Source organism: Acuticoccus kandeliae, assembly GCF_003073115.1.
In genome coordinates, this window is sequence record NZ_QBBV01000001.1 from 1,817,685 (window position 1) to 1,874,105 (window position 56,421).

Below are 56,421 nucleotides of genomic sequence, written 5' to 3' on the forward strand. Positions count from 1 at the left end.
CCACATGTGCGACACCGCACACCGGGTGACGTCGGCACCATTGCGCCGAAAGACGTCGACTTGCGTCGAGTCGGATGGCATCGGTTGTTCCTCCCGGTCTTTGGATCGATGTAAGGACGAGGCGCGGCGGGGCGCAACTGCTTCATGGCCCCGTGTTCGGTACGATACAGAGAGAGTGGCCATGAAGACGCGCAACGTCGACGCGTATGCTGAGCTTCACCGGCGGCGGACTTACGGCAACACTGCGGTCCGCATGCGGCGATTTGTCGAGCCCTGGGTGCAGATCGACCGGCCGAAAACGCTGATCGACTACGGCGCCGGGCAGGGGCGATTCGGCGAGATCCTGACCGCGCCGACGCTCGAGGTGCGCGACAGCTACGACCCCGCGATCCCCGAGATCGCCACCCTGAAGAGCGATTCCTACGACTACGCGATCTGCATCGACGTGATGGAGCATCTGGAGCCGGACGAGGTGGCGGGCGTGCTGAAGCACGTCGCGAGCCTCACAAAGCGCGCGCTCTTCATCATCGACACGCGGCCCGCCCGCGCGATCCTGCCGGACGGTCGCAACGCGCACACGATGCTGCAGCCGCCGAAGAAGTGGCAGGAGATGCTGGCGACGGCCTTCGGCGAGGCGGTGGCTGTGCCCGTCTTCCGCAAGGGTCGCTGCGCCTTCAAGACCTACCGCTCGTCTCCGTCCGAGTGGCTGGCCTATTGGGGGAAGTTCGGCCCGGCCGAGGTGGACTATCAGCTATGGCGCCTGAAGGGCGGCCGCTACGAGCAGCCCCCAATCTCGACCTGACCGGCCCGCGTCAGATCCCGCGCGCCTGAAGGAGGCGGCTCAGCGCGTCCGGCTGCGAGACGCGCGGCGGCGGCGGCGTGTCGAGGAGGCGCGCGAGGTCGAGCGTCGCAAAGGTCGCGGTCGACACGAGCCCGCGCCCGACGAGAACGCCGACCTCCCGCCGGTCGCGCGGCGGGCCGGCATAGGCTTCGGCGCGGATGATCTTGGTGGGCCGCCCCGCCGCCAGCGATTCGGTGATCATGGACATGCTGTCGGCGGTGACCATCACGAGGTCGGCCCCGTATGCGGGGGTGTTGGAGGCGACCCCGCCATCGGCATAGCGGTGGGAAGAGAGGCGGGCGCCGAGCGGGGCGAGCGCCTCGATGAAGCCGTCGAAGAGTCCCGCCGAGGTGCGGCGCGAATCGTAGGCCTGGAGCGCCCAGTCGGGCCGTTCCGCGAAGACCGCGAGGAGGCTCGCGGCGAGCGCGTCCATGTCGTCCTGCCGGTAGGCGTAGTGCTTGCTCTCGCCGCCGAAGAGGAGGGCGAGGGTGCGCGGGCCCGGTTCGGCGAGCGGACGGGGTGGGGGAAGCGCGTCGACGTCGACATTCGACGGGCGCGGCGCTTCGAGCACCGCCGGCGAGCGGGAGGGGATCGGGCTGAGGATCACCGAGTAGCCCCGCACCGGCCATTTCGGGAAACCGCAATAGATGTTCTTCGCGCCGAAGCGGCGGGCGGCGGCGATGTTCGCGGCCGCGGTCGCGGGGCCGGTCGAGATCACGATGTCGGCCCGCTCCGGCCAGGTGTCGAGCGCGGCGTCGCGGAAGGGGCCCGCGACGCGCTCCGGCGCGATCGCGACGCGCTCGGCGAGCCAGCGCTCGGGCGGCATCAGCGTGGCGCTGACGCGGGCGACGCGGCGCGAGCGCGGCCGGATCTCGCGCATCCCGAGCCATCCGGCGTTCACGGTGTGATGGCGCGCGAGGGCGACGAGGACCCCGTCCGACGATCGGTCGTGTCCGGCGACCCCGTCCGTGAGGACGAGGATATCCGTCACTGCCAATGCTCGCGGATCCACGGCGTCGGGCGGACGCGCTTGCGGATGCGCTTCACCCAGCTCTTCTCGGGCCAGATCCCGTCGCGCGCGTGGTCCGGATTTGGGAAGCCGGTGAAGCAGATCACTTTCGCGTCATCGGGCAGCGGCGCGGTCTTCACGTAGTTCAGCGGGAAGGGCGGCAGCAGGGTGTGCTTGAAGCTGACGCACCACGGCTTCGGCCAGAAGACGCGTGAGGAGATGGTGCGCGACTGGAAGGTCTGGCTGTTCGGGTGCTTGCGCACGGTCCCTTCCGGGTCCGCCATCAGCGTGTTGTAGACCTCGGTGTGGGCGCCGACGGTGAGGCGGAAGACGCTCGTGTTGCCGATGCCGCTCCCCATCTGCGTCCAGTTCTCGATCACGCAGTAGGTCGCCTCGGGCGCATAGTCGAAAAAGTCGTCGATCCCGCCCGTCACCACGACGTCGAGGTCCAGGAAGAGGACATTGCCCGTCACGTCGCCGAGATCGGCCTGGGTGAGGGCAATCTTTCGCCAGGCCTTCCAGCGGTGGCTTTCGGGCAGGTTGATCGCGGGGAGGGGGCGCGGCTCGATCCCCGGGTCGAGCCCCTCCGCATTGTCCGTGAAGCAGACGAAGCGGAGCGGGCGCGATGTGTGGCGGCGCACCATGTTGTGCAGCGTGTTGGCATAGTCCGTCCCGTAGGCGGTGCCCCACTTCATGCAGATCACGGTTTGCGCAGAGTTCGTCATCGATCGCCCGGTGGGTTCGAGGGAGATTGCCACGACATCCCACCAGGAGGGGTCGGCAGCTCGCAGTCCGAGCCGACCTTATGGCACACGCGGACCCTCGAGCCCAAAAAGCTCTAATGAAAGTCCGCCGCCGAGGCAAAGCTCACTGATGTGAGCGCGCCGCCATGTCCCGCAACATCAACAGGGCCGCGCCCTTTCGATCCTGCGTGAGGGAGGCATAGAGCGATAGGCACTCCGTTGCCTCCGGCCCCATGTCCACGCCGTCGACCAGATAGGTCACCGTCGTGTTGAGGACCTTCGCCAGCTTCTGCAGATTGTCGATCCGCGGCGTGGCGCCCTTCTGTTCCAGGATCTGCGTGAGGTAGGCGGGATTGAGCCCGGCCTCGCTGCATACTTGAGCGCGCGTCTTCCCGCTTTTCACGAGGCACCCGCGAAGGCGCGACCGCCACTCAATCATGCTGTGCGAACACCATTGCTCTTCCATGCCTTGGCCGCCCGGTTGATCCACCGACGCTCTGATGGACATTTTGTTCTGCTCCTTCCATCAGTTGAGCGGATCAAAATAATTCAATCTTACAACCAACGCTAGACCGAAAGAGCGTTCCGCATGCAGTTTGTGGCAAATCGGCAGTCAGGGCCGCTTGGGGCGCTCAACTTCAGCCTGGGCAGAAAAGTATACTAAAACTGCCAATTTATCCAAAAAACGCAGCATTCCTTCGGCGCGCTCGTCCGCCTCGGGGGCGTAGCACAAGCGCAATTGAACACAAGCTTAACGGGACGAAAGGGAGTTCCGCATTGTGTGTCTGCGATCAATTTCACGATAGACGCCACCGTGAAATTGATCGCTCGCATATGACGCGGGACGCGATCATGCCCATCTGCACACCTCCCATGTGCCGGAGTCCGCTTGCGAATTTCCTCGCGACCGGGAAAGACAAAAGTGCATGGGCATCTTTCCATTCATCAGCAGAAACGGGACCTGGATCATCGCGCTGTCGATCGGCGTCGGGATCGTGTTTCCGGGCTTTGCGGGCACCCTGAGGCCGTATCTCGGCTACTGCGTGATGACGATGCTGTGCGTCTCGCTCCTGCGTGTGGATATCGCCGCCTTCTTCATGCGCCTCAAACGGCCCGTCCCGGTCGTCGCGGCCGCGGTCTGGATCTCGGTGATCTTCCCGCTCGCGACCCTCTCGCTCGCCGCGCTCGCGGGGCCGCCCTACGATTCGCCGATCGTCCTCACGGTGCTCTTCCTCTTCGCGGTGCCGTCGCCGATCGTGTCGGCCCCGGCCTTCGCGATGCTGATGGGGCTCGACGGCGCGCTCGTTCTCGCCGTCATGCTGATGGGGACGGTGACCCTCCCCGTCACGGCTCCGATCATCGCGGCGATCTTCGTGCCGAACGAACTGCCGATCTCGGTGCTCGACCTCGCCGGGCGCCTCGCGCTCCTCCTCACCGTCGCCTCGATCGTCGCGACGGTGCTGCGCCGCCTCCTCGGCGCGCGGCGGATCGTTGAGGCGAAGTCCCTCTTCGACACCATCAGCGTCGGCGTCGCGGTCATCTTCGCGCTCGGCGCGATGGCGGGCGTCAGCGACCATTTCCTCGTCGCGCCGGGCGAGACGATCGCGATCGGGGTCGCCGTGCTCGGCTTCGCGCTCATGCAGATCGCGCTCGCCTATCTCATCTTCCGCCCCTTCGTCGGCACCGACGCCGTGGCGATCGCCTACGCCGCGGGCAACCGCAATTCCGGCCTCATCGTCGCCGCCCTCGGCACGATGCAGATCAACGACACCGTCTGGCTGTATTTCGCACTCGGCCAGCTCCCGTGCTTCCTGTTCCCCTTGATGCTAAAGCCCTTGGGTCGGCGCCTCAGTGGAGCGCCCCGTGAAGTGACGGCCTGAGGAGCCCCAACGAATGATCCCCCGTTATTCGCGCCCGGAGATGGTGAACATCTTCTCGCCGGAGACGAAGTTCCGCATCTGGTTCGAGATCGAATCGCACGCCGCGGACGCGATGGCCGAGCTCGGCACCATCCCCGCCGAAGCCGCCCGCACCATCCGCGAGAAGGGCGGCGCTGCCGTGTTCGACATAGACCGCATCGACGAGATCGAGCGGGAGACCAAGCACGACGTCATCGCGTTCCTGACCCATCTCGCCGAGATCGTCGGTCCGGAGGCGCGCTTCGTCCACCAGGGGATGACCTCCTCGGACGTGCTCGACACCACCCTCGCGGTGCAGCTCTCGCGCGCGAGCGATCTCCTCATCAGCGATGTGGAGCGCCTGCTCGCCGCGCTGAAGCGGCGCGCGATGGAGCACAAGCTCACCCCCACCATCGGCCGCAGCCACGGCATCCACGCCGAGCCGACGACCTTCGGTCTGAAGCTCGCCCAGGCCTATGCCGAGTTCAGCCGCGCCCGCACCCGCCTCATCGCCGCGAAGGCGGAGATCGCGACCTGTGCGATTTCCGGCGCGGTCGGCACCTTTGCGCACATCGATCCGCGCGTGGAGGCGCACGTCGCGGCGCAGATGGGACTCACGGTGGAGCCGATCTCCACCCAGGTGATCCCGCGCGACCGTCACGCCGCCTTCTTCGCGACGCTCGGCGTCGTCGCCTCCTCGGTCGAGCGTCTTGCGACCGAGATCCGCCACCTCCAGCGCACCGAAGTGGGTGAGGCGGAGGAGGCGTTCGGGGCGGGCCAGAAGGGCTCGTCGGCGATGCCGCACAAGAAGAACCCGGTGCTGACCGAGAACCTCACGGGTCTCGCCCGCATGGTCCGCTCCTACGCGATTCCCGCGATGGAGAATGTCGCCCTCTGGCACGAGCGCGACATCTCCCACTCCTCGGTCGAGCGGATGATCGGGCCGGACGCGTGCGTGACGCTGGATTTCGCCCTCGCGCGCCTCTCCGGCGTGATGGAGGGGCTCGTCATCAAGCCGGAGCGGATGCGGGCCAATCTCGACATGCTCGGCGGGCTCTTCCATTCGCAGCAGGTTCTGCTCGCGCTCACCGTCGCGGGTGTCTCGCGCGAGGACGCCTACCGGATGGTCCAGCGCAACGCGATGCGCGCCCATGCCGGGGAGGGGACGTTCCACGACCTCATCGCGGCCGACGCGGACGTGACGGCCAGTCTCGACGCGGCGACGCTCGCGGCCGCCTTCGACGATGCGGCGCACCTTCGTCATGTGGACACGATCTTCGCCCGCGTCTTCGCGGACTGATCCCGCTCTTCGCATCGGCGGGCCGCTCGCCTAACTTCATGACATGCGCCGCCCGCGCCGCCGGGCGGCCGAAACCATGGCGGAGGAGACGAGATGATTCACCGAATGTCATCCGGGGCGCTGGCCCCGGTCGCCGCGCTCGCGCTGGTCGCCGGCCTCCTCGCGGCAGAGCCGGCCGTCGCGCAGGTGGATTCCCAGCAGGACATCAACGACATCCGCAACGCGACGCCCTCCTGCGAGGCGAACCCGCAGGCGCCCTGGATCGGGCGCGTCGCGGGCAACACGCAGGGGATCCTCGACCAGTCGATCCCCGTCTCCTTCGTCGGCTGCTTCAACGACCAGGCGACCTGCGAGCGCTGGAAGGGGCGGGCGAGCCGCATCATCACCACCACGCTGACCCAATATAGTTGCAAGCCGCGCCGCTGAGGCGGCGCCGCGTCGCGCGGTCCTGACGGCGCGGCGCACCGGAACGCGGGGCGCGCGGGTGTGGCCGCGCGCCCACGCCTACCCCGTCCTCATTGCCGACTTGCTGCGCGCGGCAAGCTTTGTGCATCCTCGACCTCGCAGATTTGGGGGATGAGATGATCCGGGTAGGCGTGGACGTCGGCGGAACATTCACCGACATCGTGTTGGACCGGCCCGGAGAGCGGATCGTCGTCCACAAGGTGCCCTCGACCCCGTCGGACCAGTCGGTGGCGGTGGTGCGCGGGATCACCGAGATCTGCCGCATCGCGGAGATCGCCCCCGGCGACATCGACATGGTGCTCCACGGCACCACGGTCGCGACCAACATGGTGATCGAGCGCAAGGGCGCCCATGTCGGGATGCTGACGACGCGCGGCTTCCGCGACATTCTCCACATGGCGCGCCACAAGCGTCCGCACAATTTCTCCCTCCAGTTCGACGTGCCCTGGCAGTCCCACCCGCTGGTGCGCCGGCGCGACCGGCTGCCCATCACCGAGCGGTTGATGCCGCCAACGGGCGAGGTCACTGTCCCGCTCGACGAGGAGGAGGTCCGCGCGGCGGCCGAGCTCTTCAAGAAGCGCGGCGTCGACGCGGTGATCGTCGCCTTCCTGTTCGCCTTCCTCAACGACGCACACGAGGTGCGGGCGAAGGAGATCGTGCAGTCGGTGCTGCCGGACGCGTACGTGTCCTGCTCGTCGGAGGTGGTGAATGTGATCCGCGAGTATGAGCGGTTCTCCACCTGCGCGATGAACGCCTATATCGGCCCCAAGACGAGCGCCTATCTGGAGCGCCTCGAAATGCGCCTGCGGCACGAGGGGATCGGCGCCATCGTGCGTATCATGCAGTCGAATGGCGGCATCTCCACGGTGGAGAATTCGGCCCGGCGTCCGGTGGGCCTCCTCCTGTCGGGGCCGGCGGGCGGGGTGATCGGCGGCAAGTGGACGGGCGCGGCCTCTGGCGCCGACAATATCATCACCATCGATATCGGCGGCACATCGGCCGACATCTCCGTCATCCAGGACGGCGAGACGCGCATCAAGAACCCGCGCGACACCGAGGTCGCCTCGCTTCCCGTGCTGGTGCCGATGATCGACATCGACGCCATCGGTGCGGGCGGCGGCTCGATCGCCTATATCGATGCCGGCGGCGCGTTCCATGTCGGGCCGCGCTCGGCGGGCGCCGATCCGGGGCCGGCCTGCTACGGCCAGGGCGGCACCGAGCCGACGGTGACGGACGCGCAGGTGGTGCTCGGCCGGCTCGATCCCGACCAGTTCCTCGGGGGCGACCTCACCATCGACGAGGCGCTCGCGCGCGAGGCGATCGAGACGCACATCGCAAAGCCGCTCGGCATGGACGTCGAGGCGGCCGCGCTCGGCATCCTGCGCATCATCAACAACAACATGGCGCTCGCCATCAACGCGAACTCCGTCGCGAAGGGGATCGACCCGCGCGGCTTCACATTGATGGGGTTCGGCGGGGCGGGGCCGCTCCACGCCGTCGCGCTCGCCGAGATCATCAAGGCGAAGGACGTGGTGAGCCCGCTCCAGCCCGGCATCACCGCCGCGATGGGCCTCCTCGTGACCGACCTTCAATACGAGTACACGCAGTCGGTGCTGACCGTGCTCGACACGGCGAGCGACGAGGCGCTCGCCGAGCTCAACGCCCGCTTCGACGCGCTGCGCGCCGAGGCTGACGCCCAGCTCGACCTCGACCGCGTGCCCGCCGAGGCGCGCATCTATCGCAAGATCGCCGAGTGCCGCTATGTCGGGCAGGGGTTCGAGCTGCGCGCCGAGGTGCCGAACGGGCCGCTCACCAAGGCGAATGCCGGCGCGGTGATCGACAGCTTCTTCGAGGCGCACAAGAAGGTCTACGGCCACGCCTTCCGCGACCAGCTCACCGAGGCGATCACGCTGCGCGTCGTCGCGGGGGCGGGGGCGGGCTCGCTGACGCTGCCGACCCTTGCGGACGGCAACCGCACGAACCCTGAGGAGGCGGTGATGTACCGCCGCCTCACCACCTTCGACGACGGGCAGCGCATCGAGACGCCGCGCTACCGGCGGCGCGAGCTCCTCGCGGGCGACCGCGTCGGCGGTCCGGCCATCCTCGTCCAGCACAACTCCACGACGCTCGTGCCGCCCGGATGGGTGGCGACGGTCCTGTCACAGGGGGATGTGCGCCTTTCGCTGGGCGGGGTCTGAGCGCGGGGCCATGAAAATAGAAACGCCCGGTCGCAGGCGACCGGGCGGCGTGATTGACCCAACAAGCCGAGAGTTGAGGCCGAGGCGGCCTTATTCGGCGGGATCGATATAGAACGGGCCGATGGCGTGGCTGTTGCGGCGGAAGGTGTGATCCTCGACGCTCCAGCTCCGGCGCTCCGCGTCCTCGCGCAGGCGGTTCACGCGGCGCAGCTCCTCGAAGCTCTGCCCGTCATCGGTGCTCTTGTGGCGTGGAACCGTGCTGCCGCGACCGACCAGCAGAAAGCGTCCCATCATCGTCCTTCCCCCAATCTCTGCCTCCAGCGAGGCGTTTCAGCAACAAACAGAAAGGTGCGGCGCCCCGCGGATTTCGTTTGTGACGTACGTCACAAAAGTGCGTTTGTGAGCCGGCTCACGGCTCTCTGTGCGCCTCCTTCGGGCCCTTTCTCGCGAAAATGACGGCTCGATGACGGTGTTTCTGTATTTAGGCGCATTATGTGCGCCAAATCAAGGGGGGAGGTGTCACTCAGTGCGCTTTTTTGCGCTGGAATATGACAATGACGCAAAACGGGGCGCGCACAAGGGGGTGGCAGGCGCACACGCGCCGACATCTTTGCGCGCGGGCGGCGGACCGGTACGCTGATTGCTAGAAAGAGGCGTGGCCACGGCCCCGCCGTGGCGAGAGGAAAGGCGCGCATCCCATGCCAGAAGCCGCGAAATCCGCCGCGATCGACCCCATCACCCTCCAGGTGATCGGCGGTGCGCTCCACTCGATCGCCGAGCAGATGGGCAACGTGCTCTACCGGATGAGCTACTCCTCGATCATCCGCGAGAGCCAGGATCTCGGCGCCGGCCTCTTCGACATCGATTTCAACACGCTCTGCGAGAGCGACTCCACGCCGATGCATATCGGCTCGCTGCCGGGCTACCTGCGCGGCATCGCCAAGCGCATCCCGCTGGAGGCGTGGAAGCCCGGCGACTGCGCGATCCACAACCACCCCTACGAGGGGGCGAGCCACTCACCCGATATCGCGATCGTGATGCCGGTCTTCTTCGAGGGCGCGCTCGTCGGCTTTTCGGCCAACACCGCCCACCACGTGGACATCGGCGCCGCGACGCCCGGCCTCATCATCGACGTGCCGGACATGTACGCCGAGGGCATGCTCTTCAACGGGCTGAAGCTCTACGAGGCGGGGCGCCGCAACGAGGCGCTCTGGCAGTTCATCGCCGACAACACCCGCGTCCCCGCGCTCGTGATGGGGGACCTCGAGGCGCAGATCGCCTCCGCCGAGCTCGGCGTGCGGCGCCTGGAAGAGCTCTTCGCTCGCTACGGCAAGCCCGAGGTCCAGTCCGCCTGCGCGGCGCTGATGGAATACACCGAGCGGATGCTGCGCGCCGAGATCGCGAAGATCCCGGACGGGGACTACACCGCCGAGGGCTTCCTCGACGATGACGGCCGCAATCGCGGCGTGACGTTGCCCCTGAAGGTGACGGTGAAGGTGCGCGGCGACAGCGTGGAGGTGGACACCACCGGCTCCTCGCCGCAGGTGCCGACCTGCTTCAACGTTCCGTTCGACGGCTCGACCAAGGTCGCCTGCTACTTCGCCTTCCGCGCGCTCCTTCTCGACACCTACACCCACGGCACGGACCTGCCGCAGAACGAGGGCTCGTTCCGTCCCGTGACCGTCACCTCGCCGAAGGGGTCGATCTACAACCCGATCGCCCCCGTCGCCGCCGAGGCGCGCTTCTGCCAGATCCAGCGCATGGTGGACCTCATCATCAAGGCGCTCGCCCCGGTCATCCCGGACAAGGTGACGGCGGGGAACGCGGCGACGCTCTCCTTCGCCGCCTTCTCCGGCGTGCGGCCCAATGGCGACTACTGGGTCTTCCTGGAGGTGAACGAGGCGGCGATGGGCGGGCGGCCCGCGTCCGACGGTCCGGACACGATCGAGGAGCTGATGCGCAACACGCGCAACAACCCGCTCGAGGATCTTGGGATGCACCTCCCCCTCATCTGCGACCGCTACGAGGTGCGCGACGACGTCGCCCCCGGCGCAGGCCGCTATCGGGGCGGGCAGGGGGTGGTGAAGGCGCAGCGCTTCCTCGCGCCCGGCTTCATGACGCACGAGAGCGACCGCCACGAGGACGCGCCTTGGGGCGTCTTCGGCGGGAAGCCCGGCGCGGTCGGCCTCCTGACGGTCCACAATGTCGACGAGCCGGGCTCGCTGCGCGACGAGCCGGCCAAGATCTCGGGCCTGCGCGTCGCGGCCGGCGACGTGATCACCTATTATTCGCCCTCTGGCGGCGGCTATGGCGACCCGCTGGAGCGCGAGCCCGCGAAGGTGGTCGACGACGTGCTCGACGGCTTCATCTCGCCCGACGACGCGCGGCACGACTATGGCGTCGTCCTCGCCAAGACCGACGACGGCTACGAGTGGGGCCTCGACCCGGAGGCGACCGAGATCCTGCGCGAGGATTTGCGCGCAGCGCGAGCGGCCTAGACGATCAGCCAAACAAAAACGGCCGGGCTTGGGGCCCGGCCGTCGAAGGAAGCGCCGATCGTTCGATCGGGGCGGGCGATCAGGTCTCCTGGATCGCCGAAAGCTGCCACTTGCCGCCCACGGGGCGGACGAAGGTCCAGATCTCCACCGTCTCGCTCGGGGTGAGGTCGCCCTCGGCGATCTCGCCCGTCTCGCGGTCGCGCAGGATGTCGACGCTCTCGTAGCGCATCGCGACCGTCGCGTACTCGGTCGAACCCTCGCGCCAGGCCTCGGAGAGGTCGCCCTGGAGGAGGTGGACGTCCGTCACCTCGTTGCGCACGCCGTTGACGGCGTTCTGGCTGAGCTCCTCGGAGAGGAAGGAGACGATCTCCGGCGTGCAGCGCGCGCGCAGCCCCGCATAGTCCTCGCGGGTGAAGCAGGCCTGCACCTCGGCGAGAAGCTGCTCGAACTGGTCGAGATCCTCGCCGGTGATGCCGATCTCGTCGTGGCCGCCGCTCATCGCGCCGGCGGGGGCGACGTCGGTCTCGACGGGCGCCGCCGCGCCGGCCATTCCGCCGCTGCCGCCAAAGTTCGCGGGACGCGGGTTGCCGTCGCGGTCATAGGCGTCGCCCTGACGGTCATAGGTGAAGCGGTCCCCGTCGGACGAGGCGCCGCCGCCCATGCCGGCGAAGGCGGGCTTGTTCTGGCGCTGGCCGCGGAAGAAGCGCATCACGAGCGAGACCACGAGGACGATGAGGCCGACCTGGAGGAGCAGGCCGAAGAGACCGGCCATGCCGCCGAGCCCGTTGCCCATCAGCATGCCGATGAGGCCGCCGAGCATCAGGCCGCCGAGGAGGCCGCCGGCGATGCCGCCGAACACGCCGCCGCGACGCGCCTGCGCGCCGGCCTGGTTCGCGGCCGTGGAGCCCGGCTGCTGCGCCTGGGGACGCTGGGTCATCGAATTGTTCATGGAGGAGGGCGTCGTCGGCGCCGTCCGCGTCGCGGCGGGCGCGGAATAGGTGCGCGCACCGCGGCTGCCGAAGGAGCCGCCCCGGCGCGCCTCGGCGAAGTCGGTGGCGACGAGGCTGAGGCCCGTGGCGAGCGTCAGCAGCACGATGAGCCCGCGCAGGCGATAGAAAAAGCGCATGGGTTCCCCTTGGTCGATCTCGAACGATTCTATTCTTCGACAGTTTGTGATGCCCATATGGGCAACCCCCGAAGGGGGGCCAAGGGCGCTGCCCTGCGACCGAGCGACCACCCTCACCAAAAAGTCAGACTTTGTGAGCGATTTGAAAGAAGCGACGAAGCAGCGCAGGGGGGAACATTCGTTTCGCCGCTTGGCGGCGCGATCTCTCCCCTTGACGGCGGCGCGCACTGGTCGCTTCCTCATCCGATCGCCTCTTCGCGCAAGCCCGGTCGGCGGGCGCGGCGGGCCCTTTGGCCCTTGGCCATTCAAGAAGGTGGGCGCGTGGAACAACGTGAAGGATGGGGCTGGGGATTTCTGAAGGGCCTCGAGGCCCGCTTTCCGGACGATGCGCCGGGCAAGGCGCGCCGGGTCGGCGCGGTGGTCGCCTTCGGCATCGTCTTCTTCGGCCTCACCGGGTGCGCATCGTCGGAGAACACCTCGATCCGCATCGGCGGCGGTGTGGAAACGACCGTCGGGGTCTACGAAGACAATTTCTGAACGTTGCTGGTGACCCTATAGTGGCGGGGTGCTGACCCGACACCGAATCCTCGCCCTTCTCGACGGGCACGACCCCGTCCACGGCCGCGCCGTCGCCTTCGCGATCCAGGGGCTCATCATCGTTTCGGTCATCTCGATCGCGGTCGAGAGCCTGCCGTCGATCCCGCCCGGCTTCCGTCGCATCCTGCGGATCGAGGAGTGGATCGTCGTGACGATCTTCGCCGTCGAGTACGGCTTGCGCATCTACGCCTCGCCGCGGCCCCTGCGCTACGTCTTCTCCTTCTTCGGCATCATCGACCTCCTCGCGATCGCGCCGACGCTCCTCACCATGGGGCTCGACATGCGTTCGCTGCGGGCCTTGCGCATCGTGCGCGTGCTGCGCCTCCTGAAGCTGATGCGCTATGTGCGCGCGTTCGAGCGGCTCGGCCGCGCCTTCCGGCGGATCGCCGCCGAACTCGTCGTCTTCGCCGCGGTGGCGCTGATCGTCCTCTATCTGTGCGCGACCGGGATCTATTTCTTCGAGCACGAGGCCCAGCCCGAGGCCTTCGCCTCCATCCCGCACGCGATGTGGTGGGCGGTCGTGACGCTGACGACGGTCGGCTATGGCGACGTCTATCCAATCACGGCGGGCGGGCGGATCTTCACCGGCTTCATCCTCATGATGGCGCTCGGCATCATCGCGGTGCCGACGGGCCTCATCGCGACGGCCCTGTCGAACGAGCATCCGACGCGCGAGGCGCAGGAGCGCGAGAAGGACGACACCGTCACCTGAGGGGTGCTCCCGCGCGGACATGCGCGGGGAGGGCGGCGCTCTCCACACCGCAAATGCGAGATGGTGGCTTGACTGCGAACCCATTTGGGCTTTTGCCCAATGGGGTGAGCTTCGTGCATCCCATCCATCGCGACTCACCCGTGCGCCAGGCCTCGGCGAGCGGGTGCCGCATTGCGTTCTGTCACGGGGACGGGCGGGGCGTCGCGACCGGGCGTGGGTACGGAGACGGACGCCAGAGGGGGACGGCGCGCGCGCTTCCCTGGCGATCTTCAAATTTTGAACTGCGTGCGAGGGGCGGCGATCGCGAGGGATGCGATGGCCGGCCGGATCGTCAACAATGCCGCCGAATTCTGGTCGGTGATGGGCCTGTCGTCCGTGCGACGCTGGTCCGGGGCCGACTTCCACAGGGACAGGAGCCGTTTGGAATGGTTCAACGCAATGGGAGCGGTGGACGTGCCATGGTGCGTCCGCTAAGAGGTTCGTGGCCGCGGCACGCCCGCCGCTGCGCATCCCCGTTCGAGCCGTGCGTGAGAGACGCCGAATGACCTTGGTCGCGTTGTTCTTCTATATCTTTGCCACCATCATGGTGGCGTCCGCGCTGATGGTCATTTCCTCGCGCAATCCGGTCCATTCCGTGCTGTTCCTGATCCTCGCCTTCCTGAATGGCGCGGGTCTCTTCATGCTGACAGGGGCCGAGTTCCTCGCCCTCATCCTGATCGTCGTCTATGTCGGCGCGGTCCTCGTCCTCTTCCTTTTCGTGGTGATGATGCTGGATGTGGACTTTGCTGCAATGCGGCAGGGCTTCATGCAGTACCTGCCCGTGGGCGCGGCCGTCGGCATCGTGCTCCTGGTGGAGCTGATCCTCGTCCTCGGCGCCTACACGCTCTCGCCCGAGATTGCGGCCCAGGGCGCCCTCCCGATCCCCGACCCGACCGCGGTGACCAACACCGAGGCGCTCGGCAACGTGCTCTACACGAAGTACGCCTTCTATTTCCAAATCTGCGGACTGATCCTGCTCGTCGCGATGATCGGCGCGATCGTGCTGACGCTGCGCCACACCACCCGCGCCAAGCGGCAGAATGTGGCCGCGCAGGTCGGGCGCCGGCCGGAAGATTCGATCGAGGTCCGCGAAGTGGCATCTGGCCGGGGACTTCAGCTGTGATCGGACTGTCGCACTACCTCACCGTCGCGGCGATCCTGTTCGTCCTCGGCGTGTTCGGCATTTTCCTCAACCGGAAGAATGTCATCGTCATCCTGATGTCGATCGAGCTCATCCTGCTCGCGGTCAACATCAACTTCGTCGCCTTCTCGGCGGCGCTCAATGATCTGGTCGGTCAGGTCTTCGCGCTCTTCGTGTTGACCGTGGCGGCCGCTGAAGCGGCCATCGGGCTCGCCATCCTCGTCGCCTTCTTCCGCAACCGCGGCTCCATCGCGGTGGAAGACATCGATACCTTGAAGGGCTGATTCGATGGTGCAGCTCATCGTCTTCCTGCCGCTGTTCGGCTTCCTGTTCGCGTTCCTGTTCGGCCGTCAGGTCGGCGCGCTCGCGGCGCAGGTGGTCACCACCGGCCTCCTCTTCGTCTGCGCGGTCCTGTCCTGGATCGTGTTCTTCAACTGGGGCTTCCACGGCGCGCCGACGGAGCGGATCCTGATCGCCCAGTGGATCGTCTCGGGCGACCTCGAGATCGCCTGGCGCCTCCGGGTCGACACGCTGACCGCGGTGATGCTCATCGTGGTGAACACGGTCTCCGCGCTCGTCCACCTCTACTCGTTCGGCTACATGTCGCACGATCCGGCGAAGGCGAAGTTCTTCTCCTACCTGTCGCTCTTCACCTTCGCGATGCTGATGCTCGTGACGTCGGACAACCTCGTCCAGATGTTCTTCGGCTGGGAAGGCGTCGGTCTCGCCTCCTACCTGCTGATCGGCTTCTGGAGCGACCGTCCGTCCGCGAACGCGGCGGCCATCAAGGCCTTCGTCGTCAACCGCGTCGGCGATTTCGGCTTCCTGCTCGGCATCTTCACGCTGTTCGCGATGACGGGCGTCGTCCAGCTCGACGCGGTGTTCGCCTCGGCTCCGGCGCTGTCGACGCACACCTTCACCTTCCTCGGCTTCGAGGTGCCGGCGATCGAGCTGATCTGCCTCCTCCTCTTCATCGGGGCGATGGGCAAGTCGGCGCAGATCTTCCTGCACACCTGGCTCCCCGACGCCATGGAAGGCCCGACGCCGGTCTCCGCCCTCATCCACGCGGCGACCATGGTGACGGCGGGCGTCTTCATGGTGGCGCGCATGTCGCCGGTGTTCGAGTTCGCGCCGTCCGCGCTCGCCTTCGTCACCTTCATCGGTGCGACGACGGCGATGTTCGCGGCGACGATCGGCTGCGCCCAGAACGACATCAAGCGCGTGATCGCCTACTCGACCTGCTCGCAGCTCGGCTACATGTTCGCCGCGCTCGGCGTCGGCGCGTTCGGCATCGCGATCTTCCACCTCTTCACGCACGCCTTCTTCAAGGCGCTCCTGTTCCTGTCGGCGGGCTCGGTGATCCACGCCATGCACGACGAGCAGGACATGCGCCGCATGGGCGGGCTCTGGAAGAAGATCCCCTACACCTATATCGGCATGATGGCGGGCACGCTCGCCCTAACGGGCTTCCCGCTGACCGCCGGCTACTTCTCGAAGGACGCGATCATCGAGGCGACCTTCGTCGGCGAGAACCCGTTCGCGATCTACGCCTTCATCATGACGGTGGGCGCGGCGCTGCTGACCTCCTTCTACTCCTGGCGCCTCGTGTTCATGACCTTCCACGGCACGACGCGGGCCCCGGCCGACACCTTCAAGCATGCCCATGAATCGCCGTGGACGATGCTGGTGCCGCTCGGCGTCCTGACGCTCGGCGCGCTCGCCGCCGGCTACGTGTTCGCGACGGTCTTCCTCAGCGAGCCGACGGGCGACTTCTGGAACGGCGCGATCTTCGCCTCGGCGGCCAACCACGTCCTCCACGCGATGCACGAGGTGCCGACCTGGGTGATCCTGTCGCCGGCGATCGCGATGGTGATCGGCTTCTGCATCGCGGTCCTCACCTACATCCTGGTGCCGACGCTGCCGAAGCGCTTCATCGAGGCGTTCCCGCGCGTCCACCAGTTCTTCCTGAACAAGTGGTACTTCGACGAGCTCTACGACTACATCTTCGTGCGGCCGGCACGCTGGCTGGGCCGTATGTTCTGGCGCGGCGACGGTCGTGTCATCGACGGAGTGGGGCCCGACGGGATCGCCGCCCGGGTGAAGGACCTGTCGGTCATCGCCCACCGCTTCCAGTCCGGCTACCTCTACCACTACGCATTCGTGATGCTGACCGGGATCGCCGTGTTCGTGACCGTGATGATCGCCCTGAACAGGGGCTACCTATGATCGCCAAAGTCCAGCCTGAGGCCGCGCGCCTGAAAGGGGAGGCCGGTCGATGATGTCCGATTGGCCGATCCTTTCGATCCTGATCTTCCTGCCGCTCGTCGGCGTCGGCTTCATCCTCGCGGTGAGGGGCAACGACGAGGCGGCGGTCCAGAATATCCGCCGCGTCGCCCTCATCACGACGACCTTCACGTTCGCGCTCTCGCTCTGGCTCTGGATCGGCTTCGACATGGCCAATCCGGGCTTCCAGTTCGTCGAGAAGCGGAACTGGATCCCCGGCCTGATGAGCTATCATCTGGGGGTCGACGGCATCTCGATGCTGTTCGTCATCCTGACGACCTTCCTGATGCCGTTCTGCATCCTGGCGTCGTGGAAGTCGATCAACGTCCGCGTCCGCGAGTACATGGTCGCCTTCCTCGTCCTCGAGACGCTGATGATCGGCGTGTTCTGCGCGCTCGACATCGTGATCTTCTACATCTTCTTCGAAGGTGGCCTGATCCCGATGTTCCTCATCATCGGCGTGTGGGGCGGACAGCGGAAGATCTACGCGACCTTCAAGTTCTTCCTCTACACGCTGACCGGCTCGCTCCTGATGCTGATCGCGATCATCGCGATGTACTGGCAGGCGGGCACGACCTCGATCCCGGATCTGATGGCCTATCAGTTCCCGGCGGACATGCAGGCCTGGCTCTTCTTCGCCTTCTTCGCCTCCTTCGCGGTGAAAATGCCGATGTGGCCGGTGCACACCTGGCTGCCCGACGCGCACGTCGAGGCGCCGACGGCGGGCTCGGTGCTCCTCGCGGGCATCCTCCTGAAGATGGGCGGGTACGGCTTCCTGCGCTTCTCGCTGCCGATGTTCCCGGACGCGTCCAACGAGTTCGGCTGGCTGATCTTCACCCTCTCGGTGATCGCGGTGATCGTGACCTCGCTGACGGCGCTCGCCCAGCAGGACATGAAGAAGCTGATCGCCTACTCGTCGGTCGCCCACATGGGCTTCGTGACGATGGGCATCTTCGCGATGAACGTGCAGGGCATCCAGGGCGCGATCTACCTGATGCTGTCGCACGGCATCGTGTCGGCCGCGCTCTTCCTGTGCGTCGGCGTCGTCTATGACCGCACCCACACGCGCGAGATCTCGGCCTATGGCGGCCTGATCCAGCGCATGCCCTGGTACGCGACGGCCTTCATGGTGTTCACCATGGCCAATGTCGGCCTGCCGGGCACGTCGGGCTTCGTCGGCGAGTTCCTGACGCTCGTCGGCACCTACAAGATGAACACGCTCGCCGCCTTCGGCGCGGCGACCGGCGTCATCCTGTCGGCGGCCTACGCGCTCTATCTCTATCGCCGCGTGGTCCTCGGCCCGCTCGAGAAGGAATCGATGCGCCGGATGCAGGACCTCGACCTGCGCGAGAAGGTGATCCTCGTCCCGCTTGTCATCCTGACGATCCTGTTCGGCATCTACCCGAACCCGGTCCTCAACGTGACAGACGCGTCGGTGAACGCCCTCGTGACCGATGTCGCGCAGGCGATCGGCACGCAGCCCGGCCCAGTCTTCGACGGGGCGGCCTTCGCGACCGAGACCGGCTCCTCCGCCGACGCGGTCGCGGCCGGCATGGAAGCGGCCGGGATGACCCCACCGTCCGAGGGGCATGGTGAGTCGGGCTCAGAAGAAAGCCACGGGAATGAGAGCACCCACGGTGAGGCCGCCTCTGGCGCGCCCGCGCATGAAGAGCCTGCGCATGACGAGCCGGCCGCTGAGGGAGAGGGCCAGTGATGACTGACCTTCACGTCTTCCCCAACCTGGTGCCGCTCCTGCCGGAGCTGATCCTCGCGGTCGTCGCGATCATCCTCCTCATCACCGGCGCCTTCACCGACGACGACGCGGTGCCGACGATCAACCTCCTCGCGATCTTCGCGATCCTGGGCTCGATCGTCGCCGTGTGCACCCTGCGCGGCGGGTCGTCGACGTTCGACGGCGCGTTCCAGTTCGACAATTTCGCACGCTATCTGAAGGTGCTCGCGCTGATCGGCGCGGCCGTCGCCATCATGATGTCGTCGTCCTACGCGCGCTTCCAGCAGTTCACCCGGTTCGAGTATCCGGTCCTCATCCTGCTCTCGACCATCGGCATGATGCTGATGATCTCGGCGAGCGACATGATCGCCGTCTATCTCGGCCTCGAACTGCAGTCGCTCGCGATCTACGTGGTCGTCTCGATCAACCGCGACTCGGTGCGCTCCACCGAGGCGGGCCTCAAATATTTCGTCCTCGGGGCGCTCTCCTCGGGCATGCTCCTCTACGGCATCAGCCTCATCTATGGCTTCACCGGCGGGACGAGCTTCGAGACGATCTCCGGCGTCATCGCCGCGGACGGGGCGGGCCTCGGCATCCTCTTCGGCGTGGTGTTCGTGCTCGCGGGCATCGCCTTCAAGGTCTCGGCCGTGCCGTTCCACATGTGGACGCCCGACGTCTATGAGGGTGCGCCGAGCCCGGTGACCGCCTTCCTCGCCGCGGCCCCCAAGGTCGCCGCGATGGCGCTCTTCGTGCGCCTCGTGATGGATGCGTTCGCCCCGGCCTTCATCGCCTGGCAGCAGATCGTGATCTTCCTGTCGGTGATGTCGATGATCCTCGGCGCGTTCGCGGCGATCGGTCAGACGAACATCAAGCGCCTGATGGCCTACTCCTCGATCGGCCATATCGGCTACGCGCTCGTCGGCCTCGCCGCCGGGACGGAGCAGGGCGTCATCGGCGTCGTCCTCTACATGACGATCTACGTCATCACCACGCTCGGCGCGTTCGCCTGCATCATCGCGATGCGGCGTGCGGACGAGGGCATGGTGGAGGAGATCTCCGACCTCTCGGGTCTCGCGAAGACCCATCCGTGGATGGCGGCGGCCTTCACGCTCCTCCTCTTCTCCCTCGCCGGCATTCCGCCGCTCGTGGGCTTCTTCGGCAAGTTCTACGTCTTCCTTGCCGCGGTCGAGGCGGACCTCATCCCGCTCGCGATCATCGGCGTCCTCTCCTCGGCGGTGTCCGCCTTCTACTATCTGCGGATCATCAAGGTGATGGTGTTCGACGAGCCGCGCGACCGGTTCGAGCCGATGGCGGGTGAGCTTCGCCTCATCCTCGCCGTCAGCGGGGCCTTCAGCCTCCTCTTCTTCCTGGTGTGGACGCCGATCCTGTCGGCAGCGACGGCCGCCGCTCAGAGTCTCTTTTGACGCCCGAACATGCGTCGTCGCCGGGGACGGTCGTCCGCCTCGGCGACGTCGGTTCGACAAATGACGAAGCCATGCAACGCCTCCGCGACGGAGGCGTTGCCGTCTGGGTGGTTGCCGAACGGCAATTGACCGGGCGGGGACGGCGGGGCCGTCCCTGGGTTTCGGAGAAGGGCAATCTCTACGCCTCCCATGCCTTCGTCTCAGACCTCCCGCCGGACGCGTTCGGCTTCCTGCCGCTCGCGGTCGCCGTTGCTGTCGCCGACGCCATCGCGTCCGCGACCGGCCTCTCACCGCGCCTCAAATGGCCGAACGACATCCTCGTCGATGGGGCGAAGGTGTGCGGAATCCTGCTCGAAACGCAGATTTCCGGCCCGCCGGACCCGGTCCGCCGCGTGGTGATCGGCATCGGCATCAACGTCGCGCACGCCCCGGATCGGACCGACAGTCCGATCCCGGCGATCGCGCTCCACACCCTCGTCCCAGGCCTCACTTTGGACACACTTCTGGACGCCTTGCGGCAGGAAGTCGCCGCCATCCTGGCGACGCTCGGGCGGGTGGGGGGCGTTGCCGAAATCCGCGAGCGATGGCTTGCACGCGCGGTCGGGCTGGGCGAACAAGTGGTTGTGCGCTTCGATCAGGAAACTCGCGAAGGTCGATTTGACGGCCTCGATTCAACGGGCCGGTTGATATTGGTCGACGCCGCAGGCAACCTTTCCTTCATCACCGCCGGTGATGTCTTCGTCCGCTCGGAGCGAGTATGAGCAAAGCCGGTGACGAGCTGGTCTTCCTACCCCTTGGCGGGGTTGGTGAGATCGGCATGAATCTCGGCCTCTACGGGTTTGGGCCGCCGCACGCCAAGAAGTGGCTGATGGTGGATTGCGGTGTCACCTTCGCCGACCCGCGGGTCACGCCGGGCATCGACCTCATCATGCCGGACATCGGCTTCATCGAGGAGGAGCGGCGCGACCTCGTCGGCCTCGTGCTGACGCACGCGCACGAGGACCATTATGGCGCGGTGCTCGACCTGTGGCCGCGGCTCGAATGCCCCGTCTACGCGACGCGCTTCACCGCCGGGCTCCTGCGCGCCAAGGCGATCGAGAACGGCCGGCAGGTCTGGCCGGAGGTCACCGTGGTGGAGCAAGGGGCGACGCTCGACCTCGACCCCTTCAAGATCGAGCTGATCCCCGTCTCCCACTCGATCCCGGAGCCGAACGCGCTCGCCATCACGACGCCGGCCGGCATCATCGTCCACTCGGGCGACTGGAAGATCGACCCGACGCCCGGCGTCGGCATCCCGATCGACGTCGACCGTTTCCGCGAGATCGGCGAGAACGGCATCCTCGCCCTGATGAGCGATTCCACCAACGCGACGCGCCCCGGCCGCTCCCCGTCCGAGCATGACGTCGCCGAAGGGCTGAAGGCGCTCGTCGCATCCGCGCCGAACCGCGTCGCCGTCACCGCCTTCTCCTCCAACGTCGCCCGCATCCGCGCGATCTGCGAGGCGGCGGCCGCGGCGGACCGGCACGTCGTGGTGATGGGCCGCTCGATGCGGCGCGTCATCGAGGTCGCGACCGATTGCGGCTTCCTCGACGGGCTGCCGCGCTTCCTGTCGGAGGACGATTTCGGCCACCTCCCGCGCGACAAGGTGCTGGTGCTTCTCACCGGCAGCCAGGGCGAGGACCGGGCGGCGCTCGCGCGCATCGCGAACGACGAGCATCCCCGCGTCAATCTCGCACCGGGCGACCGGGTGATCTTCTCCTCGCGCACTATTCCGGGCAACGAGAAGGCGGTGAACGCGGTCGTGAACGGCCTCGCGATCCAGGGGATCGAGGTGATTACCGACGCGGACGGCCTCGTCCACACCTCCGGCCACCCGCGGCGGGACGAGATCGTCGAGATGTATCGCTGGCTGAAGCCGCGCGTGGTGGTGCCCGTCCACGGCGAGCCGATGCATCTGATGGCGCAGGCGAAGCTCGCGAAGGATGCGGGCGTCCCCGAGGTCGTCGTCATCGAGAACGGCAAGATGCTGCGCCTCGCCCCCGCGCCGGCCGAAGTGGTCGACGAGGTGATGGTCGACGTCCTCCTCCTCGACGGGCGCCTCCTGCGCACGCCCGAGGCTTCGAACATCCGCGAGCGCCGCGCGCTCGCCTTCGCGGGCGTCATCTCCGCCGTCGTCACCCTCGACGACCGGTTCGAGCTGGAGGACGACCCGCAGGTCGTCCTCGTCGGCGTGCCGACGAGCGATGATGATGGCGAGACCTTCCGCGAGCAGCTCGTCGACGAGATCGCGAGCGCGGTGGAGAGCATCCCGCGCCACCGCCGCCGGGACCGCGACGTCGTCGCGCAGGCGGCGCGGCGTGCCATTCGCTCCCATATGTCCCAACGATGGGGGAAGAAGCCGCTCTGCCACGTCTTCGTGGTGATGACGGCCTGAGGCCTCGGCGCGCGCGACCGGGGGCAGGGGGGACAGGATGATCGGCCGGCTCAATCATGTGGCGATCGCGACGAGCGACGTCGCCGCCGCCTCGGCGATGTATCGCGGCGCGCTCGGGGCGGAGGTGTCCGACCCGATGGACCTGCCCGAGCATGGGGTGCGCGTCGTCTTCGTGGTCCTGCCCAACACGAAGGTGGAGCTTCTGGAGCCGCTCGGCGAGAACTCGCCGATCGCAGCCTTCCTCGCCAAGAATCCGGCCGGCGGCCTCCACCATGTCTGCTATGAGGTGACGGACATCCGCGCCGCCGCCGCGCGCCTTGCCGAAGCGGGCGCCCGCGTGCTCGGCGACGGCAATCCCAAGATCGGGGCGCACGGCAAGCCCGTCCTCTTCCTCCACCCGAAGGACATGGGCGGCGTCCTCACCGAGCTCGAAGAGGTCTGATGCAGATCGGCAGCGCCATCGCGATCTATTTCGTCTTCTGGTGGATCCTCTTCTTCGCGGTCCTGCCATGGGGCAACCGCGACCCCGTGCCGGAGAGCGACCGTGTGGCGGGCACCGACCGCGGCGCGCCCGCCCGCCCGCGCCTCCTCATCAAGATGGCGATCACGTCGGTGGTGGCAGCGATTGCGCTGGCGGCGCTGATCGCGGTGCTGAACAGCGGCCTCACCCTCGACGACATCCCGCTCCCCGGCCCGCCGGGGGATGGCGGCGGCTACCAGCGCTTCGGCTGATCCCAATGGGCCGCGCCGCGCCTCAGCAGACGGGCGGCGCGTTCCGGCGATAGCATCGGCGGAGGCAGCGGAACGGCTTCTCGTTCGGCTCGCAATAGGTCTCGCACATCTGGGCGACGGTGGAGCAGATGTCCGCGCCGAGCAGCGGCTCGATCGGCTTCACCTCGCAGGTGCTCGAGTCATGGCGATGGAGCCGCCCTTCGGCGTCGAAGAAGGGGTTGGTGTGGCAGTCGTGGATCTCGATCCAGAGCGTCGGCCCGGCCGCGTCGGCCGCGCGCGGCGCGTCGAGGGGAGGAAAGCCCGCCGCATACCCGTTCGCTGCGACGAGAAGAGCCGCGAGGATCAGAAAAAAACGCACCATCGGTCTGCGATACAGGCCGGTCTCGGTGGGTGTAAAGCCCGGCGACGCCCCCGCCGCCGGCGCACCGAGAGCCTTCATTTCCTCACGCAACGCCGGGCGCTCCGTGCTTGTCTGGCGAACACGTCGGTCAGCCCGCCATGGCTCCATGAGGGGATGACGCGCGCTATTTGCCGAACGCCTCTTCGCGCTCGCGCACGGAAGGGCCCTTGCCCTCGATCTGCGCGGCAGCTTCGGCGGCGGCTTCGTCCTGGAGCTGGCGGTTCCACATCTCGGCATAGAGCCCGCTCTGTTCGAGGAGGCTCTGGTGCGTGCCGCGCTCCACGATGCGCCCGGCCTCCACGACGATGATCTGGTCCGCCTTCACCACGGTGGAGAGGCGGTGGGCGATCATCAGCGTGGTGCGCCCGGTCGCGACCTCGTCGAGGGCGGACTGGATGTCCTCCTCGGTCTTGGTGTCGAGGGCGGAGGTCGCCTCGTCGAGGATGAGGATCGGCGGTGCCTTCAGGATCGTGCGGGCGATCGCGACGCGCTGCTTCTCGCCGCCCGACAGCTTCAGCCCGCGCTCGCCGACCTCGGTGTCGAAGCCCGCCGGCAGGCTCTCCACGAAGCGCGCGATCTGCGCCATCTCGGCCGCGCGCACCACCTCCTCGCGGCCCGCACCGGGGCGGCCATAGGCGATGTTGTAGGCGATCGTGTCGTTGAAGAGGACGGTGTCCTGCGGGACGATGCCGATCGCGCGGCGCAGCGAGATCTGCGTCACCTCGCTGATGTCCTGCCCGTCGATGGTGATGCGCCCGCCCGAGACCTCGTAGAAGCGGAAGAGGAGGCGCGAGATCGTGGACTTGCCCGCGCCCGAGGGGCCGACGATCGCGAGCGTGTGGCCGGCCGGGATCTCGAAGGAGATGCCATGGAGGATCGGGCGCTCGGGGTCGTAGTGGAAGTGGACGTCCTCGAAGCGGACGGCACCTTCGGTGACGTGGATGTCGGGCGCGCCCGGCTTGTCCTTCACCTCCTGCGGGATCGCCAGCACCTTGAACATCGCCTCGATGTCGGCGAGCGCCTGCTTGATCTCGCGATAGACGAAACCGATGAAGTTCAGCGGGATCGCGAGCTGCATGAGAAGGGTGTTGACCATCACGAAGTCGCCGATGGTCTGCTCGCCCGCCATCACCGCCCGCGCTGACATCACCATGATGATGGTGAGGCCGACGGTGAAGATGACCGTCTGGCCCATGTTCAGCCAGGCGAGCGAGGTCCAGGTGCGGATCGCGGCGTCCTCGTAGCGCTCCATGGAACGGTCGAAGCGCTCCGCCTCCATCCGCTCGTTGTTGAAATATTTGACGGTTTCGAAGTTGAGGAGGCTGTCGATCGCCTTGGAGTTCGCGTCCGTGTCGGACTCGTTCATCTCGCGGCGGATGGTGATGCGCCACTGCGAGGCGCGCACGGTGAACCAGACATAGAGGATCACCACGACGACCATCACGCCGAGATAGGAGAAGGAGAACTGGTAGGCGATGACGACCGCCGTCAGCACGAACTCCACCACCGTCGGCAGCGAGTTGAGGATGGTGAAGCGCACCAGCGCCTCGATCCCCTTTACGCCGCGCTCGATCACCCGGCTGAGGCCGCCGGTGCGGCGCTGGAGGTGATAGCGCAGCGAGAGGGCGTGGAGGTGGATGAAGGTCTTGCGCGCGAGCTCGCGCACCGCGTGCTGGCCGACGCGGGCGAAGAGCGCGTCGCGGAGCTGGTTGAACGCCATCAGGAGGATGCGGCCGACCCCGAACGCGATGACGAGCATCACCGGCGCGACGAGGAATGCGGGGAGGGCCCACCCGTCCGCCTTTTCGGCGGCGGCGTGCGCGGCCGGACCGAACTCGTCCTGCGTCAGCGCATCCGTCGTCCACTTGTAGAGATAGGGGATGAGGACGGTGATGATCTTGGCGACGACGAGGAGCGCCATCGCGAGCCCGACACGCGCCTTGAGGTCCGGCCGGTCGCTCGGCCACATGTAGGGCCAGAGGCGGCGGATCGCCCGGAACGTCTCGCCACGGTCGGCGGTCACTTGGGATTGGTCGGAGATGCTCATGCCGTCCGTGTCGTCTTGGCGCGCCGGGTTCGACTTAGACCAATTCAGGTTTTGGCCGAAAGGGGCAAAGGCGGAACCGCCGGCGAAGGGCGCGCGGCGGCTGGAAATTAAAGGGTCGTTCGCGGGGTGGCGGCCCGGCGGATCGCGCGCGGCGCGAGGGTGGGCCTCTCTGGAGAGATAAGAGGCCGTGGCGCGATGTCCACGGCCTCCAGGATCACTCGGCGGCTTCGGTGACCGGTCCGTCGCGGTCGGGGCGGTCGCGCTTCTCGCTCGCCTCCTCCCGCGTCCCCATCCGGGCGAGGACGGGGGCGTAGACATCGGGCGCGTCGCCGCCTCCTGCCTGGGGGGCTGCGGGTGTGCGCTGCGCCGTGGTCGTGGCGGCCTCGGTGTCGGCCGGCTCGAAGCGCACGAAGGAGACCGGCGCGCGGGCCGCGCCCGCGGTCGCGAAGGCCGCGGCGGGGACGAGGGCGGTGCCGGTCGCGGGCGTCGCCGGCGCCGGGACCGGGCGGCCCCTCATGCGGGCGACGGCGCGCGAGACCGTCTCCGGCAGCGCGAGCATCACCGGCACCACGACGAGGGTGAGGATCGTCGAGAAGGCGAGGCCGGAGATGATCGCGGTCGAGAGCTGCACCCACCAGATCGAGGTGATGCCACCCACCGCGACGGTGCGGGTGAAGAAGTCGAGGTTCACCTGCGTCGCCATCGGGATGAGGCCGGCGATCGTGGTGATCGTCGTCAGCAGGATCGGCCGGACGCGTTGGGCGGCGGTCGACAGCACGGCGGTCAGGAGGTCCGGCTGCTCGGCCCGCTCGCGGTTGAAGGTGTCGATCAGCACGATCGCGTTGTTCACCACGATGCCCGCGAGCGCGATGACGCCTGTCCCCGTCATGATGACGGAGAATTTCTGCCCGGTCAGGATCATGCCGAGGAGCACGCCGAACACCGAGAGCACGATCGTGAGCAGCGTCAGCCCCGTCTGGTAGAACGAGTTGAACTGCGTCACGAGCACGATGAACATCATCACCAGCGAGGCGATCATCGCCTTCATGAGGAAGCCGAAGCTCTCGGCCTGGTCCTCGTTGGCGCCGCGGAACTTGAAGTGGATCCCGGTCGGCCAGCTCTGCGCCCCGACCCACTCGTTCAGCTCGGCGATCTTGGCGTTGAGGTCGTAGCCCTCCTCCTCGAGGACGTCGGCCTTGATCGTCATCGCGTAGAGGCCGTCGATGCGGGTGATCGAGGAGACGCGCTGCTGCGGCGTGATCTTCAGGAAGTTCGCCACCGGCACCTGGCCGTTCGCGGTCGGCAGGCGCAGGTCGCTCAGCTGGCCGAGCGTGCGGTCCGCCTCCGGATAGCGGACGCGGATGTCGATCTGGTCCTCCGAATCGTCCGGCTGATACTTGGACAGGAGCACGCCGTTGGTGACGAGCTGGATGATCTGGCCGACGCCCTGGACGTCCGCGCCGAAGCGGCCGGCCTCCTGGCGGTTGATCTCGAGCTGCCACTCGATGCCGGGCAGGGGGCGGTCGTCCTCGACATCGCGCAGCCCATCGACCGTCTCGACGTGCGCGCGGGCGCGGCCGACCGTCTCGACCAGCGTGTCGTAATTGTTGGCGCTGATCTGGAGCTGGATGTCCTTGCCGGTCGGCGGGCCGCCCTCGATCTTGCGGACCTCCGTCTTGGTGCCGGCGAAGTTGGTGCGGGCGCGGATGTCGTCGAAGATCTCGCTCGCGGGGCGGCGGCAGCAATAGTCGACGAGCTCGATCTGGAGCTGGCCGATGATGTCGGCCGGCGTTTCGCCGCCGCCGTCCGCCAGCCCGCCGCCGTTCGACTTGCCGCCCGACGGGAAGGCGTTGGTGACGACATTGTCGACGCCGTCGACCGCCAGCACCTCGCGCTCCACCTCGGAGACGAGGGCGAGGGCCTCCTTCGCGCTCATGTTGCCGCGCGCCGAGACCATCACGACCGCGACGTCCGGCTCCTCGTTCACGAAGAACTCGACGCCGCTATTGTTCGCCCCGTAGGCCATGATCACGGCGACGGCGACGCCCACCACGAAGACGATCGTGGCGAGGATGCCGGCGACGTTGCCCGCGAGGAGGCGCAGGAGCCGCACATAGAGGCGCGTCACGCCCTGCACCTTGGCAAGGTCGAAAGGGCCCTGCTGCGGCGTGGCGGTGACGGTGGCGCGGTCGGCGCCCCAGCGCCGGGCAAGGCGCGTCGTCACGATGGTGGCAAACAGGAAGGCGAGGGCGGCGCCGGCGAACTGCATCGGCCCGGCGCTCGCGAGCGCGAACGCGGCGGCGCCACCGGCGACGAAGCCGGAGATGAGGCCGATGATCAGTGCGTTCGACAGGACCGAGCCCACGGCCGGCAGGAAGACGAGCGCGGTGATGAGCGCGATCGTCAGCACGATCATGACCATGATCGGCAGGTAGCTCATGAACTCGCCCGCAACGCCCGGCCACAGGAGCATCGGGAGGAACGCGATCAGCGTCGTCGCGGTGGAGGAGATCAGCGGCCAGGCCATGAGGTGGGCGGCCTGGCGGAAGGCGTCTGTTCGCGTCTCGCCCTCGGCGACGCGCCGGTCGGCGTATTCGACCATCACGATCGCCCCGTCGACGAGGAGGCCGACGGTGAGGACGAGGCCGAACATGACCATCATGTTCACCGTCATCCCGAGGCCCGACAGCACCAGGAAGCCGAGGAGGATCGAGGTCGGAATCGCGATGCCGACGAGGAGGGCGGAGCGGAAGCCGAGGGCGGCCACCACCACGACCATCACGAGGACGATCGCGGTGGAGATCGAGGCCTCGAGACTGCCGAGCACCTCGTAGATGAAGCTCGACTGGTCGAGGAGATAGTCGATCTTGATCGAGTCCGGCCACGCCTTCGTGTAGTCGGTGACGACCTGGCGGACCGCGTCATTGTTGAGGATGATGTTCTCGCCGAGGCGCTTCACCACGTTGATGGTGATCGCCGGGCGGCCGTTCACGCGGGTGAACTGGGTCGCGTCCTTGAAGGAGCGCCGCACCTCGGCGATGTCGCGCACGGTCACGACGCCCTCGGCGTCCTGCTTCACCACCATCGTGTAGACGTCGGCCGGGTTCTCGACGAGGCCGGGCACCTTCACCGAGAAGCGGCCCTCGCCGGTGTCGAGGAAGCCGGCCGGGACAAGCGCGTTGTTGCGCGACAGGCGCTGGAGGAGGTCGAGCGGCTCGATGCCGTAGCTCTCCATCAGCGTGCGGTCGATCACGACCTCGAGCTGCTCCTCGCGCTGGCCGGAGAGGTCGGCCGACAGCACGGTCGGGATCGCCTCGATCTGGTCCTTCAGGCGGCGCGCGTGCTGGAAGAGGGTGCGCTCCGGCACGTCGCCCGAGAGCGCGACGATGATCGTCGGCACCAGCGAGAAGTTGGTCTCTGTGATGGTCGGCTCTTCGGCGTCTTCCGGCAGGTCCGCCTTGGCGCGGTCGACCTTGTCGCGCACGTCCGCGAGCGCCTGGTCCTTGTCGAAGTCGGCGTTGAATTCGAGAATGATGCCGGCGTGGGATTCCGACGCGGTCGCGCGGATCTCCTTCAGCCCGTCGAGGCTGCGAAGCTGCGTCTCCATCGGCTTGACGAGCAGGCGCTCGGCATCCTCGGGCGAAATGCCCTGCTGCGTCACCGAGATGTAGAAGACCGGGACGTCGATGTCCGGGTTCGCCTCCTTCGGGATCGCCGCGTAGACGAACCCGCCCGCGACGAGCAGGAAGACGAGGAGGGTGAGGAGCGTCCGCGGACGGTCGAGAAGCCCGTCTAGGATGGCCTTCATGAGCCCTCACTCTCCGAGACCGGATCGACGGTCTGGCCCTCGGCGACATAGTCCTGGCCGACCGTGATGATCGTGACCTTGTCCGGAAGGCCCGTGACCCAGAAGCCGTCGCTGTCCTGGGTGACGATCTTCACCGGCTGGAAGGCGACCTTGTTGTCGGCGTCGACCGTGCGCACGCCGACCGCGCCCGTGTCCGACAACGTGAGGACGCCGGCCGAGACGCGGTGCGCCTTCACCGGGTCGAGCGGGATGTGGGCCTCCGCCGTCACGCCGTCGCGCAGCTTGCGGTCGGCGTTCGGAACGCTGAGCTCGACCGTGAAGGTGCGCGTGTCGGCGTTCGCGGTCGTCGAGATGTAGCCGACTGTCCCCGTCACGTTCTCCCCGGTGAGGAGGCGGATGTCGGCCGAGACGCCGGGCTCGATCATCGGGATGTCGCGCTCGGAGACCTGGCCCGTCACGATGATCGGGTCGGCATCGACGATGGTGGCGCACAGGCCCCCGATCGCGAGCATCGACCCGACATCGGCGATCGGCTCCTGCACGATGCCGGCGATCGGCGCCTTCACGATGGTGCGCTCCAGCTCCTGCTCGGCGGCGGCGACGGCGGCGACCGCGGCATCGCGCGCGGCGCGGGTCGCGGCGACGCGGGTCTCCGATTCGAAGCCGCGCCCCTTCAATTTGCTCGCCGCGTCGAAGTCGAGCTCGGCCTTCGCCGCCTCGGCCTTCGCCTGGGCGACCTGCGCCTCGCGCACGCCCCGGTCGAGACGGCACAGGACGTCGCCGGGCTCGACGACGCTGCCGCGATCGACCGGCCGCTCATCGAGCCGGCCGGCGGTCTCGGCGGCGACGGAGACGAGCGAATCGGCACGGGTGCGGCCACGCATCGTCAGCGTCCGCGGCCGTTCCTCGGCCGTGATCTCCTGGACGCGCACGCGGAAGGGGGCGGACTGCGCCTGCGAGCGTTCGGCGGGCGGGCGACGCGTCGCCTCCTGCGCGTTGCCCGACACCACCATCTCGCCCGAGAGCATCCAGGCCGTGATGGCGGCCGCCATCACGAGCGAAAGGATGAGCTGAACTCTCATTACGTGTTCCTACTCGGCTGCGTCGGCCACATCGTGGCGGGCCATGGCGATGAGTGATTCTGCATTGCGGTCGAGATAGTCGAGCGACGCGCCCATGCAGGTGCGGCCGTAGCCGGTGATCCAGGCGACGCCCTCGTTGACCTTGTCCTCGCTCGCGATGCGTTCGAGGTGGCGGATCTCCTCCATGAGGTTCTGCCGCCGCTCCTCGATCGCGGCGCGCACGACATCCTGCGGGAGGTCGGCGGCGAACTTCGCGACAAGGAGAAAGCGCGAGCGGAAGAGATCGGTTCCGGGGTGTTGCGAGAGCGCATCGATCAGCGCATCACGGCCGGTGTTGGTGATCGCATAGACCTTGCGCGAGGGGCGCCCGGCTTGCGTTTCCTCGCGAACGGTCACAAATCCGTCCGCGGCCAGCCGCGCGAGGGCCGGATAGATCGAGCCGTAGCTCGCATCGACGAAGTAGCGATAGTCGCCCTCGACCGACGCCTTCTTGATCTCATAACCCGTCGCTTCGCCACGGTGCAGGATGGCGAGGCAGAGCGTGCTGACGGGGCTCAACGTGTCGACGGGCAACGGCGGTCCTCGCTTCGGTATATTCCTGTTCGATATATACCAGCCCGATATGGCAGTTCCATGGCACACTTCAACCCTGTTCGTGGCCGTGGTGCCATGTCGCTCATGCGCGCTGAGTGCGCTCTCTTTCCTTGAATTTCCGCGATCGGCCCCTTATCGTGCTTGATATGGAAACAATTATTGGGGTGAACGGGGCGCGGATGGCACAACACCGCCTTTCTGCTGACGCGACTGAAATTGTCGTGGAGCGTGAAGCAACCAACGCGGCTGAGGTCGCGGTCGAGACGAGCGAAGATCATCTGATGATGCGGCGCGGAATCCGATGCGCCGGGGCTCACCTGATCGTCGATGTCTATGGCGGTGAGCGGCTTGACGATCTTGACCATATCGAGACGACGCTGAAGCGCTGTGTCGAGGTCGCGGGCGCCACCCTTCTGCACGTCCACCTGCATCATTTCGACGAGAATGGCGGCGTCTCCGGCGTCGCGGTGCTGGCCGAGAGCCACATCTCCATCCACTCCTGGCCCGAGCACGATTATGCCGCGCTCGACATCTTCATGTGCGGCGAGACCCAGCCCGAGGCGTGTGTCGAGGTTCTGCGCGAAGCGTTCTCGCCCGACCGCATCGCGGTCAGCGAGTTGCTGCGCGGCCGCGGCGTCTGAGCATGGCGGACGAGACCAGCTGGGTCTTCGAGACGGTCAACGATCCTGAGGGCTTCCGAACCGCGCTGAAGGCCGAGGGGCCCGTGCGCGTGATCGACAGCGCCCAGGATCTGGCGGTCTTCGAGAACAAGACCTTCGGCCGCGTGATGATCCTCGACGGGGCCTACCAGATCACGACGGGCGACGAGTTCGTCTATCACGAGATGATGGCGCACGTGCCGCTCTTCGCCCACGGCGCGGCGCGGGACGTCCTGATCATCGGCGGCGGGGATGGGGGCGTCGCGCGCGAGGCGCTGCGCCATCCGGTGGACCGCGTCACGATGGTGGAGATCGACCGCGCGGTGGTCGACCTCGCCCGCGAGCTCTTCCCGGACGTCTCGCGCGGCGCGTTCGATGACCCGCGCCTCGACCTCGTGATCGACGACGGCGCCGCCTTCGTCGCCAACGCGCCCGCGGGCGGATACGATGTCGTGATCGTCGACGCGCCGGATCCGGTGGGGGCGGGGGCCGTGCTCTTCACCGCAGACTTCTATGCCGGGTGCCGGAGGATGCTGAAGCCGGGCGGGGTGCTCGTCACCCAGTCGGGGATGCCGTTTCTGTCGGCGGACTGGCTCAGCGGCCATGCCGCGACGTTGCGGGGCGTCTTCGGCGCGGTGTCGTTCTTCCTCACCACGGTTCCGAGCTATGTCGGCGGGCCGATGGCCCACGGCTTCTCCACCGACGATGCGGGCCTTGCCGCCGTGCCGGTCGAGACCCTGCGTGCGCGCCACGCCGCGCTCGGCCTTACGATGCGCTACTGGACGCCCGCGGTGCACGCCGGCGCGTTCGCCCTGCCGGCCTATGTGGCCGAGATCGTGGCGGACGGGGAATAGGTCGCGGCGGCGCTGCGCTTGTTTTGAGGCGCGCAGCGTGTATCACTCCCGCGCGATCGAGAGGGGCGGCGCGTTCCGCCCCGGCGCCCGCGCGGCCGCGATCGGGGGCGGTTAGCTCAGCTGGTTAGAGCGGCTGGTTTACACCCAGTAGGTCGGGGGTTCGAATCCCTCACCGCCCACCAGAGCCCCCCGGCATAGCCCAGACCCTTGAAATGATGCGCCGGACGGTCGGCGCGCCGCGTCAGAACAGGATCGCGGAGATGTCGTCCTGGGCGGCCGGGCGTGGGCTTGCGGGGGGCGGGGGCGCGAGGCCGTGCGCGCCGGCCCACTCGTCATGGACGGTCCGCTCGCATTCGATCGAGAGGACGGCGCGCAGGGCGGCCGCGCGCGCGGCGAAGGCCTCCGTCGGCTCGAAATGCGGCGCGCCCGGCACCCGCCATCCGTCGACGGCGCGCGCGAGCGCCTCCACCTCGCCGAGATGGGTGCCGAGGAGGGCGGCGCCTTCGGCGGCGACGTCGCCGAACGCGTCGTTGCGCTGGCGCAGCTCCTCCAGCCGCTCGGTCAGCGATTGGCCGAGGCTCGTGAGGTCCCGCTTGATCGCGCTCGCGACGGCGCCGGCCCCCGCGTCCGCGTCGTCCTGCGAGCGGGCGAGACCGGCCGACACGCGCGACCACATCTCCTCCAACCCGCCGACCTGACGCTCGAGCTCCGCGCGGCACGCCGCGATCTCGGCGGCGAGGGTGCGCAGGTGCTCCGACACCGCCCGCATCGCCGCCCCGTCCTCGCCGAGCCCGACGCAGGCGATCACCGAGTTGAAGCTGATATAGCGCATCGCCTTGCCGGTCTCGGCGAACGCGCCCACCGCGTCGAGGAGGGCGCGCATACTGGCGCCGAGCTGCGCGGCGTCCCCGTCGAGGACGATCTGCGCCTCGCGACTGCGGATGAGGAGGGCCTCGATCTCCTCCACCGCTGCGAGGAGGGCGAGGCCGCGCTCGCCGGGCGCCGGCAGGAGCACGCGGACCGCCTCGCGGAAGGTGCCGATGTGGGTCTCCGCCTCGCGCAAGGCGGAGATCGCGCGGGAGACCTCGACCGTGTGGCGCGCCAGCGCGTCCGCGAGCTGAAGGCGGGCGAGGTCGTGGAACGCGTCCCGCTCCTCTGTGTCGCCCCGGCCGGCGGCCTCGAAGATCGCCTCAACATGGTCGAGGCGCTGGCGGTGGGCATCGCCCGCCTGCATCGCGCCGACCGCGACCGTCACCGCCCCGCGCACCCGCGTCGCGGCCTCGCCGAGGCGGCCGCCGCAGGTGGTGAGGTCGCCGAGCTCCTCGGTGAACCCGTCGAGATCGCCGGCAAGGGCCCGCGTCATCCCGTGCATGCGCTCGCCGAAATGCGCGCCGAGGGCCTGGCCGCCCGCGTCGACGCGCGCGGCGTCGCTCTCGAGCGCGGTCAGGCGCTCGCCGATATCGCGGCCGATCGTTTCGACCTGCGTCGCGACGCGCTGCACGCTGTCGGCGATCGAGCCGAGGTCCACGTCCTCCGCCTTCGTGGTGCAGGCGATGACCTGCGCGTTGAGCGACATCAGCCGCATCACGCCGAGGAGGCGCTTCAGCCCGGCGACGGCGGCGCGCATGTCGCCGAGGGTACCGGCGATCGACTCGATCGGGGCGAGCGCGTCCGTCACCTCCGTGGCGCTCCGGGCGCACCGGGAGGCAAGGTCGGGCACGGCCTTGGCGAGTCGCGCCGCGTGGTCGGACAAGGCGAATTCCGCGATCCCCGCGACGTCGCGCTCCAGCGCCGTGAAGGCGTCGAGCGCCGCGACGAGCCGGTCGCCCGCGGCGGTGAAGACGTTCTCGGTGCGATGGCGCAGGACCCCCACCTGCCGGTGCAACACTCCCGCCTCCCGTGTCGGATCCGAATGGGTCATGCCGAGCGCCTCGCCTGGGCCTCGCCCCAGGCCGCGATCTCCGCAGGGACCGCGCCGAGGGGCAGCACGCGGTCGACGGCGCCGCGCAGCACCGCCTCGCGCGGCATGCCGTAGACGATGCTCGTCGCCTCGTCCTGGGCGAGGGTGCGCGCGCCGGTGGCGTGGAGTTCGGCCATGCCGGCCGCGCCGTCGTCGCCCATGCCGGTGAGGATCACGCCGAGCGCGTTGGCGCCGGCCTGCTGCGCGGCGGCGCGGAAGAGGACGTCGACCGAGGGCCGGTGCCGGCTGACATAGGGGCCGCCGACGACGCCGACCCGATACCCGCGACCCGAGCGCTGGAGGAGGAGGTGGTGGTTGCCGGGCGCGACGAGGGCGAGCCCCTGCGCGACCGCATCGCCGTCGGCCGCCTCCGCGACGCGGATCGCGGAGAGCGAGTCGAGGCGGCGGGCGAAGGCGGCTGTGAAGTGCTCGGGCATGTGCTGGACGATGACGATCGCGGGTGCGTCCGCGGGGAGCGCGGTCAGCACCGATTGCAGCGCCTCTGTCCCGCCCGTGGAGGCGCCGATGACCACGATCGGCGCGGTCGGCGCGATGCGCCGCGGGGGCGCGGCCGGGAGGATCGCGTCCGCCGTCAGCTTGTCGCCCGGCACAAGCTCGGCGACGGCCGCGTTGCCGCGCCGGGAGGCGACGGCGGCGCGCAGCGCGTCCCCGATCCGCATCGCGGCCTCGCGGCGGGCCTGCGGTGTGTCGAGCCGGGGCTTGGCGAGCACCTCGGCCGCGCCCGCGTCGAGCGCGGCGAGCGCGGCGCGCGAGCCCGACTCGGTGTGGCTGGAGCAGACCACCACCGGGAGCGGGCGCTGCGCCATGATCTTCTTGAGGAAGGTCAGCCCGTCCATGCGCGGCAGTTCGAGGTCGAGCAGGATCACGTCCGGCAAGGCGGTCCGCATCCTGGCGGCGGCGTCGAACGGGTCGGCCGCGCTCGCCATCAGGCTGAGGCCCGCATCGGCGCTGATGATCCGGCCGAAGGCGGCCCGGATCGAGGCGGAATCGTCGACCACCAGCACGTTCAGCGGCTTCGGAGAGCGTGTCATCGGTCAGTCCTTCCGGTAGACGGCGGGCGCTTTCTGGGTGAGGCCGATGCCGCGCACGACCATCGATTCGGAGTGCCCGACGATGAGATAGCCGCCCGGAGCGAGGTGCTCGGCGAGCTGGTGCAGCACCCGCGCCTGGTCCTCGGCGTCGAAGTAGATGAGGACATTGCGCAGGAAGATCACGTCGACGTCCCGGTCGACGGGATAGGCCCGCCCCATCAGGTTGAGGCGCTGGAAGTGGACGCGCTGGCGAAGCTGCGGGTGGATCCGGCTCTGGCCCGCGCTGTCGCCGGTCCCGCGCATCAGCCAGCGGGTCGCAAAGTGCGGCGGGACGGGGGCGAGTTGATTGTCGTCATAGATCGCGAGTTCGGCCACATCGAGCACGGCCTTGTTGATGTCGGTGCCGAGGATGCGCCAGTCGAGCGGCCCGTCCTGCGTCGCCTCGGCGCACACCATCGCGATCGTCCACGCCTCGGCCCCGGTCGAGGCCGCCGCGCTCCAGATCTTGAAGGCCTCGCCGCCGCCTTTGCGCCGGGCCGGGATGATCTTGCTCGCAAGAATGCGGAAATGCTCCGGTTCGCGGAAGAAGTCGGTCTTGTTGGTGGTGACGGCATCGAAGATCACGTCCCGCTCCTCGGAGAGGGCCCCGCCGACGAAGACATGGTCGAGATAGGCGTCGAGATCCGGGAGGCCGAGCGTCAGGATGCGCCGCTTGAGGCGGCTCTCCACCATGAGACGCTTGTTGGGCGGCAGGCCGACCCCGATTTCCTCTTTGACCATGCTGGTCAGGCGGTCGTAGCTCATTGTTGCTGTCCGATACTCACGGGAACTCTGACTCGATCGACGCTGGCTCGTTCCTCCGGCAGTCGGTCCGCGGCCGGCATCGACGCGGACGGAGGGATTGTCTTGGCGCTCAGGCGGCGAGCACGAACCCGCCGCCGGCATCTTCCGTGCGCAACATCCGCTCCACGTCGAGGAGCGCGACGAAGCCGCCGCCCTTGCGGCCGAGGCCGGTGACGAGGCGGGCATTCCAGTCGAGGAGGCGCGCCTCGGGCAGCGGCTCCAGCGCATCCCCGTCGAGCTCGGTCACCTCGAAGACGCGGTCGGCCTTGAGGGCGAGCACTGCATCGCCGCCGCGCAAGGGGAGGCGCAGGACGACGATGCGCGTGCTCTCGTCATCCTCGATCCACCCCTTGCCGAGGAGGAGGCCGAGATCGAGGACGGCGACGCTCTTCCCGCGCACGTCGATCACCCCGAGGATGTGCGAGGGCGCGTCGGGCAGGCGCGTGATCGGGCGCGTGTCGAGGATCTCCTGCACGCTCGTCACGGGGATGGCGAAGCGTTCCTCGCCGACCCCGAGCGTCAGGACCTGCCCGACGCCGCTCACGCCGCGCGCCTCTTGCCGGCGGGCGCGGCGGTGAACTTCTCGTCCAGCGCATCGTTGCCCGCGTTGAGGTCGAAGTCGAAGCCGCCGCCCGAATGCACCCGCGTCGCGGAAGACGACACGCGCTTCGGCGCGGCCTTGGCCTTGGCGGCCGCGCGCGTGCCGGACGCCGCCGCCTGCGCCTCCAGCGTGCGGAAGAAGGAGATGGCGGCCTGAAGCTCCTCGGCCTGGCTCGCGAGCTCCTGGGCCGTCGCCGACATCTCCTCGGCGGCGGAGGTGTTCTGCTGGGTGACCTTGTCGAGCTGCTGGATCGCGGTGTTGACCTGCGCAGCGCCCGTCGCCTGCTCCTGGCTGGAGTGGGAGATTTCGGCCACCAGCGCCGAGGTGCGCTCGATGTTGGGGACGAGGCTCTCCAGCATCTCGCCCGCCTCGCGCGCGGCCTTCACCGTGTTGCCGGAGAGGGCGGAGATCTCGCCGGCGGCCGACTGGCTGCGCTCGGCGAGCTTGCGCACCTCCGAGGCGACCACCGCGAAGCCGCGCCCGTGCTCGCCGGCCCGCGCCGCCTCGACCGCCGCGTTGAGGGCGAGGAGGTCGGTCTGGCGGGCGATCTCCTGCACCACCATGATCTTCTCGGCGATGGTCTCCATCGCCTCCACCGCGGCGCTGACGGCCGAGCCGGACGTCCGCGCGTCCTCGGCGGACTGCTTGGCGATGCCCTCGGTCTCGGTGGCGTTCGAGGCGCTCTGCTTGATGTTGGCGGCCATCTCCTCCATCGAGGAGGACGCCTCCTCGGTGGACGAGGCCTGCTCGGTCGCGCCCTGGCTCATCTCTTCGGCGGCGGAGGAGAGCTCGTCGGACCCGGCCGCGACATTGCGCGAGGCGGCGGTCACGTCGGAGACGACCTCGCGCAGCTTCTCGATCATCGCGTTCAGCGTCCTCAGGAGGTCGGCCACCTCGTCATTGCCGCGCACGGGCACGGTCTCGGTGAGGTCGCCGTCGCCGACGGCGCGGGCGAGCTTGATCGCGCCGGAAAGGCCCCGCGAGATGGACACGGTCAGCCAGAAGGCGATCAGCGAGCCGAGGATCGCCGCGCCGGCGAGGATCGAGATGAGGAGCGTGCGCGCCGTCTCGTAGGCGACATCGGTCGCCGCCGCCGTCGCCGCCATCTCATCGCGGTTGCGCTGCACCATCGCGTTCAGCCGGTCCCGCATCCGGTCCCAGATCTCGCGCACCTCGGTGTCGACGAGGGTGTAGGCCTGCTCGGTCTGGCCGGATCGGGCGAGGCGCATGGCGCGGTCGTTCAGCCCCTTCAGCGAGTCCCGCTCGCCCTTGAAGGCTTCGAGATCCATGCGGCCGGCCTCCGAGGCGACGGCGAAGAGCGCCTCATAGGTCTGATCCGCCGTCGCGCGCCAGGCCTCCATCCGCCGGTCGAGATCGGTCCTGTCTTCCGCCGGGGCGAGGATGAAGGAGCGCACGTCACGGGCGACGCGAAGCTGCTGGGTCTGCAATTCGGCCGACATGCGCACACGCTCGGCGCTCTTTTCGACGATCTCGTTGACGGCGTGGTTCGCCGCCCCGAGGTCGCGCAGGGCGAGGAGCTGTCCCACCCCCGCCATGGCGATCAGGAGGATGAAGGCGAGCGCCAGTTTGAGCTTGATCGTGACACGCATCGGTCAATGTCCTTCGTCGGAGAGCGCGGTTTCGGGGGCGTGGTTCGCGATGGCCTGGGAGAAGACGGGTTCGAGGTCGGGCATGAGGACGAAGCCGTCCTGCCACTTTCCGACGCCGCGGACGAACTCGGGCGGCCAGCCGTGCCCGACATGCGGCAGATCCTCGATGGTGGCGGGGTCGAACTCGGTGACGTCGTGCACCTTGTCGGCGATGACGGCGACGGTGACGATCTCGCCGGCGACCGGCACGTCGAGCACCACCATGCGGGTGTCCTCGGTGACGGGCTCCTGCGGCATCCCGAACGCGACGCGCAGGTCCGCGAGCGGCACGACCGCGCCGCGCACATTGATGAGCCCGCTCGAAAAGGCCCCCGCGCGGGGCACCCGCGTGACGGGCACGGGCTCCAGGATCTCGCGCAGCGCGTCGGTCGAGATGGCGATCATCTCGCCGCCGAGGCGCATCATGACGACGTTCATGGCTTCCTCATTCATGCCGCGCGGTCCAGCCACTGGCGCTCGGCGCGGCCGCCCTCGGCGGCGCGGCGCTCACCGGCCGCGCGGCCGAGCGCGACGAGCTGGGGGACATCGACGATGAGCGCGACGGTGCCATCGCCGAGGATGGTCGCGCCGGAGAAGCCGTCGAGGCCGGCATGGAGGCGCGAGAGCTGCTTGATGACGGTCTGGTTGTTGGCGACGATCCGGTCGACGACGAGGCCGACCCGCGCCCCGCCCGAGGCGACGACGACGACCTTCTGGAAGGCGACCGGCGGGGTGTCGACCGAGAAGAGCGTGCGCAGGCGCAGGAACGGGACGAGCGCGCCGCGGATGTTGAGGAAGGAGGACGAGCCGGTGCCGGCGGCGAACTGGTCCGGCAGCTCGACGCACTCCTCCACCGCCGCGAGCGGGATCGTGTAGTGCTCGCCGCCGATCTCGACGAGAAGACCGTCGATGATGGCGAGCGTCAGCGGCAGGCGCAGCGTGACGGTGGTGCCGTGGCCGGGCTCGGAGGCGAGCTCGATCTGCCCGCGCAGCCCGTCGATCGTGCGCTTCACGACGTCCATGCCGACGCCGCGGCCGGAGAGGTCGGTGACGTTCTCGGCCGTGGAGAAGCCGGGGGCGAGGACAAGGCGGAAGAGGTCCGCCTCGGCAAGCTGGGAATCCTCGGCGATGAGGCCGCGCTCCACCGCCCGCGCGCGGATCTTGCGCGGATCGAGGCCGCGCCCGTCATCCTTCACGCGAATGAGGACCTCGGCGCCGGAATATTCGGCGGTGAGGCGGATGGTGCCGGCCTCGGCCTTGCCCGCGGCGCGGCGCACGTCCGGCCCCTCCAGCCCGTGATCGGCGGCGTTGCGCACGATGTGGACGAGCGGGTCGGCGAGGATCTCGATGACGGTCTTGTCGAGCTCGGTCTCCTCGCCCTCGGTCTCGAAGCGGATCGGCTTGCCGAGCCGGTCAGACAGGTCGCGCGCGAGGCGGCGGAAACGGCCGGTGATGGAGCCGATCGGGACCATGCGCATCGACATGGTGGAATCGCGCAGGCCCGCGGCGAGGCGCTGGATGTCCTCGGCGACGGCCATCAGATGCGGCTCGCGCAGCTGATGGGCGAGGGCGGACAGGCGCGCCTCGGCGATCACGAGCTCGCCGACGCGGTCCATCAGCTCGTCGAGCCGCTCGGTGGCGACGCGCATCGTGTCCGGGGTGTTGCCTTGCGCGGGCGCGGCCGCCGGGGCCTTCGCGGCGGGGGCGGCCTCCGCCGGGGCCGCGTCGGGGTCGGACGACGGGGCGGCGGCCGCCTCGACGAGCGGCTCGATCGCGAGGGAGAGCCCATCGTCGAAGAACAGGAACACGCCCTCCACGGCGGCCCGGTCGACCGCGCCATGGAGCTCCACGACGAAGCCCATCCGGCAGTCGGTCGGGTCGAGCGCGTCGAGCGGGGGGATGCCCTCGGTCAGCGCGCGCACGCGGGAGGAGGGGGCGAGCGCCGACAACTCGTCGAGGAGGAGGGCGGGGTTGTGGCCGAGGCGCAGCGCATCGACGGGGAGGTGGAACGTCACGCGCATGCCCTCCGACGGGCCGTCGGACGGCGTCCCCGCGCCGCCATCGCCGACGGTGGCGGCGAGTTCGGCGAGGATCGCCTCGCTCTTCGCGACGGCTTCTTTCGGGTCCGTGAGGAGGTTCAGGATCTGGTCGCACGCCTTCAGCGACACCGCGATCACGGACGGCACGACGCGCGCCTCGCCCCGGCGGATCCGGTCGAACGCGGTCTCGAACTCGTGGACGAAGGCGGCGACCTCGGCATGGCCGAACATCGCGCCCGACCCCTTCACGGTGTGGAGGTCGCGGAAGACGGCATCGATCAGCGCCCGGTCGTCGGTCCGCTTCTCGAGGTCGAGCAAGCCGGCCTCGATCGCGGCGACGAGCTCGGTCGCCTCCTGTCGGAAAATGGCGGCGGGATCGGTGTCCTGCATCAGCCGACGATCTTCTTCACGACGCTGATGAGCTGGGCCTGGTCGAACGGCTTCGTCATCCAGCCGGTCGCCCCGGCGGCCTTCGCCTCGGCCTTGAGGTCGTCGCGCGACTCGGTCGACAGGAACACCACCGGCACGCCCATCGCGGTCGGAAGCTGGCGGAACTTCTTGATGAAGCTCAGCCCGTCGAGCCGGGGCATGTTCTGGTCGGTGATGATCGCGTCGAACCGCGTCGCGCCGGCCTTCTCCAGCGCGCTCTGGCCGTCGTCCGCCTCGACGACGGCGTAGCCGGCGCCGGTGAGCGTCATCTTGACCATCTGCCGGACCGAGGCGGAATCGTCGACCGCCAGGATCGTCTTCGTCATCTCGTTTCCTTTCTGGATCCGACCCCCGTCCAGGAATCGTCCTCGATCCGCGGTGCGCCCGCGTGCGCGGCAGTCAGTCCGAAGGCATCGAGCGCGGGGCCGAGCGCGCCCATACGCACGCCGGTGACCGCGAGCGTGGCGTCGCGGGCCTCCGCGGTCCGGTGTGCGGCATGGAGGAGCTGGACGAGAGCGAGCGGCGCCGTCGCCAGCTCCGCCACGTCGACGACCACCTTCCGTCCTGTCGTGAGCTGTTCCAAAAGCGCCTGATGAAGTTCGCCAATCGTCTCGAAATCACAGGATTCGATTGAGAGCGTCCCACTTGTCGCATCCATGCCTTGCTCCTCGCCGGGTTTGTGGTCTCGGTTGCTTGTCTGGACCTGAGGAGAACAGCTGTACGGCACGGACGATCCAGGCCGGTTTGGCCTAACTGTTTTGGATCGTCTGAGGATCGTCTCTTGGATGACTGCGTGGTTTGTTAATTTGTCTGTGAAATTCGCCAATCTGTATCTGTGGGAGCGGGCTCGATACTTCCGCCGTCAAAATTAGGCAGTCCTCACTGGCGGAGGGCTTGCGCCGTCAAGCGCTCGTGCTGGCGATGGGGCGAGGAAGGCGGCGTCCGCGGATTGGGGCAGGGGCTTGGGCCGCGCGTGCGGATGGCGCAAACGCGAACGGAGGCGACCCGAGGGGGCGCCTCCGTGTTTTGGCTCTCATGGGGTCGGCTCAGTAGCAGACCTTCTCCTTGCGCATCACGTAATGGCCGCGGCGCGGGTTCCAGACGCGCACCTTCTCGATGTAGCAGTCGCGCTGCCGGACCCGGCGGTGGCCGTGATAGCCGTTGTTGTTGTTGCCCGAGGCGATCGCGGCACCGAGGGCGAAGGCGCCGAGGCCCAGGATGGCCGCACCGGCGGCGGCGTTGCGGCCGCGGTTTCCGACGGTCTCGATCCCGGTGGCGTCGGTCTGGACCTCGGCCTTGGCGAAGCCGTTGAAGGGAGCCGCGGAGGCGGCGTTCGGGACGATGGCGGCCATCACGATGGTCAGCGCGGTGGTGGCGGCGATGATCTGGTTCTTCATGGTCGTCTCTCCTGCTCTGATGTTTGCTTCGGCTCTCCTGCCGACACACCGAAGATGGCGACGCCCTCGGAACCCGCACGTGACCCCCATCACAACGCGCGCTTTTCGGAATTCTCCTGTCAGTTCATGATGTTATGCGAAGAAAAGCGTGACGGCGGTCACATTCGGCGATCGCGCGGGGCGCGCGCGCGGCGATCGGTTCCGCGGGTCGAATGCTCAGCCGCGCGACACGAAATCCAAGCTGCGACGCAACAACCGTCCGGTTGAATTGGTTACTTGCAATTTTGTGATATAATTCTGCGTTGAAATAAAAATCGGCATGATGGATTGTTTGAATATGTCTCAATCCGGCCGAGGTTTTTGGTGAAATCGCTTCTCGTACGCGTGATCGGGATCATCGTTGCCGCTGTGCTCGCCGTGGCGCCGGCGCACAGTGCCGAGGTCTCGCCGACCTATCGGCCGTTCCTCGGCCAATGGTCGCCCGAGGTGCAATATTGGTTCTCAAGCGCCTTCGCGATCTACAAGCGGTCCTTCATCAAGGCCGACGGTCGCGTGTACGACCCGCAGAACGGGGGCATCACCCATTCGGAGAGCCAGGGCTACGGGATGCTCCTCGCGCTCCTCGCGGACGACAAGGAGACGTTCGGCAAGGTCTTCGGGTTCGCCAAGCGCGTCCTCCAGCGCTCGGACCGCATGTTCGCCTGGAAGTTCGTGCCGGGGCGCGGCACGCCCGACCGCAACAACGCGACGGACGGCGAGCTCCTCATCGCAACCGCCCTCTCGCTCGCCTCGATGCGGTGGAACGATGCGCGCTATGCGGCGGAGGCGGCGGCGATCGCCGACGTGGTCGGCCGCAAGCTGATCATCGAGCAGGGCGACTACACGCTGCTCCTGCCCGGCGAATGGGGCAAGCCGGAGCGCAAGGGGTCCGTCGCCACCATTAATCTCAGCTACTTCATCCCCATGACGCTGCCGGTGATGAACGCGCTCGCCCCCAAATATCCCTGGCGCAAGGTCTATGATGACAGCGTCCGGATGCTCGACGGGCTTATCCATCCGCCGTCCGAGTGGTCGAACGTCAACCTCTATGGCGAGACGGTCCCCGCGCGCGGCTTTCCGCCCGAGTTCAGCTACAACGCGATCCGCATCCCGCTCTATCTGCTGCAGGTCGGCGAGTACAACGCGACGGTGAACCGATTTCTCTACGAAGCGTGGGGGCCGCGCAGCGACAAGAACCCCTTCACCTTCGACGTGACGACCTTCCGCAGCGGCGACCGCTTCTGGGACAGCGCCTACGACTTCCTCTACGACCTCATGGTCTGTGCGCAGCGAGGCACCCCGGTCCCGCTCGAAAGCTATTCCATGAAGATGGACAACTATTACGCGTCGAGCATCCACCTCTTCGCGATCGCGGCGATGTACGCGCACTATCCGAACTGCGCCGCCGGCCTCGGCGAGTAGGGGCGGGCCGGCCTATTCGGCGGCGATCGCCCGCGCGCGGGCGGCGTCGACGCGGTGCTGGTTCGCGACCGCCCAGTCGCCGAGCGAGTCGAGCGGGCCGAGGAGGTCGCGCCCGAGATCGGTGAGCGCGTAGTCGACGCGCGGCGGGATCGACGCCGTCACCTTGCGGCAAATGAACCCATCCCGCTCGAGGTCACGCAGCGTCGAGGTCAGCATCTTCTGGCTGATATCGCCGATGTCCCGCTTCAATTCGGAAAAGCGCCGCGGCTCGGAACGCAGGCTCCGCACCACCACCACGGTCCACTTGCTCCCGATCCTAGCGAGGAGGTCGCGCACGCTGCGGCACGCGTCGTGGCTGTGCTCGGTCGCCATGGGTATCATCGAGGTGCCTCCGGTGTCGTGAAAGTGCCGTCTTGCCCTCGCCCGCGGGAGGGGCAAGTGAAGGGCAGCACTCTCCTTCAGATACCAGAGTATCAAATGAAAACCATCACCGTCCTCGTCGGCAGCCTTCGCAAGGATTCGGTCAACCGCACCTTCGCCCAGGCGCTCGAGAAGCTCGCCGCGGACAAGTTCCGGTTCGTCTTCCCGGACCTCGGCGCCGTCCCGCACTACAACGAGGATCTGTGGCAGGACCTGCCCCAATCCGTCTCGACGCTGAAGCGGCAGATCGAGGAGGGGGACGGGGTCCTCTTCGTCACCCCCGAATACAACCGCACCTTCGCGCCGCTCCTTGCGAACGCCATCGCCTGGGCCTCGCGCCCCTACGGCAAGTCGAGCTTCATGAACAAGCCGGGCGCGGTGATCGGCACCTCGCCGGGCGCGATCGGCGCGGCGGCGGGCCAGATGCACCTGCGCGCGCTCCTGCCGGTGGTCGGCGTCATCCAGCTCGGCCAGCCGGAGGTCTATCTCCAGTGGAAGCCCGGCATCGTGGACGCCGATCTCGCCTTCACCGACGCGACAACGCGGGAATTCCTGACGAAATTCATCAACGCGTTCGATACCTTCATCGATCGCACGGCGCTCGACGAGGCGGCCTGACCCAACCTCACGTCGCGACGATTGACCGGATCTGTCCGATCTATCATACAACTCGACTGATCATTCGATGTGACAGGCGGGCCGCGCCGCCCGCCTCGATGACGGGCGAGGAGTGTGATGGACCTGCGCGAACGGTTGGAATCCCCGGTCCCGGTCGTCGCGCCGGGCGTCTATGACGCGCTGACCGCCTCGATCGCCGAGGCGGCCGGCTTCGAGGCGCTGTATCTGTCGGGTGCGAGCATCGCCTACACCCGCCTCGGCCGCCCCGATATCGGCCTCGTCTCCATGAGCGAGGTCGCCGACACGGTCGCGATGGTGCGCGACCGTGTCGCCCTGCCGCTGATCGTCGACGCCGACACCGGCTACGGCAACGCGCTGAATGTGGAGCGCACCGTCCGCCTCTTCGAGCGGATGGGCGCGACCGCGATCCAGCTCGAGGACCAGACCCATCCGAAGCGCTGCGGCCACCTGAAGGACAAGGCCGTGATCCCCGCCGCCGAGATGATCGGCAAGGTGAAGGCGGCCGTCGATGCGCGCGCGAGCGAGGCGACGCTGATCGTCGCCCGCACCGACGCGATCGCGGTGGAGGGGGCCGAGGCCGCGCTCGACCGCGCCCGCGCATACGCCGAGGCGGGCGCCGACATCCTCTTCATCGAGGCGCCGTCGTCGCGCACCGAGCTTGCCGCGATCGCGCGCGAGGTCGCGACGCTGCGCCCGCTGCTCGCGAACATGGTGGAGGGCGGGACGACCCCGCTGGAGACGGTCGACGATCTCGGCGCGCTCGGCTTCCGCCTCGTCATCTTCCCCGGCGGCATCGTGCGCGCGCTCGCCCGCACCGCGCGCGACTACTACACCTCGCTCGCCGCCAACGGCACCAACGTGCCCTTCCTCGACCGCATGTACGATTTCAACGCGCTGAACGGGCTGATCGGGACCCCGGAGATGCTCGCCCGCGGCAAGGCCTACGAGGCGGCGGGGGCCGCCGCGATCCGGGATGCGGAGGACAAGGCGTGAGCGCGGCCGCGGCGGCGACGCTCGATCCCGTCACGCTCGCCGTCCTGAAGGGCCGGCTCGAGCAGATCGTGGACGAGATGGACGCGACGCTCTACCGGGCCGCCTTCAACCCCACCATCGCCGAGGCGAAGGACGCCTGCCACGGCATCTACCACCCCGAGACCGGCGACACTCTGGTGCAGGGGGCAGGCGGGCTCCCGATCTTCGTCGGCGCGATGGCCTTCGCCGTGCGCGCCGTCATCGACAAGGTGGCGCGCGAGGGCGGGCTCGCGCCCGGCGACACCTTCCTCTTCAACGACCCTTATGATGGCGGCACCCACCTCAACGATTTCCGCCTCGTGCGGCCGATCTATCGGGACGGGTCGCTCTTCTGCTGGATGGCCTCGGTCGGCCACTGGCTCGATATCGGCGGCAACGTTCCCGGCGGCTACAACCCGAAGGCCGTGGAGAGCTTCCAGGAGGGTGTGCGCATCCCGCCGGTGAAGCTCGTCTCGGGCGGGGCGATGAACGGCGACATCGTCGCGATTCTCGCCGCCAACTCGCGCGTGCCGACCTCCAACTGGGGCGACCTCAACGCCCAGCTGAACGCCCTCGATCTCGGCGAGCGACGCCTCGGCTCCCTCCTCGACGATTATGGCCGCGCGACGGTGGAGAGCGCGTTCGAGGCCTTCTCGGCGCGGGCGGAGGCGCTGATGCGCGCCGCGATCGAGGGCCTCCCCGACGGCACCTACTCGTTCGAGGACGTGCTCGACAATGACGGGATCGTCGACGTCCCGCTCACCGTGGCGCTCGACCTCACCATCGCGGGCGACACGATGCGGCTCGACTTCTCGCGCTCCTCGGGCGCGGCGCAGGGGCCGATCAACATCTCCCGCTCCACCACCATCGCCGCCTGCTACGTGGCGCTGAAGCACATCTTCACCGACGTGCCGGCGAACGCGGGGTGCCTGAGGCCGATCTCGTTCGCCATCACCGATGGCTCGCTCCTCGGCGCAAGCGCGCCGAAGCCGGTCGCGGGCTACACCGAGACGATCCTGCGCCTCATCGGCGTCGTCTTCGGCGCGATCGCGCAGGCCGATCCCGGCCGTGCGCTCGCCGGTCCCTTCGGCACCATCAACGCGCTGTCGATCGCCGGTCACCGCGCGGACCGGAGCCGCTGGGTGATGTTCTCCTTCTTCGGCGGCGGCCTCGGCGGGAGCCCGATGTCGGACGGGCTGAACCACGCCAACAACCCGATCTCGACGGCGACGATCCCGCCGGTGGAAATCCTTGAGGCGGCCTATCCGGTGATGTTCACGCAGTGGGCGCTGCGGCCGGATTCGGCCGGGGCCGGGATCCATCGCGGCGGCGTCGGCGCGGTCTACGAGGTGGAAGTGCTGACCGATGCCGACGTCTCGCTCCTCGGCGAGCGGGGGAAGAAGGGGCCATTCGGCGTCGCGGGTGGCGGCGAGGCGGCGCTCAACACGTTCGCATGGGAGAGCGCGGCCGGAGCCGGGAGCCCGCCGATGGTCTCCAAGGTGACGGGCGTGCGCGTTGCGGCGGGCGGCCGGGTGCGGCTCGAAACGCCGGGCGGGGGCGGGTGGGGCGACCCTGCCGCGCGCGACCCCGACGCCGTCGCGCGCGACGTGCGGCTCGGCTTCGTGAGCCGGGATGCGGCGCGCGCGGTCTATCGCGTCGCCATCGCCGAGGACGGCGCGGTCGATGCAGCCGCCACTGAGGCCCTGCGCGAAGGGGCGCGGGCATGAGCGGGCTCGGCACCATCGTCGGCGTCGATGTCGGCGGCACCTTCACGGACCTCTTTTATTTCGACGAGGCGACGCGCGCCTTCCGCACCGCCAAGGTGCCGTCGAACCGGGGCGACGAGGCGCTCGGCTTCCTGAACGGCCTCTCGACCTTCGGCGCTCTCTCCGCGCTCCATTCGGTCGTCCACGGCACCACCGTCGGCACCAACGCGCTCCTGGAGAGGAAGGGCGCGAAGGTCGGGCTCGTGACGACGCGCGGCTTCCGCGACGTCCTCGAAATGCGGCGGCGCGACCGGCGGCGCACCTGGGGCCTCACCGGCGATTTCGTCCCCGTGGTGGAACGCGATTTCCGCGTCGAGGTCGACGAGCGCACGCTCGCCTCGGGCGAGATCCGCACCCCGGTGGATCCGGCCGAGGTGCGCGCCGCGGCCGAGCTTCTGCGCGACAAGGGCGCGGAGGCGATCGTCGTCGTCTTCATGAACGCCTACGCCAATCCGGCGAACGAGGTCGCGGCGCTGGAGGCGATCCGCGCCGTCTGGCCGAATGAGCACCTCGAATGCTCCTCGGCGATCCTGCCGGAGATCCGCGAGTTCGAGCGGACCTCGACCGCCGTCCTCAACGCCTATCTCCAGCCGGTGGTGGGGTCCTATCTCGCGCGCCTCGAACGGGCGCTTGCGAGTGAGGATTTCGCCGGCCGCTTCCACATCGTCCAGTCGAATGGCGGGGTGATGTCGACCGAGACGGCGCGACGCCTGCCGGGCCGCACGGCGCTGTCCGGGCCCGCGGCGGGCGTCATCGCGGCGGCGGCGATCGCGAAGGCGGCGGGCTTTCCCGACGTCATCACCGGCGATCTCGGCGGCACCTCCTTCGACGTGTCGCTGATCCTGGGAGGCGAGACGGCGCTGGCGGCGCAGACCACCATCGATTTCGGCCTCGTCATCCGCAATCCCATGATCGAGATCACGACGATCGGCGCGGGCGGCGGGTCGATCGCCCATGTCGACGCCGGCGGCCTCCTCGAGGTGGGGCCGGAGAGCGCGGGCTCGCGGCCCGGCCCGGTCTGCTACGGCGCTGGCAACGACCGCCCGACGCTCACCGACGCGAACGTCGTCCTCGGCCGCATCAACGCGGCGCGGCCGATCGGCGGGGCGCTGGAACGACTCGATGTCGAGGCCGCGAAGGCCGCGATCAAGGCGCATGTCGCCGACCCGCTCGGCCTTGGCGTGATGGAGGCGGCGGAGGCGATCGTGCGCGTCGCCGACAGCAAGATGGCGGGCGCGATCCGGCTGATGTCGATCGAGCGCGGTCACGACCCCTCGCGCTTCGCGGCGGTGCCGTTCGGCGGGGGCGGGGCGCTCCATGCCGGCGCGCTCATCAAGGATGTCGGCCTCAAGGCGGCGCTCGTCCCGCGCTATCCGGGCGTCACGTCGGCGCTCGGCTGCGTCATCGCCAACATCCGCCACGACCAGGTGCGCACGCTGAACCTGTCGCTCGCCGGGATCGACGCCGCCGCGCTCGACAAGCGGATGGTGGAGGAGGCGGAGGCGACCCGCGCCGTTGTCGCCGACGCCCGCCTCGCGGTGGAGCGGATCGATACAAGCTTCGCGCTCGATATGCACTATGTCGGCCAGACCCACACCCTCTCCGTCCCTCTCCCGGTCACCTTCGACGGGGCGGGCACCGGGATCAGCGAGGCGACGATTCGCACCGCCTTCGAGACGGCCTACGAGGCGCAGTTCGGCCGCCTGCTGCCGGGCGTTCCGATGCGCATCGTCAATCTGCGCACGAGCGCGATCGGCGTGCGGCCGCCCTTCGACCTCGCCTCCCTCGCGCCCGAAGGCGGCACTGTGGAGGGGGCGCGCACGGGCACGCGCGAGGTCTGGTTCGACGGCGCCTTCCACACCGCGACGATCTACGACCGCCTCGCCCTCCCGGTCGGGGCGCGCATCGACGGCCCCGCGATCCTGGAGCAGCCGGACGCGACGACCGTCGTCGACCCGGACCTTGCCGCGCGGATCGATTCCTTCGGCAACCTCATCGTGGAGAGGAAGGCATGATCGCGTCCCCCGTGCCGATGGAGCGCACGGCGCTCCTCATCGTGGACCTGCAGAACGACTTCATGCACCCGGAGGGGGCCTATGGCCGCGCCGGGCAGGGCGCGGCGGCGATCGCGGCGCTGCCGGAGCGCCTCGCCCCGCTCGCCGCGCTCGTGCGCGCGCATGGCGGGTTCATCGTGTCGACGCAGTTCACGCTCGTTCCCGGCAAGGGCGGCGAGCCGCTGATCTCGCCGCACCTCAAGGCACTGCGCCCGTTCCTCGCAAAGGGCGACTTCTTGCCGGGCGCGTGGGGGCATCAGCTCGTCGACACGCTCCAGCCGGCCGACCTCGTCGTGGAGAAGATCGCCTATTCGGCCTTCTACATGACGCGGCTCGAATGGGTGCTGCGCAAGTGCGGGATCGAGCGGCTGATGGTGGCGGGCATCGTCACAAATGGCGGCGTCGCCTCCACGGTGCGCGAGTGCCATGTGCGCGACTTCGACACGATCCTCCTGGAGGACGGCTGCGCGGCCTTCTCCGCCGAGGTCCACGAGACGGCCGTGAACGCGCTCCGTCCCGTCGGCCGCGTCGCGACGATTGCCGAGATGATGGAGGAGATCGGCCCGGCATGAGCGGCATTCTCCAGTCCGACGAGGCGTTCGACGCGTCCGTCCCCGTCCTCGTGATCGGCGCGGGGGCGGCGGGGCTCGTCGCCGCCCTTTCGGTCAGGGAGGCGGGCGGCGAGGCGGTGATCCTGGAGCGCGATCCGCTGCCGCGCGGCTCCACCGCGCTCTCGGCCGGCCTCGTCCCTGCCGCCGGGACGCGATGGCAGCGCGAGGCGGACGTCGCCGACAGCCCGGCCCTCTTCGCGGCCGACATCATGGCGAAGGCGAAGGGGACGCCCGACCCCGCGACCGTCGCGCGGATGGCCGAGACGGTCGGGCCCGCGCTCGAATGGCTCGCGGACGCGCACGGCCTGCCATTCTCGCTCGTCACCAACTTCAACTATCCGGGCCACTCCGCCCACCGGATGCACGGCCTGCCGACGCGCTCGGGCCTCGAACTCGTCGACCGGCTGCGCGAGGCGGTCGAGCGCGCCGACATCGCGATCCTCACCGAGGCGCGGGCGCGCGATCTCGTCGTCGGCTCGGACGGGACGGTGCGCGGTGTCGTGATCGAGCGGCCGGGCGGCGGCGAGGAGCGGATCGGCGCCGAGCGGCTCATCCTCGCCTCGAACGGCTATGGCGGGAACAAGGCGCTCGTCGCCGAACTGATCCCGGCGATGCGCGACGCGCTCTATTTCGGCCATCCCGGCAATGAGGGCGACGCGCTTCTGTGGGGCCGTGCGCTCGGCGCGGCGACGCGCCATCTCGGCGGCCACCAGGGGCACGGCAGCGTCGCCCATCCGGCCGGGATCCTGATCACCTGGGCGACCATCATGGAAGGCGGCGTGCAGGTGAATGCCGAGGGCCGCCGCTTCTCCAACGAAGCGTCCGGCTATTCGGAGCAGGCGGCGGCCGTGCTCGCCGAGCCGGGCGGGGTCGCGTGGACCGTCTTCGACGCCCGCATCGCCGAAATCGCGGCGCAGTTCGAGGACTATCGCAACGCCGTCACAGCCGGCGCGATCCTGGAGGCCGACACCGTCGAGGGCCTCGCCGCCGCGATGCGCGTGCCCGCCGACGCGCTCGGCGCGGCGCTCGACGATGTGGCGCGGCTGAAGGCGGAGCGCGGCGTCGACGAATTCGGCCGGCGCTTCGCGGGCGTGCCGCAACTCGCCGCGCCCTTCCGCGCCGTCCGCGTCACCGGCGCGCTCTTCCACACCCAGGGCGGCCTCGTCGTCGACGGTTCGGCCCGCGTCGTCAGCGGCGATGGCGGGCCGATCGCCAACCTCTTCGCCGTCGGCGGGGCGGCGTGCGGCGTCTCGGGCGGAGACGCGAGCGGCTATCTGTCGGGCAACGGGCTCCTCTCGGCGGTCGCGCTCGGGCGGATCGCGGGGCTCGCTGCGGGAGCCGGCCAATGAGCGGCGGGACGGCGCGGGCGACGACCGATCCCCTCAAGACCCAGACCGTCTATCTCATCCTGCGCGACCAGATCCTCTCCGGCGAATGGGCGCCGGGAGACCGTCTGCCGGGCGAGCCGACGCTCGCGGCCGGGCAGGGCGTCTCGCGCGTTACGGTCCGCCGCGCGCTCGCCCAACTCGCCGAGGAGGGGCTCATCGAGCGGCGCGCCGGGGCGGGCACCTTCGTGCGGGTCGACCGGGCGAAGGTCGGCACACTCATCACCGACGTCGCGAACGCGTTCGGCCATCTCCTCGAGATGGGGCGCTCCACCGATGTGCGCCTCATCGCCTTCTCCTATGTGCGCGCGCCAGAGCCCGTGCGCGTCGCGCTGGGGCTCGGCGAGGGGGCGGTGGTGCAGCGTTCGGTCCGCGTGCGCCTCATCGACGGGACGCCCTTCTCCTACCTGACGGCGCATGTGCCTGAGGAGATCGGGCGGGTCTATTCGGAGACCGACCTTGCGCACCTCCCGCTCCTCGAGCTGATGGAGCGGACGGGCCTGCGCACGCACCACGCCCGCCAGGAGATGACGGCCGTCCTCGCCGGGCCGGAGGTCGCCGAGGCGCTCGGCGTCGCGGTCGGCTCGCCGCTGGTGTCGCTGTCGCGCGTGGTGTTCGGTCCGGCCGACGAGGGGATGGAGCACCTCCACGCCCTCTACCGGCCCGACCTCTACAGCCTGCGCATGGACCTCGTGCGCACCGGCCGGGAGGGGGCGCGCCACTGGAGCGCCAGCGCCGGCGCGGACGCGCGCAAACGCTGAAGACGCTGGCGCGACACCCACTTCCCGCCTTAAGGATTGCTCAGAAGCGACCCAAGGGCGGGGTGCCGATGCGGTGCTCCGGTGAACGACAAGAAGGATCACCCATTGAACACCTATGATTTCACCGGCCGTGTCGCCGTTGTGACCGGCGGCGCGCAGGGCATCGGCGGCGCCGTCGCGACCCTCCTCGCCGCGAACGGCGCGCATGTCGCCATGTGGGACCTCGACCGCGCCCTCGCCGAGAGCCATGCCGCGACCATCGGCAACGCCGCCGCCTTCGATGTCGACGTCGCAAGCTGGAACTCGGTCCAGTCCGCCTACAAGGACACGGTGCGCACCTTCGACAAGGTCGACATCCTGGTGAACTCGGCCGGTATCGCCGGCATGAACGCGACCGTCCTCGACTACCCGGTCGAGGAGTTCGCGAAGATCTGCGCGATCAATCTCAACGGCACCTTCCACGTGAACAAGGTCGTCGTCGGCGCGATGAAGGCGCAGAATTATGGGCGCATCGTCAACATCGCCTCGGTCGCCGGCAAGGAAGGCAACCCCAACGCCTCGGCCTATTCGGCCTCGAAGGCGGGGGTGATCGGCTTTACCAAGTCGCTCGGCAAGGAGCTTGCCGACCACAACATCTCGGTCAATTGCGTGACGCCGGCCGCCGCCCGCACCCGCATCTTCGACCAGATGAGCGAGGAGCACATCGGCTACATGCTCGCGAAGATCCCGCGCGGGCGGTTCCTGGAGGTGGAGGAGGCCGCGCGCATGATCGCGTGGCTCGTGAGCGAGGAGAACTCGTTCACCACCGGCGCGACCTTCGACCTGTCGGGCGGCCGCGCGACCTACTGAGCGGGGAAGGGCGGCCTGGTGGCCGCCCGATCGAGCCAAGAAGGGCGGCCGGGTGGTCGCCCGATCGAGCCGTGAAGGGCGGCCGGGTGGGCCCGCCCGTCTCAGTCGCGGATGGTGATCGCGGTGTTCTCCGGCCCGACGGTGAGGACGAGATCGAAGAACTTCTCGGCGTCGGCCGGGTGGAGGCGCACGCAGCCGTGCGAGGCGGGGCGCCCGAGGCTCCCGGTCTCGTAGCTGCCGTGGATCGCGTAGCCAGCATCGTAGAAGACGGCATTCGGCATCGGCGCGCCGTCATATTGCTGGGAGAAATAGTCGCGGTACATGCGCTGCGGGCGGAAGGTGCCGCGCGGGGTGCGGTAGCCGGCGCGCCCGGTCGAAACGCTCCATGAGGCGAGGGCCTCGCCCTTGTAGATGATCGTCAGCACCTGCTGGGAGAGGCTCACCTCCGCGACCAGCGTCTTCGCCGCGGCGGGCGCGAGGCTCAGGAAGAGGACGGCAAGTGCGGCGACGATACGGCTCATGCGGGGATTCTCCGGCCGGCGAGGTGTTCACGAAGTCTTTCTTCGCATTGGGATAAAGAGAGAGCGTTCAAAAACTCCTACGGTGCGCCCACATCGGCCGTCGAGAGTGGAGACTTCCCATGTCCGTGATGATCGCTGGCCTCATCCTCTTCCTCGGCGTGCACTCGCTGCAGATCGCGGCCCCCGTGCGCGCCGCCGCGATGGCGCAGCTCGGCCCGCGCGGATACCGCGCCGCCTATACGGTTCTCGCGCTGATCGGCTTCGTGCTGATCGTCGTCGGCTACGGGTCGTGGCGCTTCAACGGCGCGCCGCTCCTCTACCAGCCGCCGGTCTGGGGCCGGCACCTCGCGCTCCTCCTGATGTGGTTCGCGTTCATCGCGCTCGCCGCGGCGAATGCGCCCGGCCACATCAAAATGATTCTCAAGCATCCGATGCTCGTCAGCGTGAAGATCTGGGCGCTCGCCCATCTCCTCGCGAATGGCGATGCTGCGACAGTAACACTCTGTCTGGCGTTCCTCGCCTGGGCGGTGGTCGACCGAATCTCGGTGAAACGCCGCGAAAAGGCTGGACTTCTCGTCCCGATGACGGCGACGCCGCGCTGGCGCGCGGACGCGATCGCTGTGCTTATCGGGACGATCGTTTACATCCTATTTGTTTGGAAGCTGCATCTGTGGCTAATAGGGGTTTCGCCGATCGCCATGAGTGCGGCGACGTGAGTTCAGCCCGACCGGAAATGTGATGTCCGATATCTTTCACGAAGTCGAAGAGGATCTGCGCCGAGAGCGCATGAAGAAGGCGTGGGACCGCTACGGCATCTATGTCCTCGGCGCCGCCGTCCTCATCGTCCTCGTCACGGCCGGTTGGCGTGGCTACGAGGCGTGGCGCGTGTCGAGCGAGCGCGCCGCGGGCGAGACCTACATCGAGGTCCTCGACCAGGTGCAGGGCGCCGGGACCGAATCGACCGCGCAGGCGCTCGAGCAATATGCCGACAGCGCGCCGGCCGGCTACGCGATGCTCGCGAAGTTCCGCGCCGCGACGGCCTTCGCCGATCTCGGCAACACGGACCAGGCCGTGACCCTCCTCAACGAGATCGCGGACGAGCGGGACAATCTCGCCATCTATCGCGACCTCGCGCGGATCCGCCTCGCGCAGATCTATCTCAACAATTCCGATCCCTCGTCCGCGAAGGCGGCGATCGGCCCGATCGCCCAGGACGCCGGCAACGCCTACACGCTGACGGCGCAGGAGCTGATGGGTCTCGCAGCCTACATGGAGAACAACGTGCCGGAAGCCCGGCGGTGGTTCACCTCGTTGCAGGACGCGGCATTGTCGACCCAGGCCGCGAAGCAGCGCGCCCGCCTGATGCTCGCCCTGCTGACCCAGATCTCGGGCGCGGGCGACACGGCCTCCGCCGGAGAGAGTGCGGCTCAGGAGACGAACTGATGCGCGTGATGATCCCGATCCTTCTTGCGGCGGCCGTCGGCGGCTGTGGCTCGATCAGCGATCTCAACCCTTTCGGCTCCAAGGACGAGCACCTCGTCGGCGAACGCGAATCGGTGTTCTCCACGAACAGCCCGATGATCGACGCCAACGAGCGCAAGACCGCCTCGATCGGCCCGGTCCGTCCCAACTCCGATTGGCCCCAGCCCGGCGGCAACGCCAAGAACGACCCCGGCCATCTCGCCTATAATGGCGGTGGCGCGCGCGCTTGGCGCGCGACGGTCGGCTCGTCGAGCACGTTCGGCATGGGCTCCATCTCGCGCGGCTCTCCGCGCATCTCGGCGCGCCCCGTCGTCTCGGGCGACCGGGTCTATGTCTACGCGCCTGACGGCACGGTGACGGCGCTCTCCGCTGGCAATGGCGGCCGCGTCTGGCAGGTCTCGCTCCGCCCCGATGGCGAGCGTGACGCGGGCGCCGGCGGCGGCGTGACGGTCGAGAACGGCAAGGTTTTCGCTGCGACCGGCTACGGCCAGGTCGCCGCCCTCAACGCCTCGAATGGCGACGTGCTCTGGACGCGCGATCTCGACGCGCCGGCGCGCGGCGCGCCGACGGCGGGGGCCGGCAAGGTCTTCGTCGTCTCGCAGAAGAACGAGGTCTACGCCATCAACCAGGAAGATGGGACCGAGGCCTTCACCTATGCCGGCATCCCCGAGCAGGCCGGCCTTCTCGCCGTCTCCTCGCCCGCCGTCTCCGGCGACAAGGTGGTGATTCCCTATTCCTCCGGCGAAGTGATGGCCTTCTCCGTCTCCAGCGGCGAGCCGGCCTGGCAGAGCTTCGTCACGCGCTCCATGCGCACCCTCGCGGTCGCCGGCCTCACCGACGTGTCGGGAAGCCCCGTGATCGAAGGGGACACCGTG

Annotated in this window: 53 protein-coding genes and 1 tRNA gene (1 of these 54 cut by a window edge); 32 read left to right on the forward strand and 22 right to left on the reverse strand. The window is 68.6% G+C overall.

The window, feature by feature from the left end; translation table 11 throughout:
• Positions 1-181: 181 nt before the first annotated feature.
• Positions 182-802, forward strand: a complete 621-nt coding sequence (locus tag DBV35_RS08285) for a methyltransferase domain-containing protein (protein WP_108659688.1) — start codon at positions 182-184, stop codon at positions 800-802.
• A gap of 10 nt (positions 803-812) precedes the next feature.
• Here the strand turns inward: DBV35_RS08285 and DBV35_RS08290 are convergent, their stop codons facing one another.
• From DBV35_RS08290 to DBV35_RS08300, 3 genes are all read right to left on the reverse strand, one after another.
• Positions 813-1,832, reverse strand: coding sequence for an ELM1/GtrOC1 family putative glycosyltransferase (locus DBV35_RS08290; protein ID WP_205648509.1), 1,020 nt, complete (start codon positions 1,830-1,832; stop codon positions 813-815).
• A complete protein-coding gene (locus DBV35_RS08295) occupies positions 1,829-2,575 on the reverse strand; it encodes a glycosyl transferase (RefSeq protein ID WP_205648510.1) in 747 nt (248 codons plus the stop codon). Before DBV35_RS08295 ends, DBV35_RS08290 begins: the two co-directional genes overlap by 4 nt.
• A gap of 142 nt (positions 2,576-2,717) precedes the next feature.
• Positions 2,718-3,101, reverse strand: a complete 384-nt coding sequence (locus DBV35_RS08300; protein WP_108659690.1) for a helix-turn-helix domain-containing protein — start codon at positions 3,099-3,101, stop codon at positions 2,718-2,720.
• Positions 3,102-3,519: 418 nt separating this feature from the next.
• On the opposite strand from DBV35_RS08300, the gene DBV35_RS08305 reads away from it, so the two are divergent.
• From DBV35_RS08305 to DBV35_RS08320, 4 genes are all read left to right on the forward strand, one after another.
• Complete coding sequence (locus tag DBV35_RS08305; protein ID WP_108659691.1) at positions 3,520-4,473, forward strand: sodium:proton symporter; 954 nt, start codon at positions 3,520-3,522, stop codon at positions 4,471-4,473.
• Between the two features lie 13 nt (positions 4,474-4,486).
• The gene (gene purB, locus DBV35_RS08310) at positions 4,487-5,791 is read left to right on the forward strand and encodes an adenylosuccinate lyase (protein WP_108659692.1); all 1,305 of its coding nucleotides are present in this window, start codon (positions 4,487-4,489) and stop codon (positions 5,789-5,791) included.
• 93 nt (positions 5,792-5,884) lie between these two features.
• A complete protein-coding gene (locus DBV35_RS08315; protein WP_157961638.1) occupies positions 5,885-6,217 on the forward strand; it encodes a hypothetical protein in 333 nt (110 codons plus the stop codon).
• Between the two features lie 155 nt (positions 6,218-6,372).
• Positions 6,373-8,454, forward strand: coding sequence for a hydantoinase/oxoprolinase family protein (locus tag DBV35_RS08320; protein ID WP_108659694.1), 2,082 nt, complete (start codon positions 6,373-6,375; stop codon positions 8,452-8,454).
• 90 nt (positions 8,455-8,544) lie between these two features.
• Here the strand turns inward: DBV35_RS08320 and DBV35_RS08325 are convergent, their stop codons facing one another.
• The gene (locus DBV35_RS08325) at positions 8,545-8,745 is read right to left on the reverse strand and encodes a hypothetical protein (RefSeq protein WP_108659695.1); all 201 of its coding nucleotides are present in this window, start codon (positions 8,743-8,745) and stop codon (positions 8,545-8,547) included.
• A gap of 407 nt (positions 8,746-9,152) precedes the next feature.
• On the opposite strand from DBV35_RS08325, the gene DBV35_RS08330 reads away from it, so the two are divergent.
• Positions 9,153-10,952, forward strand: a complete 1,800-nt coding sequence (locus tag DBV35_RS08330) for a hydantoinase B/oxoprolinase family protein (protein ID WP_108659696.1) — start codon at positions 9,153-9,155, stop codon at positions 10,950-10,952.
• Positions 10,953-11,031: 79 nt separating this feature from the next.
• Here DBV35_RS08330 and DBV35_RS08335 read toward each other — a convergent pair whose 3' ends face one another.
• A complete protein-coding gene (locus DBV35_RS08335; RefSeq protein ID WP_108659697.1) occupies positions 11,032-12,078 on the reverse strand; it encodes a Tim44 domain-containing protein in 1,047 nt (348 codons plus the stop codon).
• A 321-nt stretch (positions 12,079-12,399) separates the two neighbouring features.
• On the opposite strand from DBV35_RS08335, the gene DBV35_RS08340 reads away from it, so the two are divergent.
• The 11 genes from DBV35_RS08340 (at position 12,400) to DBV35_RS08390 (ending at position 23,172) form a co-directional block, all read left to right on the forward strand.
• Positions 12,400-12,615 carry a hypothetical protein gene (locus DBV35_RS08340; RefSeq protein ID WP_108659698.1) on the forward strand — a complete coding sequence of 72 codons (216 nt, stop codon included), beginning with the start codon at positions 12,400-12,402 and terminating at the stop codon, positions 12,613-12,615.
• A gap of 28 nt (positions 12,616-12,643) precedes the next feature.
• On the forward strand, positions 12,644-13,387 hold the full coding sequence (locus tag DBV35_RS08345; RefSeq protein ID WP_108659699.1) for an ion transporter: 744 nt from the start codon (positions 12,644-12,646) through the stop codon (positions 13,385-13,387).
• Positions 13,388-13,928: 541 nt separating this feature from the next.
• Complete coding sequence (locus tag DBV35_RS08350; protein WP_108659700.1) at positions 13,929-14,549, forward strand: NADH-quinone oxidoreductase subunit J; 621 nt, start codon at positions 13,929-13,931, stop codon at positions 14,547-14,549.
• A complete protein-coding gene (gene nuoK, locus DBV35_RS08355; protein WP_108659701.1) occupies positions 14,546-14,851 on the forward strand; it encodes an NADH-quinone oxidoreductase subunit NuoK in 306 nt (101 codons plus the stop codon). The genes DBV35_RS08350 and nuoK overlap by 4 nt, the downstream gene beginning before the upstream one ends.
• Before the next feature lie 4 nt (positions 14,852-14,855).
• Complete coding sequence (nuoL, locus tag DBV35_RS08360) at positions 14,856-16,793, forward strand: NADH-quinone oxidoreductase subunit L (protein WP_108659702.1); 1,938 nt, start codon at positions 14,856-14,858, stop codon at positions 16,791-16,793.
• A gap of 52 nt (positions 16,794-16,845) precedes the next feature.
• Positions 16,846-18,564 carry an NADH-quinone oxidoreductase subunit M gene (locus DBV35_RS08365; protein WP_108660625.1) on the forward strand — a complete coding sequence of 573 codons (1,719 nt, stop codon included), beginning with the start codon at positions 16,846-16,848 and terminating at the stop codon, positions 18,562-18,564.
• The gene (nuoN, locus tag DBV35_RS08370; protein ID WP_108659703.1) at positions 18,564-20,006 is read left to right on the forward strand and encodes an NADH-quinone oxidoreductase subunit NuoN; all 1,443 of its coding nucleotides are present in this window, start codon (positions 18,564-18,566) and stop codon (positions 20,004-20,006) included. The genes DBV35_RS08365 and nuoN overlap by 1 nt, the downstream gene beginning before the upstream one ends.
• Positions 20,003-20,767, forward strand: a complete 765-nt coding sequence (locus DBV35_RS08375; RefSeq protein ID WP_157961640.1) for a biotin--[acetyl-CoA-carboxylase] ligase — start codon at positions 20,003-20,005, stop codon at positions 20,765-20,767. The genes nuoN and DBV35_RS08375 overlap by 4 nt, the downstream gene beginning before the upstream one ends.
• A complete protein-coding gene (locus tag DBV35_RS08380) occupies positions 20,764-22,440 on the forward strand; it encodes a ribonuclease J (RefSeq protein ID WP_108659705.1) in 1,677 nt (558 codons plus the stop codon). The genes DBV35_RS08375 and DBV35_RS08380 overlap by 4 nt, the downstream gene beginning before the upstream one ends.
• A 37-nt stretch (positions 22,441-22,477) precedes the next feature.
• Positions 22,478-22,882, forward strand: coding sequence for a methylmalonyl-CoA epimerase (gene mce / locus DBV35_RS08385; protein ID WP_108659706.1), 405 nt, complete (start codon positions 22,478-22,480; stop codon positions 22,880-22,882).
• Positions 22,882-23,172 (forward strand): DUF1467 family protein, encoded by a 291-nt coding sequence (locus tag DBV35_RS08390; protein WP_108659707.1) that lies wholly within the window; start codon positions 22,882-22,884, stop codon positions 23,170-23,172. Before mce ends, DBV35_RS08390 begins: the two co-directional genes overlap by 1 nt.
• Before the next feature lie 22 nt (positions 23,173-23,194).
• Here DBV35_RS08390 and DBV35_RS08395 read toward each other — a convergent pair whose 3' ends face one another.
• The 5 genes from DBV35_RS08395 to DBV35_RS08415 all read right to left on the reverse strand — a co-directional run bounded on the left by DBV35_RS08395 (position 23,195) and on the right by DBV35_RS08415 (position 31,082).
• A complete protein-coding gene (locus DBV35_RS08395; RefSeq protein ID WP_205648511.1) occupies positions 23,195-23,530 on the reverse strand; it encodes a hypothetical protein in 336 nt (111 codons plus the stop codon).
• 166 nt (positions 23,531-23,696) lie between these two features.
• Positions 23,697-25,619 (reverse strand): ABCB family ABC transporter ATP-binding protein/permease, encoded by a 1,923-nt coding sequence (locus DBV35_RS08400; RefSeq protein ID WP_108659709.1) that lies wholly within the window; start codon positions 25,617-25,619, stop codon positions 23,697-23,699.
• A gap of 214 nt (positions 25,620-25,833) precedes the next feature.
• A complete protein-coding gene (locus DBV35_RS08405) occupies positions 25,834-29,427 on the reverse strand; it encodes an efflux RND transporter permease subunit (RefSeq protein ID WP_108659710.1) in 3,594 nt (1,197 codons plus the stop codon).
• Entirely contained in the window at positions 29,424-30,509 is a 1,086-nt protein-coding gene (locus DBV35_RS08410; RefSeq protein ID WP_108659711.1) for an efflux RND transporter periplasmic adaptor subunit, read from the reverse strand. Before DBV35_RS08410 ends, DBV35_RS08405 begins: the two co-directional genes overlap by 4 nt.
• A gap of 9 nt (positions 30,510-30,518) precedes the next feature.
• Positions 30,519-31,082, reverse strand: a complete 564-nt coding sequence (locus DBV35_RS08415) for a PadR family transcriptional regulator (protein WP_245943875.1) — start codon at positions 31,080-31,082, stop codon at positions 30,519-30,521.
• Between the two features lie 116 nt (positions 31,083-31,198).
• Between DBV35_RS08415 and speD the strand changes: the two genes are divergently transcribed.
• The 3 genes from speD to DBV35_RS08430 all read left to right on the forward strand — a co-directional run bounded on the left by speD (position 31,199) and on the right by DBV35_RS08430 (position 32,798).
• On the forward strand, positions 31,199-31,744 hold the full coding sequence (gene speD / locus DBV35_RS08420; RefSeq protein WP_245943876.1) for an adenosylmethionine decarboxylase: 546 nt from the start codon (positions 31,199-31,201) through the stop codon (positions 31,742-31,744).
• Between the two features lie 2 nt (positions 31,745-31,746).
• The gene (gene speE, locus DBV35_RS08425; protein WP_108659712.1) at positions 31,747-32,616 is read left to right on the forward strand and encodes a polyamine aminopropyltransferase; all 870 of its coding nucleotides are present in this window, start codon (positions 31,747-31,749) and stop codon (positions 32,614-32,616) included.
• 105 nt (positions 32,617-32,721) lie between these two features.
• Positions 32,722-32,798 (forward strand) — tRNA-Val (locus tag DBV35_RS08430).
• 59 nt (positions 32,799-32,857) lie between these two features.
• Here the strand turns inward: DBV35_RS08430 and DBV35_RS08435 are convergent.
• The 10 genes from DBV35_RS08435 to DBV35_RS08480 form a co-directional block, all read right to left on the reverse strand.
• Positions 32,858-34,504, reverse strand: coding sequence for a hypothetical protein (locus tag DBV35_RS08435; protein WP_157961641.1), 1,647 nt, complete (start codon positions 34,502-34,504; stop codon positions 32,858-32,860).
• A 29-nt stretch (positions 34,505-34,533) separates the two neighbouring features.
• Complete coding sequence (cheB, locus tag DBV35_RS08440; protein WP_108659714.1) at positions 34,534-35,628, reverse strand: chemotaxis-specific protein-glutamate methyltransferase CheB; 1,095 nt, start codon at positions 35,626-35,628, stop codon at positions 34,534-34,536.
• A 3-nt stretch (positions 35,629-35,631) separates the two neighbouring features.
• Positions 35,632-36,432, reverse strand: a complete 801-nt coding sequence (locus tag DBV35_RS08445; protein WP_108659715.1) for a CheR family methyltransferase — start codon at positions 36,430-36,432, stop codon at positions 35,632-35,634.
• A 109-nt stretch (positions 36,433-36,541) separates the two neighbouring features.
• Positions 36,542-37,015: a chemotaxis protein CheW gene (locus tag DBV35_RS08450; protein WP_108659716.1), complete on the reverse strand. Its 474-nt coding sequence runs from the start codon at positions 37,013-37,015 to the stop codon at positions 36,542-36,544.
• A complete protein-coding gene (locus DBV35_RS08455; protein WP_108659717.1) occupies positions 37,012-38,682 on the reverse strand; it encodes a methyl-accepting chemotaxis protein in 1,671 nt (556 codons plus the stop codon). The genes DBV35_RS08450 and DBV35_RS08455 overlap by 4 nt, the downstream gene beginning before the upstream one ends.
• Positions 38,683-38,685: 3 nt before the next feature.
• Positions 38,686-39,174: a chemotaxis protein CheW gene (locus tag DBV35_RS08460; RefSeq protein ID WP_205648512.1), complete on the reverse strand. Its 489-nt coding sequence runs from the start codon at positions 39,172-39,174 to the stop codon at positions 38,686-38,688.
• Positions 39,171-41,150, reverse strand: coding sequence for a chemotaxis protein CheA (locus DBV35_RS08465; RefSeq protein ID WP_108659719.1), 1,980 nt, complete (start codon positions 41,148-41,150; stop codon positions 39,171-39,173). Before DBV35_RS08465 ends, DBV35_RS08460 begins: the two co-directional genes overlap by 4 nt.
• Positions 41,150-41,515 carry a response regulator gene (locus DBV35_RS08470; RefSeq protein ID WP_108659720.1) on the reverse strand — a complete coding sequence of 122 codons (366 nt, stop codon included), beginning with the start codon at positions 41,513-41,515 and terminating at the stop codon, positions 41,150-41,152. The genes DBV35_RS08465 and DBV35_RS08470 overlap by 1 nt, the downstream gene beginning before the upstream one ends.
• Positions 41,512-41,847, reverse strand: coding sequence for an STAS domain-containing protein (locus DBV35_RS08475; protein ID WP_108659721.1), 336 nt, complete (start codon positions 41,845-41,847; stop codon positions 41,512-41,514). The genes DBV35_RS08470 and DBV35_RS08475 overlap by 4 nt, the downstream gene beginning before the upstream one ends.
• 388 nt (positions 41,848-42,235) lie before the next feature.
• On the reverse strand, positions 42,236-42,586 hold the full coding sequence (locus tag DBV35_RS08480; RefSeq protein ID WP_108659722.1) for a hypothetical protein: 351 nt from the start codon (positions 42,584-42,586) through the stop codon (positions 42,236-42,238).
• A 363-nt stretch (positions 42,587-42,949) separates the two neighbouring features.
• Here DBV35_RS08480 and DBV35_RS08485 point away from each other — a divergent pair, with 363 nt between their 5' ends.
• Positions 42,950-44,047, forward strand: coding sequence for a family 8 glycosyl hydrolase (locus tag DBV35_RS08485; RefSeq protein ID WP_157961642.1), 1,098 nt, complete (start codon positions 42,950-42,952; stop codon positions 44,045-44,047).
• Between the two features lie 12 nt (positions 44,048-44,059).
• On the opposite strand, the gene DBV35_RS08490 is transcribed toward DBV35_RS08485, so the two are convergent.
• On the reverse strand, positions 44,060-44,419 hold the full coding sequence (locus DBV35_RS08490) for a winged helix-turn-helix transcriptional regulator (RefSeq protein ID WP_108659724.1): 360 nt from the start codon (positions 44,417-44,419) through the stop codon (positions 44,060-44,062).
• A 105-nt stretch (positions 44,420-44,524) separates the two neighbouring features.
• Between DBV35_RS08490 and DBV35_RS08495 the strand changes: the two genes are divergently transcribed.
• From DBV35_RS08495 to DBV35_RS08530, 8 genes are all read left to right on the forward strand, one after another.
• Positions 44,525-45,085 (forward strand): NADPH-dependent FMN reductase, encoded by a 561-nt coding sequence (locus DBV35_RS08495; RefSeq protein WP_205648513.1) that lies wholly within the window; start codon positions 44,525-44,527, stop codon positions 45,083-45,085.
• A gap of 117 nt (positions 45,086-45,202) precedes the next feature.
• A complete protein-coding gene (locus tag DBV35_RS08500; RefSeq protein ID WP_108659725.1) occupies positions 45,203-46,099 on the forward strand; it encodes an isocitrate lyase/PEP mutase family protein in 897 nt (298 codons plus the stop codon).
• Complete coding sequence (locus tag DBV35_RS08505) at positions 46,096-47,844, forward strand: hydantoinase B/oxoprolinase family protein (protein WP_108659726.1); 1,749 nt, start codon at positions 46,096-46,098, stop codon at positions 47,842-47,844. The genes DBV35_RS08500 and DBV35_RS08505 overlap by 4 nt, the downstream gene beginning before the upstream one ends.
• On the forward strand, positions 47,841-49,898 hold the full coding sequence (locus DBV35_RS08510; protein ID WP_108659727.1) for a hydantoinase/oxoprolinase family protein: 2,058 nt from the start codon (positions 47,841-47,843) through the stop codon (positions 49,896-49,898). Before DBV35_RS08505 ends, DBV35_RS08510 begins: the two co-directional genes overlap by 4 nt.
• Positions 49,895-50,509, forward strand: a complete 615-nt coding sequence (locus tag DBV35_RS08515; protein ID WP_108659728.1) for a cysteine hydrolase family protein — start codon at positions 49,895-49,897, stop codon at positions 50,507-50,509. Before DBV35_RS08510 ends, DBV35_RS08515 begins: the two co-directional genes overlap by 4 nt.
• Positions 50,506-51,897, forward strand: a complete 1,392-nt coding sequence (locus DBV35_RS08520; protein WP_108659729.1) for an FAD-dependent oxidoreductase — start codon at positions 50,506-50,508, stop codon at positions 51,895-51,897. Before DBV35_RS08515 ends, DBV35_RS08520 begins: the two co-directional genes overlap by 4 nt.
• Complete coding sequence (locus DBV35_RS08525; protein WP_108659730.1) at positions 51,894-52,694, forward strand: GntR family transcriptional regulator; 801 nt, start codon at positions 51,894-51,896, stop codon at positions 52,692-52,694. Before DBV35_RS08520 ends, DBV35_RS08525 begins: the two co-directional genes overlap by 4 nt.
• A 105-nt stretch (positions 52,695-52,799) precedes the next feature.
• Positions 52,800-53,543 carry an SDR family NAD(P)-dependent oxidoreductase gene (locus tag DBV35_RS08530; protein ID WP_108659731.1) on the forward strand — a complete coding sequence of 248 codons (744 nt, stop codon included), beginning with the start codon at positions 52,800-52,802 and terminating at the stop codon, positions 53,541-53,543.
• 101 nt (positions 53,544-53,644) lie between these two features.
• On the opposite strand, the gene DBV35_RS08535 is transcribed toward DBV35_RS08530, so the two are convergent.
• Complete coding sequence (locus DBV35_RS08535) at positions 53,645-54,064, reverse strand: L,D-transpeptidase (protein WP_108659732.1); 420 nt, start codon at positions 54,062-54,064, stop codon at positions 53,645-53,647.
• A 119-nt stretch (positions 54,065-54,183) separates the two neighbouring features.
• Here DBV35_RS08535 and DBV35_RS08540 point away from each other — a divergent pair, with 119 nt between their 5' ends.
• The 3 genes in view from DBV35_RS08540 to DBV35_RS08550 are tightly spaced (at most 22 nt apart) and all read left to right on the forward strand, a layout consistent with a single transcriptional unit that may run on beyond the window.
• Positions 54,184-54,780 carry an NnrU family protein gene (locus DBV35_RS08540; protein ID WP_108659733.1) on the forward strand — a complete coding sequence of 199 codons (597 nt, stop codon included), beginning with the start codon at positions 54,184-54,186 and terminating at the stop codon, positions 54,778-54,780.
• Positions 54,781-54,802: 22 nt separating this feature from the next.
• Positions 54,803-55,507 (forward strand): tetratricopeptide repeat protein, encoded by a 705-nt coding sequence (locus tag DBV35_RS08545; protein ID WP_108659734.1) that lies wholly within the window; start codon positions 54,803-54,805, stop codon positions 55,505-55,507.
• Positions 55,507-56,421: the 5' portion of a PQQ-like beta-propeller repeat protein gene (locus tag DBV35_RS08550; protein ID WP_108659735.1), read on the forward strand. The gene runs 414 nt beyond the window's last position; 915 of the gene's 1,329 nt are visible here — the first part of the coding sequence; its start codon is at positions 55,507-55,509; the stop codon falls past the right edge of the window. The genes DBV35_RS08545 and DBV35_RS08550 overlap by 1 nt, the downstream gene beginning before the upstream one ends.

Coding starts and splice junctions, on each gene's coding strand:
- purB (WP_108659692.1), top strand. CDS start 4,487: ATGATCCCCCGTTATTCGCGCCCGGAGATGGTGAACATCTTCTCGCCG.
- DBV35_RS08350 (WP_108659700.1), top strand. CDS start 13,929: ATGACCTTGGTCGCGTTGTTCTTCTATATCTTTGCCACCATCATGGTG.
- DBV35_RS08470 (WP_108659720.1), bottom strand. CDS start 41,515: ATGACGAAGACGATCCTGGCGGTCGACGATTCCGCCTCGGTCCGGCAG.
- DBV35_RS08515 (WP_108659728.1), top strand. CDS start 49,895: ATGATCGCGTCCCCCGTGCCGATGGAGCGCACGGCGCTCCTCATCGTG.
- DBV35_RS08315 (WP_157961638.1), top strand. CDS start 5,885: ATGATTCACCGAATGTCATCCGGGGCGCTGGCCCCGGTCGCCGCGCTC.
- DBV35_RS08325 (WP_108659695.1), bottom strand. CDS start 8,745: ATGGGACGCTTTCTGCTGGTCGGTCGCGGCAGCACGGTTCCACGCCAC.
- DBV35_RS08335 (WP_108659697.1), bottom strand. CDS start 12,078: ATGCGCTTTTTCTATCGCCTGCGCGGGCTCATCGTGCTGCTGACGCTC.
- DBV35_RS08475 (WP_108659721.1), bottom strand. CDS start 41,847: ATGGATGCGACAAGTGGGACGCTCTCAATCGAATCCTGTGATTTCGAG.
- mce (WP_108659706.1), top strand. CDS start 22,478: ATGATCGGCCGGCTCAATCATGTGGCGATCGCGACGAGCGACGTCGCC.
- DBV35_RS08330 (WP_108659696.1), top strand. CDS start 9,153: ATGCCAGAAGCCGCGAAATCCGCCGCGATCGACCCCATCACCCTCCAG.
- DBV35_RS08445 (WP_108659715.1), bottom strand. CDS start 36,432: ATGAGCTACGACCGCCTGACCAGCATGGTCAAAGAGGAAATCGGGGTC.
- DBV35_RS08480 (WP_108659722.1), bottom strand. CDS start 42,586: ATGAAGAACCAGATCATCGCCGCCACCACCGCGCTGACCATCGTGATG.
- DBV35_RS08365 (WP_108660625.1), top strand. CDS start 16,846: ATGTCCGATTGGCCGATCCTTTCGATCCTGATCTTCCTGCCGCTCGTC.
- nuoL (WP_108659702.1), top strand. CDS start 14,856: ATGGTGCAGCTCATCGTCTTCCTGCCGCTGTTCGGCTTCCTGTTCGCG.
- DBV35_RS08455 (WP_108659717.1), bottom strand. CDS start 38,682: ATGCGTGTCACGATCAAGCTCAAACTGGCGCTCGCCTTCATCCTCCTG.
- DBV35_RS08410 (WP_108659711.1), bottom strand. CDS start 30,509: ATGAGAGTTCAGCTCATCCTTTCGCTCGTGATGGCGGCCGCCATCACG.
- DBV35_RS08545 (WP_108659734.1), top strand. CDS start 54,803: ATGTCCGATATCTTTCACGAAGTCGAAGAGGATCTGCGCCGAGAGCGC.
- DBV35_RS08285 (WP_108659688.1), top strand. CDS start 182: ATGAAGACGCGCAACGTCGACGCGTATGCTGAGCTTCACCGGCGGCGG.
- DBV35_RS08400 (WP_108659709.1), bottom strand. CDS start 25,619: ATGAGCATCTCCGACCAATCCCAAGTGACCGCCGACCGTGGCGAGACG.
- DBV35_RS08500 (WP_108659725.1), top strand. CDS start 45,203: ATGGACCTGCGCGAACGGTTGGAATCCCCGGTCCCGGTCGTCGCGCCG.
- DBV35_RS08320 (WP_108659694.1), top strand. CDS start 6,373: ATGATCCGGGTAGGCGTGGACGTCGGCGGAACATTCACCGACATCGTG.
- DBV35_RS08295 (WP_205648510.1), bottom strand. CDS start 2,575: ATGACGAACTCTGCGCAAACCGTGATCTGCATGAAGTGGGGCACCGCC.
- DBV35_RS08495 (WP_205648513.1), top strand. CDS start 44,525: ATGAAAACCATCACCGTCCTCGTCGGCAGCCTTCGCAAGGATTCGGTC.
- DBV35_RS08525 (WP_108659730.1), top strand. CDS start 51,894: ATGAGCGGCGGGACGGCGCGGGCGACGACCGATCCCCTCAAGACCCAG.
- DBV35_RS08390 (WP_108659707.1), top strand. CDS start 22,882: ATGCAGATCGGCAGCGCCATCGCGATCTATTTCGTCTTCTGGTGGATC.
- DBV35_RS08490 (WP_108659724.1), bottom strand. CDS start 44,419: ATGGCGACCGAGCACAGCCACGACGCGTGCCGCAGCGTGCGCGACCTC.
- DBV35_RS08460 (WP_205648512.1), bottom strand. CDS start 39,174: ATGAATGAGGAAGCCATGAACGTCGTCATGATGCGCCTCGGCGGCGAG.
- DBV35_RS08380 (WP_108659705.1), top strand. CDS start 20,764: ATGAGCAAAGCCGGTGACGAGCTGGTCTTCCTACCCCTTGGCGGGGTT.
- DBV35_RS08465 (WP_108659719.1), bottom strand. CDS start 41,150: ATGCAGGACACCGATCCCGCCGCCATTTTCCGACAGGAGGCGACCGAG.
- DBV35_RS08305 (WP_108659691.1), top strand. CDS start 3,520: ATGGGCATCTTTCCATTCATCAGCAGAAACGGGACCTGGATCATCGCG.
- DBV35_RS08300 (WP_108659690.1), bottom strand. CDS start 3,101: ATGTCCATCAGAGCGTCGGTGGATCAACCGGGCGGCCAAGGCATGGAA.
- DBV35_RS08540 (WP_108659733.1), top strand. CDS start 54,184: ATGTCCGTGATGATCGCTGGCCTCATCCTCTTCCTCGGCGTGCACTCG.
- nuoN (WP_108659703.1), top strand. CDS start 18,564: ATGACTGACCTTCACGTCTTCCCCAACCTGGTGCCGCTCCTGCCGGAG.
- speE (WP_108659712.1), top strand. CDS start 31,747: ATGGCGGACGAGACCAGCTGGGTCTTCGAGACGGTCAACGATCCTGAG.
- cheB (WP_108659714.1), bottom strand. CDS start 35,628: ATGACACGCTCTCCGAAGCCGCTGAACGTGCTGGTGGTCGACGATTCC.
- DBV35_RS08520 (WP_108659729.1), top strand. CDS start 50,506: ATGAGCGGCATTCTCCAGTCCGACGAGGCGTTCGACGCGTCCGTCCCC.
- DBV35_RS08535 (WP_108659732.1), bottom strand. CDS start 54,064: ATGAGCCGTATCGTCGCCGCACTTGCCGTCCTCTTCCTGAGCCTCGCG.
- DBV35_RS08405 (WP_108659710.1), bottom strand. CDS start 29,427: ATGAAGGCCATCCTAGACGGGCTTCTCGACCGTCCGCGGACGCTCCTC.
- DBV35_RS08510 (WP_108659727.1), top strand. CDS start 47,841: ATGAGCGGGCTCGGCACCATCGTCGGCGTCGATGTCGGCGGCACCTTC.